General features: G+C 59.4%; 51 protein-coding genes and 8 pseudogenes. 35 read left to right on the top strand and 24 right to left on the bottom strand.

Going from position 1 to position 57,450, the window contains the following annotated elements; all coding sequences use genetic code 11:
* Positions 1–551: 551 nt before the first annotated feature.
* Entirely contained in the window at positions 552–950 is a 399-nt protein-coding gene (locus CO676_RS22895; protein WP_179875599.1) for an avidin/streptavidin family protein, read from the top strand.
* 403 nt (positions 951–1,353) lie between these two features.
* On the opposite strand, the gene CO676_RS22890 is transcribed toward CO676_RS22895, so the two are convergent.
* The 3 genes and pseudogenes from CO676_RS22890 to CO676_RS35395 form a co-directional block, all read right to left on the bottom strand.
* Positions 1,354–1,995 (bottom strand): peroxiredoxin-like family protein, encoded by a 642-nt coding sequence (locus CO676_RS22890; RefSeq protein ID WP_097522750.1) that lies wholly within the window; start codon positions 1,993–1,995, stop codon positions 1,354–1,356.
* Between the two features lie 15 nt (positions 1,996–2,010).
* A pseudogene (locus CO676_RS36205) lies at positions 2,011–2,337 on the bottom strand (adenylate/guanylate cyclase domain-containing protein); the annotation flags it as partial.
* A 426-nt stretch (positions 2,338–2,763) separates the two neighbouring features.
* A complete protein-coding gene (locus tag CO676_RS35395; protein WP_179875598.1) occupies positions 2,764–2,985 on the bottom strand; it encodes a hypothetical protein in 222 nt (73 codons plus the stop codon).
* A 427-nt stretch (positions 2,986–3,412) separates the two neighbouring features.
* Here CO676_RS35395 and hchA point away from each other — a divergent pair, with 427 nt between their 5' ends.
* The 10 genes and pseudogenes from hchA (at position 3,413) to CO676_RS22805 (ending at position 14,941) form a co-directional block, all read left to right on the top strand.
* Positions 3,413–4,291, top strand: a complete 879-nt coding sequence (gene hchA / locus CO676_RS22875) for a glyoxalase III HchA (protein WP_037435016.1) — start codon at positions 3,413–3,415, stop codon at positions 4,289–4,291.
* A 94-nt stretch (positions 4,292–4,385) separates the two neighbouring features.
* Positions 4,386–5,090, top strand: a complete 705-nt coding sequence (locus CO676_RS22870) for a PA1136 family autoinducer-binding transcriptional regulator (RefSeq protein WP_097522749.1) — start codon at positions 4,386–4,388, stop codon at positions 5,088–5,090.
* A gap of 37 nt (positions 5,091–5,127) precedes the next feature.
* Positions 5,128–5,901 carry an SDR family oxidoreductase gene (locus CO676_RS22865; RefSeq protein WP_097522748.1) on the top strand — a complete coding sequence of 258 codons (774 nt, stop codon included), beginning with the start codon at positions 5,128–5,130 and terminating at the stop codon, positions 5,899–5,901.
* A gap of 244 nt (positions 5,902–6,145) precedes the next feature.
* A complete protein-coding gene (gene hemB, locus CO676_RS22860; RefSeq protein ID WP_097522747.1) occupies positions 6,146–7,081 on the top strand; it encodes a porphobilinogen synthase in 936 nt (311 codons plus the stop codon).
* A gap of 153 nt (positions 7,082–7,234) precedes the next feature.
* On the top strand, positions 7,235–8,239 hold the full coding sequence (locus CO676_RS22855; protein ID WP_097522746.1) for an NAD(P)H-quinone oxidoreductase: 1,005 nt from the start codon (positions 7,235–7,237) through the stop codon (positions 8,237–8,239).
* A 39-nt stretch (positions 8,240–8,278) separates the two neighbouring features.
* Positions 8,279–8,695, top strand: a complete 417-nt coding sequence (locus CO676_RS22850; protein ID WP_097522745.1) for a nuclear transport factor 2 family protein — start codon at positions 8,279–8,281, stop codon at positions 8,693–8,695.
* A gap of 637 nt (positions 8,696–9,332) precedes the next feature.
* A complete protein-coding gene (locus CO676_RS22840; RefSeq protein WP_097522743.1) occupies positions 9,333–9,902 on the top strand; it encodes a hypothetical protein in 570 nt (189 codons plus the stop codon).
* Between the two features lie 161 nt (positions 9,903–10,063).
* On the top strand, positions 10,064–10,885 hold the full coding sequence (locus CO676_RS22835; protein ID WP_179875597.1) for a DUF3800 domain-containing protein: 822 nt from the start codon (positions 10,064–10,066) through the stop codon (positions 10,883–10,885).
* Between the two features lie 670 nt (positions 10,886–11,555).
* Positions 11,556–13,814: pseudogene (locus tag CO676_RS35390) on the top strand (hypothetical protein).
* A 122-nt stretch (positions 13,815–13,936) separates the two neighbouring features.
* Positions 13,937–14,941, top strand: a complete 1,005-nt coding sequence (locus CO676_RS22805; RefSeq protein ID WP_097522739.1) for a helix-turn-helix transcriptional regulator — start codon at positions 13,937–13,939, stop codon at positions 14,939–14,941.
* Between the two features lie 278 nt (positions 14,942–15,219).
* Here CO676_RS22805 and CO676_RS22800 read toward each other — a convergent pair whose 3' ends face one another.
* From CO676_RS22800 to CO676_RS22780, 5 genes are read right to left on the bottom strand one after another with little or no spacing between them, the layout of a single operon-like run.
* Positions 15,220–17,244, bottom strand: coding sequence for a hypothetical protein (locus tag CO676_RS22800; protein ID WP_097522738.1), 2,025 nt, complete (start codon positions 17,242–17,244; stop codon positions 15,220–15,222).
* Position 17,245: 1 nt separating this feature from the next.
* Positions 17,246–18,088: a hypothetical protein gene (locus tag CO676_RS22795; RefSeq protein ID WP_097522737.1), complete on the bottom strand. Its 843-nt coding sequence runs from the start codon at positions 18,086–18,088 to the stop codon at positions 17,246–17,248.
* A complete protein-coding gene (locus CO676_RS22790; RefSeq protein ID WP_097522736.1) occupies positions 18,088–19,050 on the bottom strand; it encodes a hypothetical protein in 963 nt (320 codons plus the stop codon). Before CO676_RS22790 ends, CO676_RS22795 begins: the two co-directional genes overlap by 1 nt.
* Positions 19,051–19,058: 8 nt before the next feature.
* Complete coding sequence (locus CO676_RS22785) at positions 19,059–20,126, bottom strand: GTPase-associated system all-helical protein GASH (RefSeq protein WP_144340182.1); 1,068 nt, start codon at positions 20,124–20,126, stop codon at positions 19,059–19,061.
* Between the two features lie 28 nt (positions 20,127–20,154).
* Positions 20,155–21,447 (bottom strand): metallophosphoesterase, encoded by a 1,293-nt coding sequence (locus CO676_RS22780; RefSeq protein WP_097522734.1) that lies wholly within the window; start codon positions 21,445–21,447, stop codon positions 20,155–20,157.
* A gap of 1,215 nt (positions 21,448–22,662) precedes the next feature.
* On the opposite strand from CO676_RS22780, the gene CO676_RS22775 reads away from it, so the two are divergent.
* The 3 genes and pseudogenes from CO676_RS22775 to CO676_RS36200 all read left to right on the top strand — a co-directional run bounded on the left by CO676_RS22775 (position 22,663) and on the right by CO676_RS36200 (position 24,844).
* The gene (locus CO676_RS22775; RefSeq protein ID WP_046120173.1) at positions 22,663–23,580 is read left to right on the top strand and encodes a recombinase family protein; all 918 of its coding nucleotides are present in this window, start codon (positions 22,663–22,665) and stop codon (positions 23,578–23,580) included.
* Between the two features lie 604 nt (positions 23,581–24,184).
* Positions 24,185–24,376, top strand: coding sequence for a hypothetical protein (locus CO676_RS34680; RefSeq protein ID WP_144340181.1), 192 nt, complete (start codon positions 24,185–24,187; stop codon positions 24,374–24,376).
* A 202-nt stretch (positions 24,377–24,578) separates the two neighbouring features.
* Positions 24,579–24,844: pseudogene (locus CO676_RS36200) on the top strand (hypothetical protein).
* Between the two features lie 257 nt (positions 24,845–25,101).
* Here CO676_RS36200 and repC (CO676_RS35385) read toward each other — a convergent pair.
* From repC (CO676_RS35385) to repA, 4 genes and pseudogenes are all read right to left on the bottom strand, one after another.
* Positions 25,102–25,443, bottom strand: a pseudogene (gene repC, locus CO676_RS35385) (plasmid replication protein RepC); the annotation flags it as partial.
* A 1,253-nt stretch (positions 25,444–26,696) separates the two neighbouring features.
* On the bottom strand, positions 26,697–27,911 hold the full coding sequence (gene repC / locus CO676_RS22755; protein WP_046120172.1) for a plasmid replication protein RepC: 1,215 nt from the start codon (positions 27,909–27,911) through the stop codon (positions 26,697–26,699).
* Positions 27,912–28,068: 157 nt separating this feature from the next.
* Positions 28,069–29,049 (bottom strand): plasmid partitioning protein RepB, encoded by a 981-nt coding sequence (gene repB, locus CO676_RS22750; protein WP_046118773.1) that lies wholly within the window; start codon positions 29,047–29,049, stop codon positions 28,069–28,071.
* 48 nt (positions 29,050–29,097) lie between these two features.
* Positions 29,098–30,330 carry a plasmid partitioning protein RepA gene (gene repA / locus CO676_RS22745; protein WP_046118772.1) on the bottom strand — a complete coding sequence of 411 codons (1,233 nt, stop codon included), beginning with the start codon at positions 30,328–30,330 and terminating at the stop codon, positions 29,098–29,100.
* A 482-nt stretch (positions 30,331–30,812) separates the two neighbouring features.
* Between repA and CO676_RS22740 the strand changes: the two are divergent.
* From CO676_RS22740 to CO676_RS22680, 13 genes and pseudogenes are all read left to right on the top strand, one after another.
* Positions 30,813–31,436: pseudogene (locus CO676_RS22740) on the top strand (acyl-homoserine-lactone synthase); the annotation flags it as partial.
* A 12-nt stretch (positions 31,437–31,448) separates the two neighbouring features.
* Positions 31,449–32,426, top strand: a complete 978-nt coding sequence (gene trbB, locus CO676_RS22735; RefSeq protein WP_097522761.1) for a P-type conjugative transfer ATPase TrbB — start codon at positions 31,449–31,451, stop codon at positions 32,424–32,426.
* Entirely contained in the window at positions 32,416–32,799 is a 384-nt protein-coding gene (locus tag CO676_RS22730; RefSeq protein ID WP_097522733.1) for a TrbC/VirB2 family protein, read from the top strand. The genes trbB and CO676_RS22730 overlap by 11 nt, the downstream gene beginning before the upstream one ends.
* A complete protein-coding gene (locus CO676_RS22725; protein WP_097522732.1) occupies positions 32,792–33,091 on the top strand; it encodes a conjugal transfer protein TrbD in 300 nt (99 codons plus the stop codon). The genes CO676_RS22730 and CO676_RS22725 overlap by 8 nt, the downstream gene beginning before the upstream one ends.
* Before the next feature lie 10 nt (positions 33,092–33,101).
* On the top strand, positions 33,102–35,555 hold the full coding sequence (locus CO676_RS22720; RefSeq protein ID WP_097522731.1) for a conjugal transfer protein TrbE: 2,454 nt from the start codon (positions 33,102–33,104) through the stop codon (positions 35,553–35,555).
* Positions 35,530–36,330: a P-type conjugative transfer protein TrbJ gene (trbJ, locus tag CO676_RS22715; protein ID WP_046118768.1), complete on the top strand. Its 801-nt coding sequence runs from the start codon at positions 35,530–35,532 to the stop codon at positions 36,328–36,330. Before CO676_RS22720 ends, trbJ begins: the two co-directional genes overlap by 26 nt.
* Positions 36,324–36,500 (top strand): entry exclusion protein TrbK, encoded by a 177-nt coding sequence (gene trbK, locus CO676_RS22710; RefSeq protein ID WP_097522730.1) that lies wholly within the window; start codon positions 36,324–36,326, stop codon positions 36,498–36,500. The genes trbJ and trbK overlap by 7 nt, the downstream gene beginning before the upstream one ends.
* Positions 36,501–36,505: 5 nt before the next feature.
* Complete coding sequence (gene trbL / locus CO676_RS22705; RefSeq protein ID WP_097522729.1) at positions 36,506–37,684, top strand: P-type conjugative transfer protein TrbL; 1,179 nt, start codon at positions 36,506–36,508, stop codon at positions 37,682–37,684.
* 24 nt (positions 37,685–37,708) lie between these two features.
* A complete protein-coding gene (locus CO676_RS22700) occupies positions 37,709–38,371 on the top strand; it encodes a conjugal transfer protein TrbF (RefSeq protein ID WP_046118765.1) in 663 nt (220 codons plus the stop codon).
* A gap of 17 nt (positions 38,372–38,388) precedes the next feature.
* Complete coding sequence (gene trbG / locus CO676_RS22695) at positions 38,389–39,201, top strand: P-type conjugative transfer protein TrbG (protein ID WP_097522728.1); 813 nt, start codon at positions 38,389–38,391, stop codon at positions 39,199–39,201.
* 3 nt (positions 39,202–39,204) lie between these two features.
* Positions 39,205–39,642, top strand: coding sequence for a conjugal transfer protein TrbH (trbH, locus tag CO676_RS22690; protein WP_097522727.1), 438 nt, complete (start codon positions 39,205–39,207; stop codon positions 39,640–39,642).
* 12 nt (positions 39,643–39,654) lie between these two features.
* A complete protein-coding gene (gene trbI / locus CO676_RS22685) occupies positions 39,655–40,956 on the top strand; it encodes an IncP-type conjugal transfer protein TrbI (RefSeq protein ID WP_097522726.1) in 1,302 nt (433 codons plus the stop codon).
* 316 nt (positions 40,957–41,272) lie between these two features.
* Entirely contained in the window at positions 41,273–41,983 is a 711-nt protein-coding gene (locus CO676_RS22680) for an autoinducer binding domain-containing protein (RefSeq protein WP_097522725.1), read from the top strand.
* Positions 41,984–41,986: 3 nt separating this feature from the next.
* Here the strand turns inward: CO676_RS22680 and CO676_RS22675 are convergent, their stop codons facing one another.
* Entirely contained in the window at positions 41,987–42,304 is a 318-nt protein-coding gene (locus tag CO676_RS22675) for a transcriptional repressor TraM (RefSeq protein ID WP_046118760.1), read from the bottom strand.
* A gap of 193 nt (positions 42,305–42,497) precedes the next feature.
* Between CO676_RS22675 and CO676_RS22670 the strand changes: the two genes are divergently transcribed.
* From CO676_RS22670 to CO676_RS22660, 3 genes and pseudogenes are all read left to right on the top strand, one after another.
* Complete coding sequence (locus CO676_RS22670) at positions 42,498–42,704, top strand: helix-turn-helix transcriptional regulator (RefSeq protein WP_046118759.1); 207 nt, start codon at positions 42,498–42,500, stop codon at positions 42,702–42,704.
* Between the two features lie 178 nt (positions 42,705–42,882).
* A pseudogene (locus CO676_RS22665) lies at positions 42,883–43,451 on the top strand (DUF433 domain-containing protein).
* Positions 43,452–43,485: 34 nt separating this feature from the next.
* Positions 43,486–43,902, top strand: a complete 417-nt coding sequence (locus CO676_RS22660) for a DUF5615 family PIN-like protein (protein ID WP_234706700.1) — start codon at positions 43,486–43,488, stop codon at positions 43,900–43,902.
* Here CO676_RS22660 and CO676_RS22655 read toward each other — a convergent pair.
* The 4 genes from CO676_RS22655 to traA are packed head-to-tail and all read right to left on the bottom strand — an operon-like array spanning position 43,842 to position 49,516.
* Complete coding sequence (locus CO676_RS22655) at positions 43,842–44,459, bottom strand: TraH family protein (RefSeq protein WP_046118758.1); 618 nt, start codon at positions 44,457–44,459, stop codon at positions 43,842–43,844. The genes CO676_RS22660 and CO676_RS22655 overlap by 61 nt on opposite strands.
* A 17-nt stretch (positions 44,460–44,476) precedes the next feature.
* Positions 44,477–45,640 carry a conjugal transfer protein TraB gene (locus tag CO676_RS22650; protein WP_097522724.1) on the bottom strand — a complete coding sequence of 388 codons (1,164 nt, stop codon included), beginning with the start codon at positions 45,638–45,640 and terminating at the stop codon, positions 44,477–44,479.
* Complete coding sequence (gene traF, locus CO676_RS22645; protein ID WP_097522723.1) at positions 45,630–46,196, bottom strand: conjugative transfer signal peptidase TraF; 567 nt, start codon at positions 46,194–46,196, stop codon at positions 45,630–45,632. Before traF ends, CO676_RS22650 begins: the two co-directional genes overlap by 11 nt.
* A complete protein-coding gene (gene traA, locus CO676_RS22640) occupies positions 46,193–49,516 on the bottom strand; it encodes a Ti-type conjugative transfer relaxase TraA (RefSeq protein WP_097522760.1) in 3,324 nt (1,107 codons plus the stop codon). The genes traF and traA overlap by 4 nt, the downstream gene beginning before the upstream one ends.
* 252 nt (positions 49,517–49,768) lie before the next feature.
* Here traA and traC point away from each other — a divergent pair, with 252 nt between their 5' ends.
* From traC to traG, 3 genes are read left to right on the top strand one after another with little or no spacing between them, the layout of a single operon-like run.
* Positions 49,769–50,062: a conjugal transfer protein TraC gene (gene traC, locus CO676_RS22635; protein WP_097522722.1), complete on the top strand. Its 294-nt coding sequence runs from the start codon at positions 49,769–49,771 to the stop codon at positions 50,060–50,062.
* A 4-nt stretch (positions 50,063–50,066) separates the two neighbouring features.
* Positions 50,067–50,282 (top strand): type IV conjugative transfer system coupling protein TraD, encoded by a 216-nt coding sequence (locus tag CO676_RS22630; protein ID WP_046118795.1) that lies wholly within the window; start codon positions 50,067–50,069, stop codon positions 50,280–50,282.
* Positions 50,269–52,194 (top strand): Ti-type conjugative transfer system protein TraG, encoded by a 1,926-nt coding sequence (gene traG, locus CO676_RS22625; protein ID WP_097522721.1) that lies wholly within the window; start codon positions 50,269–50,271, stop codon positions 52,192–52,194. Before CO676_RS22630 ends, traG begins: the two co-directional genes overlap by 14 nt.
* Before the next feature lie 624 nt (positions 52,195–52,818).
* On the opposite strand, the gene CO676_RS22620 is transcribed toward traG, so the two are convergent.
* The 3 genes and pseudogenes from CO676_RS22620 to CO676_RS36835 form a co-directional block, all read right to left on the bottom strand.
* Positions 52,819–53,127, bottom strand: a complete 309-nt coding sequence (locus CO676_RS22620; RefSeq protein WP_046118793.1) for a DUF736 domain-containing protein — start codon at positions 53,125–53,127, stop codon at positions 52,819–52,821.
* Positions 53,128–53,786: 659 nt separating this feature from the next.
* Positions 53,787–54,008: pseudogene (locus CO676_RS22610) on the bottom strand (zincin-like metallopeptidase domain-containing protein); the annotation flags it as partial.
* A 190-nt stretch (positions 54,009–54,198) separates the two neighbouring features.
* Entirely contained in the window at positions 54,199–55,008 is an 810-nt protein-coding gene (locus CO676_RS36835; RefSeq protein ID WP_280952044.1) for an FAD-dependent oxidoreductase, read from the bottom strand.
* 16 nt (positions 55,009–55,024) lie between these two features.
* Here CO676_RS36835 and CO676_RS36830 point away from each other — a divergent pair, with 16 nt between their 5' ends.
* The gene (locus CO676_RS36830; protein ID WP_280952043.1) at positions 55,025–55,396 is read left to right on the top strand and encodes a hypothetical protein; all 372 of its coding nucleotides are present in this window, start codon (positions 55,025–55,027) and stop codon (positions 55,394–55,396) included.
* 34 nt (positions 55,397–55,430) lie between these two features.
* Here the strand turns inward: CO676_RS36830 and CO676_RS36825 are convergent, their stop codons facing one another.
* The 3 genes from CO676_RS36825 to CO676_RS36815 are packed head-to-tail and all read right to left on the bottom strand — an operon-like array spanning position 55,431 to position 56,187.
* Complete coding sequence (locus CO676_RS36825) at positions 55,431–55,700, bottom strand: hypothetical protein (protein ID WP_097522719.1); 270 nt, start codon at positions 55,698–55,700, stop codon at positions 55,431–55,433.
* Positions 55,697–55,756 carry a hypothetical protein gene (locus CO676_RS36820; RefSeq protein WP_084726824.1) on the bottom strand — a complete coding sequence of 20 codons (60 nt, stop codon included), beginning with the start codon at positions 55,754–55,756 and terminating at the stop codon, positions 55,697–55,699. The genes CO676_RS36825 and CO676_RS36820 overlap by 4 nt, the downstream gene beginning before the upstream one ends.
* Entirely contained in the window at positions 55,753–56,187 is a 435-nt protein-coding gene (locus CO676_RS36815) for a hypothetical protein (protein WP_280952045.1), read from the bottom strand. Before CO676_RS36815 ends, CO676_RS36820 begins: the two co-directional genes overlap by 4 nt.
* Here CO676_RS36815 and CO676_RS22585 point away from each other — a divergent pair.
* Positions 56,117–56,351 (top strand): annotated as a pseudogene (locus tag CO676_RS22585) (MerR family transcriptional regulator); the annotation flags it as partial. The gene CO676_RS36815 and the pseudogene CO676_RS22585 sit on opposite strands and share 71 nt — an antisense overlap.
* A gap of 31 nt (positions 56,352–56,382) precedes the next feature.
* On the opposite strand, the gene CO676_RS22580 reads toward CO676_RS22585, so the two are convergent.
* Entirely contained in the window at positions 56,383–57,309 is a 927-nt protein-coding gene (locus tag CO676_RS22580; RefSeq protein WP_097522717.1) for a zincin-like metallopeptidase domain-containing protein, read from the bottom strand.
* Between the last annotated feature and the right edge of the window lie 141 nt (positions 57,310–57,450).

Here is a 57,450-nt window from a genome sequence, read left to right as displayed (position 1 = left end):
TAGCGAGGTATGGCAGACATCCCCGATTTCTCTGACCGTGAGGATCTATGTCTACGCCTATAGCTAGCCCTAGAACGATCCATATGATCGAGGCGGTACCCGATTCGCCTTGAGGGTTCCCCTCGACATTTGCGGCGTCACACCCGCCCAGAAACTGAAAATGGCCGCGTGAATTCTACAGTCAAACCCCGTTGCAACGGGGAGGATTACCGAAGCATCGCGTGGTCGCGGACACGCGAGTTGGCTCGGTACACCATTCGCTCGCCTCTCGAGAAGGCCACTTGGTTAACCGGAGCTGAGAAAACACTGCCGCTGGAAGGCCAAAGCGCCCACCTGACACACCAATGCATCGGCTATATCGGCCAAGGAAACACGGGCTTGATTGCGGGAGCGATCATGCGTGCTCCTGGATCGGCATGTTTCACATCGGATTTGATCCGCATGGTTGGTTTCCTTTCTGGCGCATGTCTGCGGACGGTGAATATTAGCGTCCACTTGCAATGTGGCGTTGCGGTGCTACCATGATCTTGTTGTCTGTCATGGGGGCTCGCATGCGTATCATGGGTGGAGTAATCGCCGCGCTGATGCTGGTCAGCAGCGCCGAGGCGCAATCGATTAGTGCAGGTAGTACTTGGGTGAACGACGGTGGGTCGGAACTGACGATCGTTTCCATATCGAATGAAGGTGAATTGACCGGTACCTATGTCAACAAAGTCACAGGCTTCGATTGTCAGAATGAAACTATGGCCGTGAAAGGTTGGCTCGACGGTAATCTGTTAAGCTTCACGGTGCGGTGGAAAAACGCGAACAAGGACTGCGCATCGATCACCAGTTGGACGGGCTATTTCGCAGCCGGAAAGATCTTCACCGATTGGGATTTGGTGTACACGGCCGCAAACACTGGGCTTCCGACGCATCTTAAGGAAAGCAACGTCTTCCGACCGAAGTGAAATCGACGCCTACTCAGGCGAGAACACTTGAAATACTTTGCGGACTTCCGCGGCTTTGTCGGGGTCGCCGTGAACGTTGTCGCACTAGCGGTGATCTTCAGCGCAACGCTGGTCGATGCCGCGAGCAATCTCGCGTCGGCGACATAGTCAATACCGACAGGACGTATCTTGACAGAAGCCGCGTTCTAAATCATCGCCTTGAGAGGAGTTGAACCAACGACCCTGTTGTTATGAAATCCCTCCGTCTCAACTTCCCCAGTAACGGACATCAGCTCGCGTGGATGGAACGGCCGATTTGGGCCGACTGCCGACCGTCCGCTGCTAGGAGGTGCAACACGAAAACCGGACACATAACCCACGGAATTACCGCAGGACGGTGGTCGGCGAGCGAGTTTTCAGCAGCCTATTGATGTGCGACTTCGGAAGCCGCCGACATCAGTTCCTCGGGATTCGGCGCCCTGAACGTATAGCCAACCTCCAAAACTTCAGTGAAGCGCCAGCGTACGATCCCCGCCCGGTCCAGTAGGAACTGACCGACAAGCTGCGCCTGGCCGGAAGCCATCATCTGCTGATCGGCTTCCGTAATCTCATATCCTTCCTTCTTGTTGAGAAACTCGTTCATTGCCATTACGTCCATAGGCTCGGGCAACTCGCCCGGGAGATGGATCCGTATCGCCATGACCGTGTCCATCCCGACCTCACGCAAGCCGAAAGCGCGGTGCGAGGCCCGCTCCGGGTCGGACGCCGCGAGAAGATCTGGCATCGGGTGGTAACGGAAATAGAGTCGCGCGCGTTCGATCGGCGTGTTGACCACGGTCAGGCATTCGACCCCTTTCTCACGCAGGGCAGGATTAAGTTGCGCCATCGCCGCCACATGACGTCGGCAGAAAGGACAATGCAGGCCTCGAAACAAACCGATCAGTAAGGGACTGCGGCCCCGAAAATCATCGAGCGCGATTTTGCCTTCGCGCGAGATCGCATCGAGGACAACATTTGGCGCCCGGTCGCCCGGCTGCAGCGGGCGGTCGACATTGCTTGTGGCCATGGACAACCTCCTCGCAAGAAAAGGCAACACGACAAGCGCTTCGGGTTTGAGCCCGTGCTGGGCGCAAACTTCCCGCGCCAGAGTAAGTTGGCGTTTGGCTTCTGCCACATTGCCGAGGTCGAGATTAAGCGCTGCAAGCCCATCTTAACACGGAAAAAGCATCTGCGGTTCGCCCGTCTCCCGAGCCGTCATGAGCGCTCGCTATAATAACGGACAGCGAGTTCCGGCTTCCGTGCATTGGTGGATTTGCGCCAGCGCCTGGACGATCAACGGCACCGCCAGATGCTGACGTTGGTCGAGCGAACAGTGGATCTCGATTGCCTTCTCGGCGGCCGGTACACCTCCCAGTGTTCAACGTCTTGAAACTCGGGCGGCCTGGATGTGACCGGATGCCAAATGTGGCGAATGACCTCACACGAGAGCACTCCCGAACGCTATTGCGCTGAAGGTCCGGTTCCCGACCTCGTCAAGTCTGAGACGACCAAGGTCATCAACGGGTCGATTTTTTCGTTCTCTATCCGTCGTGGATGGGTGGAGGGCGGAAGTTCACTGTGATGGCGATCAACGTCTGCAGTGTAGACTGAGCGGTCTTCCACTGAGCGGAGCGATTTATACAGGAGCACCCAGTGCTCTGTATCGGTTTCCCAGGTTTCCTTTACACAGGCCAATGCTGCAGCAACTTCGTAGCCATGCCGCTCATACAGTCGTCTTGCACCTGCGTTGTTGTTGGCGACGATGACTCTCATCCGACGAAGCGCCTCTTCCCCGCTACTTGTTCCGCAAGGTTGAGCAGCCGCGAGCCAAGTCCTTGCCTCGGTATTCGGGATAGCAGGCCGGCACGTTGACATACCAGCTTTCCAGTGCCTTGTTTTCCAGCTTTTGAAGCAGCCGAAACAGGGCGGGGAAGTCGTCGCCAATTAGCTTGGGTTCGGAACCAATTGGATAGCCAGTCAGACTTGCTACAGCACCGTCCCCAAAGTCCACAACCACGATCCGGCCTTCGCGTACCTTTTCGATTTTACGAGCGCGACCAACTTCCCAAGGGTCCTGGCCGTCTTTTGCAGTCCCTCCCAAATTTACAGGGGCAAACCCTCGCCAGCGAAGTTGACGAGATCAGCCAGCTCCTTTGCATCTGTTTCGCTCGCGACTCGTAGCGGTGGCGCAAGCTGGATCATTTGGATCCTCCGGAAGCGCTCGGGCGGAGATTTATCATAAGAGGGGTCGGTTCCCGCTGAGGGTGAAATGACACCCAAAGCATCTGGTTTGCGGGCAACGATATTCGCCGGTCAGCAAGAATTCAGGCTACTGGTCGCGTTCCTTGAGACGGTCGCGAGACGTTGAGGGAAATCCCTCATTCACAGCGCGCCTGTCGACGCCTATGGTCATCGGCATGTCAACACCAACGATGGAGAAAACAATGGCGACCGAGCAATCCGAAGACAAGCGCCCGACCCCGGATCGTGCCGAGGACAATGCGTTCTTTCCCTCTCCCTATTCGCTCAGTCAGTTCACCTCGCCGAAGTCCGACCTCAGCGGCGCGGACTATCCCAATCCTTACACGGGAAGGCGCTGGAAGATTCTGATGATTGGTGCCGACGAGCGCTATCTGCTGACCGACAACGGCACGATGTTCTCGACGGGGAACCATCCCGTGGAAACGCTACTGCCGATGTACCATCTCGACAAAGCCGGCTTTTCGTTCGACGTCGCGACGGTGTCCGGCAACCCCGTCAAGTTCGAACTCTGGGCGATGCCGTCCGAGGATGCAGAGGTGAAGGGCCTGTTCGCGAAGTATCGCGACCAGTTCAAGAAGCCGCTGAAGCTCGCTGATGTGATCAAGAAGAACCTCGGTGACGACTCCGACTACATCGCCGTCTTCATCCCTGGCGGCCATGGCGCCCTGATCGGCTTGCCCGAGAGCGAAGAGGTGAAGGCGGTCCTCGAATGGGCCGCAGCCAAGGACAAGTTCATGATCTCGCTGTGCCACGGGCCGGCAGCCTTCCTCGCCGCAGGCATCGGAAAAACGAAGGACAGCTACATCTACAACGGCTACAAGATCTGCGCCTTTCCAGACAGTATCGACGCAAAGACGCCCGATATGGGCTACATGCCCGGTCATCTGACCTGGGCCTTCGGCGAGAAGCTGAAGGCGCTCGGCTTTGAGATCGTCAACACCGATATCTCCGGCATGACCCACCAAGATCGGAAGATGCTGACCGGCGACAGTCCGCTCGCGGGCAATGCGCTGGGCAAGCTTGCGGCCAAGGCTCTCCTTCAGGAAGTCGCTTCCGCTTGAATGACAGAAGCGGGACGGGTGTCATGGGTTTCCCAACATCCGTCCTGCATCCTGCCTCGCAGAGATTTGCCGCTCCGATTGATGGACGGAAGGTATGGATCCGATCGTCGACACTGTCATCGCCATTGAGACCAGCGACGACCTCCCGTCGATCCAGCAAGCCGTGCGAGCCGTCTCGCAACCGCTCGGCTATGACCGCTTCGTCTTGTTCTCCGCCTCCCCGGCGCGAGATGAACTGGTCGAGAAAATCTATTGGGTGGAGGGCGACTGGTTCGGTGACGGCGAGACCGTCGATGCCCAAACCTATGTCCGCCGCTGCCCGGTGACGCGTCATGTGCTCGAGACGGACGAACCGTTCTTCTGGACCAAGACCGTCTCGGCGCGCGGCGAGAAGTATCGCGTGGTCAAGGGCCCCAGAGGCGCCGGGATCCATGGTTTGCAGGTTCCCATCTTTGGCCGCGCTGGTCTCGAAGGCGCGATGAGTTTCGGCGGGACGCACATCGATGGAGCGGTGCGAACCCGTCTCATGCTGACGATCGTCGGCGCGGCAGCGTTCCGTTCGGCCCGCCGCCTGATCGAAGCACGCGAGCAGAAGGGAACGGTGAACCTCTCTGCACGTGAGAAGGAAGTGTTGCGCTGGATCGCCGCCGGCCGTCGTCAAGCCGACATAGCGGCGACGCTCGGCCTGTCCGAGCGGACTGTGGAGAACCATCTGCGCCGCATACGGCTTCGCCTGGCGGTGGCGACGACGGCACAGGCCGTCAAAGTCGCCATCCAGGCCGGCGAGATCGAGGGCTGACGCAAGGCGCGGCGTTTTGTTGTGCAGGAGTGACGAAATGGGCAAGACCATCCTTATAACGGGCGCCGCAACCGGCTTCGGCCGCGGTGTCGCGCGTGGCCTCGCGGCGCGCGGCCACAAGGTGATCGCGGGCTGCCAGATCTGGCCGCAGGTCTGGGAATTGCGCAATGCGGCGAAGGTGGAAGACGTCGAAATGCAGGTCATCAAGCTCGACGTGCTGAACGAGATCGACCGCACCAGCGCACTCGGGCTGGAGATCGATGTCTTGTTCAACAATGCGGGCATTATGGAATCGGGGCCGATGGTGGAAATCCCGATGTCCGTGTTCCGCTCAGTCTTCGAGACCAACGTCTTCGCGGCGCTAGAACTCGCGCAGGGTTTCGCTCGCGCCATGGTGAAGCGTGGCTCCGGTCGGATCGTTTGGACGTCGTCCGTGGCAGGTTTGGTCAAGGTTCCGTTCGATGGCGCCTACGCCGCCTCCAAACACGCGGTCGAGGGCATCTGCTCTGCCATGCACGAGGAGCTGAAGCCCTATGGCGTTGAAGTCACAACGGTGAATCCTGGTGCCTTCCGCACCGGGTTCAACGACACCGGCATGGAGAGCATGGACCAGTGGTGGAACCAGGGCGAGCGTGTCGTCGATCACTGGCCTGTGCGCGAACTCACCCACCAGCATGATCCCGCCGAGATGATAGAAGCCATCATCGAGGTGATCGAAGCTGACAAGCCGCTTTACCGCACGGTCCGACCCGTCAGCGCCGAGGAGATGGTCCGCAAGGAGCAGGCTGAAATCTGGAACCGGCAAGTTTAGCGGGCTTCGCGACATTGTGACCAGATAAAACGATGCATTGCAAGGCATCGAATATGCACTTCAGGAAGCCGCTCACGATGTAGGCAATGCCTGACCCATTGTCGTTTCGACAAGCGGTGACAAATCCCAAGCGGTGGGAAGCCGCAACCGTCCCGGCGATCCGATCTACTCCCAACCGATAGAACAAGTCTCAGTATGTGCACTTCGAAATTTCCATCCGTTCGGCCAAGACGCTTACGCAAGGATGGCATGCTGCGATTCCATATTTGCAGAAACACATGTAACCGCCGACGATCTCGTTTATCCGCTCTTCGTGGAGGAGGATATTGCGGAGAAGCTGCCCATCGCTTCAATGCCGGGCATCTTTCGTGTACCGGAACGGCAGCTTGCTGAAGAGGTGGCCGCTCTTTATCGCGAAGGCGTCAAAGCCATTATTCTCTTCGGTGTTTCGCATCACAAAACTGAGGAGGGGTGCGATTCCTGGGATGAAAACGGATTGCTTGCGCGGATGATCAGAACCGCAAAGCAGGCAGCGCCGAATATGGTGGTGATCTGCGACAACTGCGTATGCGAATATACGACGCACGGCCATTGCGGCGTGGTGGTAAACGGCCACGTCGATAACGATCTGACGCTTGAAAACCTGGCCAAACAGGTCATCGCCGCCGCGCGGGCGGGCGCCGATATTGTAGCGCCGTCGTCGATGATGGACGGGCAGGTAGGATACTTGCGTCAGTCGCTGGACGCGGCGGGTTTCTCCGGTATGCCGATCATGGCCTATTCGACCAAGTTCGCCTCCAGCTTCTACGGTCCTTTCCGGATCGCCGCGCAAAGCAGCGTCCGGGGCGATCGCAGAGGTTATCAGATCGATCCGCCGAATGGTCGGGAAGGCATTCGCGAATCCCCTCTCGACGAAGCCGAAGGCGCAGACATACTGATGGTCAAGCCGGGCATGCCCTATCTCGACATCCTGGCGCGCCTGCGTGAAAAAACGAACCTACCGATCGCCGCCTACCAGGCAAGCGGCGAGTACGCGATGATCAAGTTCGCCGCTGCGGCCGGGGCCATCGACGAAAAGGATGCGGTCCGCGAAACACTCGCTGCATTCAAGCGTGCCGGTGCGGATCTGGTCATCAGCTATTTTGCCCGCGAGTTCGTTCGAGGAGCGTTTGATGAGTAGTGGTCATCTGCGTACTCGCGCTTCAATGCATGGAAGAAGATTGGGCCGGTTGGCACGTGCGAACCAGTCGGTTCCTGCAAGCAGCCGCAAGTCAATCCTGGAACCGTGTGGTGATAAAACTCAGTTCCAACAATAGAAAGTCCGAGAGAAACAATGGTTCTACCCAAGTTCATGAATGAGATAGAGATCGCCGCTCCTGGCGGTCCAGAAGTGCTCAAGCTGCGGAAATCGTCTGTGCCACAGCCGAAGGCCGGAGAGATACTGGTCAAGGTCGAGGCTGCGGGTGTCAACCGACCGGACGTCATTCAACGTCAGGGGCACTACCCGATGCCGCCTGGCGTCAATCCGATCCCCGGTCTTGAGGTTGCCGGAACCGTGGTCGCTGTCGGCGACGATGTCACCGATTACCGGATAGGCGACGAAGTGTGCGGCCTGACCAACGGGGGTGGCTACGCCGAGTACTGCCTGGTGCCGGCGACGCAAGCCTTGCCAGTCCCGGTCGGGATGACGGCTGTCGAGGCTGCCGCTATACCCGAAACCTTTTTTACAGTGTGGGCTAACCTGTTTCAAATGGCGGGAGCCAAACGCAGTGACGCGGTCCTGATTCACGGTGGGACGAGCGGCATTGGCACCACCGCACTTATATTGTGCAAGGAACTCGGTATCGAGGCCTTTGCAACCGCCGGATCCGAACAGAAATGCGAGGCTATTGCGGCCCTCGGCGGCAAGCCGATCAACTATCGCAGCAGCGATTTTGCGGCCGAAGTGCTCGCACAGACAGGCGGGCGCGGTGTCGACATCATTCTCGATATCATGGGGGGCTCCTACGTTAAGGGGAACCTGACAGCCCTGGCGCGCGACGGACGGCTGGTGGTGATCGGCTTCCTTGGAGGAACCGTCGCGGACGGCGTTGATCTCCAGGCCATGGCCTTGAAGCGCGCAACGATCACCGGCTCCACCATGCGTGCGCGCACCGCGCCGGAAAAGGCGCAGATTGCCGCCGAGCTTCGCGCGCAGGTCTGGCCGCTTTTGGAAGCGGGCAAGTGCCGACCGATCATCCACCATGTTTTCCCGCTGGCCGACGCGTCGTTGGCTCATGCCATGATGGAAAGCGGGGATCATGTCGGGAAAATCGTTCTCCGGGTTGATGACGAATGACCAGCCTATTGCTGTTTCTCTCAGGAAAGGGAGGTTTGAATGTCCTTGATTGACACTGCTGAGCAGTTCTTCACGCACTATAGCAACCGGGACGTCGATGCGATGGTTTCGCTATTCACCGACGATGGCACCATCAACTATTACCCCGCCGACTTGCGGGGACGCGCGTCGGAGGCAGGGCGAGGTATATGGAGCGCCCTGATCGATGTATTTCCCGATCTGACCAACGAGGTGACGGCTACCTATGGCAGCGCCGATGGAAAATCCGTGACGGTTGAAGTGACGATAAGCAGGACCCAGTCGAAGGACGCCTTCGGTATCAAGAACAAGGGGCTACACTACGTCCTTCCGCATGTGTTCATCGTGCATGGTGATGAGCAGAACCGGATCAAGCAAATGGTGGCATATTGGGACAATGCTGGCTGGTATTCGCAACTGGGACGAAGCCATCTTTAAACAGGATGTTTCCTTGGAGCAGGCGACGCCTTGCTCACCGACGCCGTCTCCCGCTTTCGGCCGCTGTCGCATTCATGCGATGTCAGTGCACCTGTCAGCCCGCGCAGCATGGATCGTTTCGAGGCGGCGCTGAACACAATCAAGCTGGTGGTCCTGCCGGGAGCCACATTCTTGGACGCGACACTTCTGGGAGTTGGACCGGGGCCGCCTACACGGCTGCCGCGCGCGGGAGTGATCGATCCGTAGTCAAAAGACCGAGATGGGCTCAATCGAGCCATTCCCGGTCCTTGTCCCTACGGCCGCAAGGGGTCGAAACGCGTCGATCGCAGCTTCAGAGGGTAAGGTCTGGAAGTGGTGCAAACCTGCAGCTCGGCGGCATGTGTGCATGTCCGCTTCTGGGATGCCACCGTGCTCTGCTCAGTGTCCGACTTGGGCGCATAGATGACGTAACGCCGCTGGCAGGGCAGTTTCACCTTCCGCCAGGCGCGGTGACGGTCTCCATGACCAACGTCGAGACATAACCGGAAATCATTTCCGTTACTGGGCCGGTTGCGGACTGTTTGCTACAACCAAGAGACAGTGCCAAAGCCGAGGCGATGGTGTGCGCCAGTGAAGCGGTTGTAGGTACGAGAGAGCGATGTCAGTAGACGAAATGAACAGGTTGATCCGACGAGGACTGGTCGCCATCGTCGCTATGGATGTGATCGACGGCAAGTTGGACGAGGAATTCGAGATGTCTCGAGCAATTGAAATCACCGAGCGGGTCAAGTGGAGCAAGGGTCGCGTTGCGCCTCCGGCTGATCTGACGGCGCAGTGGGATCTGGATCCCGCACATTTCTATCTAGCCTACGATGGCAACGACCCTGATTTGCATCCGGGAGACCAGTTCGCATTGATCGAAGCCGACGTGGCCGATGTCCATGGAAAGCTGACGTACCACTCTAGCCGTAACAAGGATCCATGGCACAGACAGTATAGGCGTGGGAGTGAGCGAACCGCTTTTCGCTGGTTTAAGGGGCTGCCTGTGACTCCTCCGCTGATCAACCGCGTTGGCGATCAGATCGGTATCCAGGGCGGCAATCACAGGTACCACCTCGCGCACTACTACAAGACCGACAGGATGCCCTTCTTGGTGCTGAACGAAGATCTGGCTGCTGTGCTTGACCTTCTTCCGACCGCCGTCGTTAGGACTGAACCAGCCGCCTGACTGCCGCCAACTCCGTGCGACATTCCCTCACCGACTGCCGCGAGCTTGACCAGGTCTGAGCGACATCAAGGTGGATGATGAAATGGTGAGCAAAAATTATGTATTCGCGGGTATCAGTAGTCGAGTAGAACGAATCCGATCGACTGCCACGAGAGATTGCCTTGCCTGTCACCTTGAACCTCTACCTCGACGATTCCGGAACTAGACATCCCACCCACAAAGTCGGGAAGAAAGCGGCGCACGGGTACGACTGGTTCGCACTCGGTGGAATCCTGGTTCGAAGTGACGAAGAGGACAACGTCCGAGACCTTCACGCAAAGTTCTGTGAGAAATGGGAAATCACGGCGCCCTTGCACTCGTCGGAAATCAGATCGCAGAACGAGAACTTCGATTTCCTGCGGGGCTGGGAGAAGGACAAGCTGGGAGCATTCTACGAGGAACTTTACATTCTGATGCGAGAGGCGCCCGTGGTCGGTATCGCGTGCACTGTCGACCGTCCCGGATACTGTGGACGATACCTCGAGCAGTACAAGCAGAATCCTTGGATGCTCTGCAAAACCGCATTCACTATCGTCGTCGAACGCGCCGCGAAATACGCTATCGCGAAAGGCATGAAGCTGCGCGTGCATCCTGAGCGCTGCAACAAGGCTGAAGATGCGAACCTAGAGGGCTACTACAAGGCTCTAAAGGCGGAGGGAATGCCGTTCGCTAAGGGAAATTCCGATAAGTACGGCCCCTTGACCCCCGAGCAGTTGACCCAGACGCTCTACGAGTTCAAGACCAAGCAGAAGACTTCGCCGATGGCGCAACTGGCGGATCTGTATCTATGGCCGATCTGCATGGGTGGCTATCACGCCAGCAATCGTCCTTACCAGCGCCTGACCGAAGACGGAAAGCTGATTGACTGCCATATCAAGGAAGACGAGCGGCCGATGCTCGGATCCAAATATAGCTGCTTTGAGAATGTCGAACGGAAGGCCTAAAAACTCAAAAAGCCTCCGACGTTTCCATCGAGGCTTTTGGGCGACCGCAAAGGCGATCTCGTGGGCCAGGCCCGACCGAATAACTATCGTACCCCATGATTTGTTGCAAGGAATTTTTCGTTAAACCGAATTAACCTGGCGGCGGTACTAACGCAACATTCGTCGAAATCATGTACGAACTGGCATCGCTCGTTCCCTGGTTACCTATCCCCAAGCCGCTGTTGTTGTCGACGTCCCACCGCGCGATGACGTCCACGGTCACCGTCCGCGCGGCTGCCGCCTTCGTCGATGAGAGCTCGATCCCGACGATCCTGCACAGCAGGCTGCGATGTTGATGGTTTGCGGGCATTCTCTCGTGTCTCTGACGAGAAGTATCCTATATGATCACAAGCCAACTACGGATGACGCGCCAGCTAACTTATAGCTGCATCCCTAGGCCGATTTCATGTCAGCTTCTACGTACTTTCGGATACGGCGGGAACGGGGAAAATGGGGCGCGAAGCCGTCGTTGAATTGCAAATTTCCGCAATGGGCCCGACAGCGAACGAGCCTTTAAGCCACCACCCGAGTTACCGCACATGGGTGCGGATTCAGCTTTTATTAATCACATCGCATTAGCAGGCCTCGCCCGGCACCAACCGGCCAAGGATCATGTGAACTGCTTATCGCAATGAGAAATCAGTCTGCCTCGTCCCTTCACTTTCAGCGCAAGATCTCCGAATTCTGCAAACGTCCGTATCGCTCCGGTCGCCTCGAAGCGGGCGCTAGAGAACATCAGGCCTTATCTCATCAGCTTGGTCATCTACCGAAAGGCGCCACCCATGCGGAACGGGCGCATCGATTGGCAGGCCGTCGCCGGCGCCTTAAGCATCGAAGACGAGATGACGGCGGAGCTGAAGAAGAACCTTCGCTCCGGCCTTGAAGCCATCATCCGATGGTTGGACAAGGAGCGACCGGCGGAAGATGACCGCCCGGCCGTCGAGCAGCCCAGAAGAAAAATTAAGCCTGCTGCCGGTCCGGCCAAAGCAATGGCAGCTCGGCCGAGTTCCTCGGTAGCCACGGCCCCCATCGAACGAGCGCAGTCACGAGCGAAACCGGGCGTTCAACCAAGGCCCATCGAGGAATTCCCGACCCCGCTGTTCGACTGGACCGAGGAGCCTGAAGGATTTCAGCAGGCGCTGATCTATCACATGCGCCGGCACGGCGACAGTTATTGGCATCTGCATCGCGCCATTGTGCGCGAAGAAGATGCCTTCGATCACAAGACGCTCCTAAGCTGGACGAAAGGCACCAAAGTGCCGCGGTCGATCGTGAGCTTCGAGATCCTCTCTCAGCGATATCGGTGCTGCGGAGCGACGCCGGCTCGCTTGGCACCTGCCGGACAACTTCAACAGCCTGTCCTTTGCTAAGCGCGAGGAAATCCTGGAATGGGTTCGCCGGGTGATCATTTCCGGTTCGGCCGACTACCGTCGCTTCCAGGCAATGGCGACCAGACAGCGCTACGCCATACGCTTTCCGGCGATTTCGTACGGCGGTACTCCTTCATCACGAGCGTCGGCGGATAACTTAGATTGGGAGGACGAGGATCGCACGGCAATCGAGGATCCCGATCTTCTTTCAGGCGTGGTCGACGCCCCTCCCCGCCTCGCCATGGAAATGGCCAATCTCATCCGTTTCGAGACGGCGACGCTGACCGCACTCGGGTTCCAGCGAAACGGCGTCTGGGGAGAGGAAACGGCGTCGCAGAAGATCGAACATCTCGGGCTGATGTTCGGCGCCTTGGCTGCATCGCCGAAGGGACCGGTCAAAGGCTTTGGCGTTCCGCTCAGCCAGCTGACCTTCGGTCTCCTAGTTTTTCCCGGTGTCTGGGACTGGTATCTGCAGTGGCGCGAGACGCGGCTTCTACACCACCTGGGAAGAGGACATGCTGAGCGTTCTTCTCAACCTGGTGCGCGCCGAAACGGGCTGGCTTTGGCAACACCCGGAGCTCGCCCGAAACGTGACGCCGATACCTGGGCTGATCTCCGCGGCGGAAATCGCGGCGGCCGAACGGGATTGGCACGCTGCCTGCGAAACCTGCTTCAAACACGCTTCGCATCGCTCGAAGGAAATTCAGCGGGTGATGCGGGTTCACCGGGATCCGTTCGAACCGATCATGTGCGTGCTCGAAGCGGACAGCCCGCTCGCGGAATATCGCAAGATCACGGACGAGATCCTCAAGCGCACGCCGGATGAGGATCGCTATCCACGGGCCGCCGCCGAGGCGGTCCGGTCGTTCCTGATGTTGCGGCTCGGCCTGCATCTTGGTCTTCGCCAAAAGAACCTGCGGCAATTGCTTGTCTGCCCGCGCGGGCATTTCCCGACGTCGGAGCGCCGGCTCGAGGACATGAAACGCGGCGAACTCCGCTGGAGCGATCGCGACCGCGGCTGGGAGGTGCTGGTCCCGGCGAACGCCTTCAAGAACGCCAATTCATCCTTCTTCGGCTCAAAACCCTTCCGGCTGATTCTGCCGGACCTTCTCGATCTCTACAAATACCTCAACGCCTACATCGAGCGGCATCGCGGGGTGCTGATGGCCGGCGCCGACGACCCCGGCACTCTGTTTGTGAAGACGGTGAAGGCCAACAGCAGGGACGCTGCCTATAACCAGACGACCTTCTATGAAGCCTGGCGCCTTACGATCCAACGCTATGGCATCTACAACCCTTATACCGGCCGCGGCGCGATCAAGGGGCTGCTGCCGCATGGGCCGCATAATGTCCGTGATGTGCTCGCCACCCATATCCTCAAGCGGACGGGGTCCTACGAGCAGGCGAGCTACGCCATCCAGGACACCGCCGCCATGGTCGCCAGTCACTATGGCCGCTTCCTACAGGATAAGGCTGCGCTTGCCGCCAAAATCCTGAATCAGGTCTGGGAAGCAGCATAGGCTCCGTCACACTCCTCTTTCTGTATGAGAGTTCAAGTGACCTCCATTTCTGAAGGCATGCACTTGCACCCCAATGACAATTATGCGTATATTATGCGCATAATTTTGGAGGCTAGGCGAGCATGGCAAAAAATAAGCTCAAAAAGTGTCGCGTCGAAGCAGGTCTGACGCAGTCAAAGCTCGCCGCAGCTGTGGGTGTAACCCAGCCGACCTACCATCGCTGGGAGGTTGGCCAGTTGGCAATTCCAAAGGGAAAGCTCAACAAACTGGCGGACGAGCTCAAGACAACGCCTGAGGCAATCTTAGGTACTCACCCCCCGATCAAAGCAGCCTTCTATGATCCTGATGCGCCGGAGCAAGAACAATATTACGGCGAAGTGGCCATTCACTTCTCCGGAGGCGGCGAGCCTATTTTGCTGTCTATCTCCGAAGATGCTCATGGTACGCTCTATGCTGACCTTCAGGGCGACAACCAGTTTCTAATAGTGAAGAGCCTGTCTAACCAAACTGTCGCGATTCGTTCGGACGCAATATCTGATGTATATTTCTCCAGTGAAGCCTACGACTATTTTGGTCCGAAGGGTGAAACCTATAGGCAAGATTCACCGCTGCACTTGCCCGATTCCCGAGATTGGGAAATCATTGAAGCGATTGCAACCGATACTGTTGATATGGAAGACTTCGATGGGAACCATCTACAGCGTATTCAGGAGATTTTGAGCCCGACCTCCGACGAAGAGTTCAGGAGGCTCGTCAATGATGGCGTTGTCAAAGCTGAAGAGGTACAGGGCGAAAAGGCTAAGGAACGAGCAAAGCTGGAGCGAATCTTTCGCCTCGCAAAAGACGTGACCTATCAACTTTCAATGGGACAACGGCGGAACGTTCAAGCGGAAAGCGATGCAATCTATGAAGCTTTTTGGGGTCTTATAGAATGGCCTGACGCTTATGAGAATGAGATCATCCGAATACCGGCCGAGGGTTATCACCGGACAATATTCATCAACCCCAAGGCAGTGGATTACATCTCGATTCCCACGCATAAGTGGGAAGACGGCAGCATCCAAGCTCATGCGGAATTGATCGATGATGGCGACGATCAGCCGTCGGCAAAGACAAAGCGTAGGTAGACGGGAAAAAGATGCCGAGGCATGACAAGTGGACTCAAGCGCCCTGCGACGCTCCCTGTTGGTGTCGGATTGCTCCTGAGGGTACAGGTTCGTGGCGCCCGTGATGGAGTGCGCTGCAACGCGTTTGCGAAAACCTCATCAATTGAACAAAGTCGTTGATTTCAAAATCAGGCGTGAGGCCTTGGGGGCAGGAAGCCGACATTCAATGATCCGAATCGGACGTCGGACCGACAGATCCAATTTAGGCCCAACGATGTATGAGTAACAAAAACTTCAGTTTACGCTAACTTGTCTAGTCTCTTGAGAAACTTTCGACCGTCTTTTGTGTCGGCAGCCAACTCAACGAGATCCCAACGCAGCTTTTCGTCGGATGCGAGCCGGACAAAACTCTTTTCATCGAGGTGCTGCTCTACATAAGCACTTACCGTTGCAAGGCGAAGCCGCAGGCAAGTATCCCACTGCTGCCACCAATAGAGGTTTGGCAACAAACGCGCTAATGGCTCGAACGCGTCCCTGGGCAAACGAGAGTTCAAGATTTCATAGTGAACGGCTTCGAAGGCTCTTTCGAACAGAGGCTCGCAGCCCCTAACCGGTCGAGCAAGTGCCAACGACAGCAAATACGAGAGAAGCCTCAATCTATCTTGTCCTCGCACATCGTCGCTAACGGCGACAAGCTTCTCCGCCCACTGACGCGGGGTCAAATGAAGACCCCGATTGACGTCAAGGGTGAGAAGCAGTGCACACGCTGCTAGATCAGTAGTCGACGTCGCCTGGGCGACAAGTCGATTCGCGAGAGATTGCGGGTTGTGAGCTCGTACCGCATCAAGCCAAACTTGTGAAACAATCGCACCGTTCTGCCTTAGACTTCCCGCGAAGTGATTGTAAACAACAGTTTCGGCGATGTCCGGGAACTGCTGCGTCAGCAGGTCCGCAGCGCTTTTGTCGTGAACCGAAATCAAGCGAACGATCGCTCTAGCGGCTAGGTCGGCAGTATCGATATGTGCCAGCAGGAGGTTGAGATCGGGCTGAGGAATTTCGGCAAGCTCCTGAGCATCCAGCAATTCTGGATTTTCTTTGACCAAACGCTCGCGAAGAACAGGATGATCGCGGACGGTCTGGAGAAGCGATGCAGACGGAACTACAGCCGCAATACGGTTCAACATTTCGTCACAGACCGCTGATCCCCTCTCAATCGCCTTTTCCGAAATTGATAGGATCCGGGCGGCGTCGCTCGACCATAGGTCATGCACAGCCTGATAGACCGAAGGTCCCGGTGCTGGTAGGCCGACTGATACCCCGTCGGCAAGATATTCGAGGAGGCCGAGCGGATCGATTGTTGGAAGCAAGCTCTCATCCTCTCGATCAATCGAGACGAGGTCTTCCTTGAGAAGCTTCCCATCGTTCTCGTCCGGAAGGACGGCCACGACTTCGTCCAGGGTTTTGGCCAGCGTGGAACCGGTCAGCACAGGCACGCGGGTCTTGTCGTATAGCTGGGCAAGAAAGCGGAAGCGCTCCCTTCCCCGATGCTGATCCGCTCCGTATCGCCAAAGAAATTCTCGGAAGAGCGTAGGGCCAGCCGTGATGTCGGCCAGGGCAACTTCCTCCCAAGAATCCAAGTGAATGAGGTCCGCAGGTCTGTTTTCGTGTCCCGGCGTCTCGCGAACAACCTGAAGATCAAAGCGTGGGCGCGCGCCCAGGCTGTCGGTCCCCCCCCCGGAAGTCCGGAACGAAAAGCTTCGCCGGAGTCGGGGCCATTGTTGAGACCACACCGAGAAAACCGCATTGTCGACCTGCTTGGGGTTCCCGGCTACGACCCCACGAGCTCTGGATTGATAAACGGCGCGTAGTAAAGTCAATATCTCGTCAGTGGACGAAGGAGACGCGCCATAGAAAATGCCAGTGAGGGGACTGACCGGTGCGGTGAGTTGCTCGCGGTAACTGCCGAAATCCCCGGAATTAAGCGGCTTTTGAAAAAGATGTCGCAGAACCCCAAGGTTACTCAGACGGCCGATGTCCGCGAGTCCAACCAATAGGACATGGGTCCACACGCATCCCGGCCTCGACATTTCCGGCGCCGGCCACGTATGCATGAGCGCATATGATTTCAATGAGGCAATGGGCAGGCCGGTCCAATAACTTTCGAATTTCCCTGAGGACAGCCCGGGAACCAGATCGGTCAAAGGAAGCAACAAGGAAGTTGCCTCGTCCGATATCTTGGACGACGACGCAAGTAGGCGATGCCCCTCGTCGTAGCCGAAGAGGCACTGCTCGATACGAATTGTTTCGTTGCTCGCGAGAGCCACGTCAATCACCTCCACTCAGCCATACGACTGGAGCTGTGAGGTCATGAAGGTCGGCATCAGGACCCATACAACGGATCCTGCGACTTGGCGTTTCTCGAGCCAATCTTTCGCGGCTGTCACCTGTGACGGCGCCGCCCTGCGCGGAGATCCCATACACCCTTACATCGAAACTCTCGCGGTTCGCTTTCAGAAATTGGTTCAGAAATGGAAGCTCGCGCGCGAGCCAATCACTTGGCGTCAACTCGGGATCGCTTACCACATCCCACGCTGACACGCCGATCGCCAGCCGTCGACGGCGTATTTCAAACGGCGCGCGCTGGATGAACTGTAGTAAGTCGACGAGCCTAACCTGCTCAGGCACGAGACTTGGCGACCACTCTCGCTCGTCCTCCGGATTTTCCGGATTGGAGTCTCCCAAGATAACGGGAGCGAGATCGAGATGGGTTATCCCGTCCTGCGCCCGGTCGGCGTTGATGAAAAGCAAAATGCCGCCGTTGCGAGAAAGACCGTTGAGATAGCCGGGGGTACATGACCGGCCTGCAAACTGTTCTTCAAAGGACTCCCCTGACAGATCCGGAAACTCCAATACTGCCTTTCGTGCAGTGGCAGGCTCATGCACATGGATGGCCACCTGGGTTTCTGCCGCTACTGGTGTGCGCGGAACCTCTTCGCACCGCCTCCACGCTTCCACTATTTCGTTGAGGTATCGATTGTCACCGACGAGACGGTCGAGAGTGAGTTTTGTTTCGACCTCGCCGGCATCAATAAGGTGCCAAAATGCAGCAAGGAAGGTCGTTTTGCCGGAGCGCGGCAGACCCAGGATAGAGTGGTAGAGTGTCTCCATCAATTCTCTCCGTAGTGCGTCCGCACAAGGAGCCTATCAAATTCGCTTGTGAGCAGGAACTTCGGGGCAGGCTCGGCCACTTGGTCGGTCTTTGGTCTGACCCAGTCCGTAAGCAATTCGCCGATCCCATGAGCTGGTTGGAAAGTTCCGCTGGGGTCCCTGGCGGCGATTCTCCAAAATGTCAACTCCGCCAGACGCGGTCCGAAGTCGCGGAGTAAGCGCTCTTCGAACTCAGCAATGGCCCTCGTTGTGGCCTCCTCTTCAGCGGACCCCATGATGAGATCCATTTTTGTTGTGACGACCTGAACCACCGAGTCTCGACCCAAAGCGCCTCCGTCGAGGAATGCTCTCAGCGATTGGCGCGTGACGTGAAGTGCATTGGCGCGTTCCATTGGATCATTTGCCCGGCGGCCATCGATCAGGACAACGAGACGGTCGGCCTGGTACAGTTCCGAGAGCGTTTCGACCAGTCGCGTATCGCTTCTCGCATCGCGATAAACCTCACCTGCTCGATCGGAAATCAACACGTCCGTCGGCGGCCCGTCGTCCCCAACAAGCCCCAGGTGAAAGTAATGGAGGTCTTCCAGTATCGACGTCCTGGGCGTGTCTGGTGTTGCACGGCCGGATTCCACGCGGGAATAATGCGCACGTCGTTCGAGTGCGACCAACGTCCGGCTTCTCGCGAACCCCAGTCCCGAGAAAGGACCGCGAAGGAGCCTGTCATAAATCGCGCACATGATGGTGCTCTTCCCGCTATCTTTGTCGCCGACAATGGCTACGAACGTTGCCGGCTTCCATCGCAGAAAGCGATCAACTTCTGCAGGGCTCAACGCCTCTCCGGACGCCAACTGTACACGGGTATCCTCGTTTTGCGATCCGCCCGTATCATCGCCACCTTCCTCATCCTGGTAGAGCTCGAGGTCCTCGTCAGATTGGTCCGGTTGGTGTTTCTGTTCGGCCATCGCAATGCTCAAAACGCAGACAACAACTGGGATTCACGATACGCTTGGAGCGCGAGGTCGAATGGTGACATTGCCAATTGGGGATCGAAGCCAGCCGCTTTTGTGTAGGACGCCTGCCAAGCTAAGCCCTTCCCGATAGCATTGGCGCTCGCGAACGCTCCGAGGACAGGGCAAATGTCGGATTTCCCTGGCAGTTGTTCGTTGGCAATACCCTCAAACGCCTTCTCGGGCATCCCCTCGACGACGTCCTTGACAGCAACCTTGCTTGGCTTGGCCTTGCGGCCTTGTGCGATGGTCCTCTGCAGTATCGCAGGGGCCGCAGCAGGTCCTATGGACGTACGGCTGAGGTTTGCCAGATCGATGCCGGCCAGGACAGCAGCAATGGGCAGGTCGAGTTCGGAGAACGGGCACTCGAGAATGCGGCTCCATCCGCCAATATGCCACCATAACATTTCGACCTCTTCTTTGAGATCCGCGACGTCTTCCGCAAGCGGGCGGGTGACCCCAGCAGCCTGGTTCGCGAGGTTCTTTACAGCCTCGTGCGCCTCCTCGGTTATTTTCTTCACGAGGTCCTCCCATTGGCCGTTCTGGGCAAGAGCTTGGGCTTCGGACGCGATCTTGCCTTTTGTTGGCAGCCTGATTTGAGCGGGATTGCTTGCTGCGCGTTGACGCGCTCGAATTGCCTTGTCAGTGAGAGCACGGCTTGCCTCGCCAACGAGATAGGGAAGCACAGTTGCTTTTCGGTGCCCAGCTGCGCTGGTCGTCAGCACCACTAGGGCACAATAGGCTAAGCCATCGTCAATCCCGGCGCTAAGAAGCCCCCCTGCCAGAACAGCAGCTTCCCGTTCGTTCTCATGCAAGGAGAACGATGGATCGGTCGTTCCGAAGGCGTTTCTGAACCAGTCCGTGCCTCCTCGCAATGGGAGGCCGAAATAGAGGCGCGCAAGATTAACTGCCTGTTCCGCCGACATCTCACTGCGCAATTTGTCAAATGGCTCCTGTCGAAGCCTCAGGATATCGGGGCCCGGATTCAGGCCCGCCATTCGGTAATTATCGGCAAAATTAAACTCAGCCACCTTTGCTCGCTCCCCATGGGCCGCCTAGTCAGCGACCACGCCCTGCCTTTTTCACTTCGTCGTCGAGTTGTTCGATCAGTCCCCGCTCCTTCGCGCGCATAAAAACGCGTCGGAACCGCTCGAAATCTGGTTGGTTCGCATCTTCCTCTTCGAGGAGGTTCAACTTACCCGCAATCGCTGATTTTTGGCTCAGCGTCAGCTTGAAAAAACGAATGCTGATCTCGCGCAATGATTCCATCGGATCAGTCCTCGCTGGGTCGGAGACGCCCTGGGCATCACCTTCTATAGCATGGCCCCCGGAAGTCTGATGCGATGGCGGTACATCCGGCTCGGGGGCAATCCATGATGGCAATTCGATGGATTGCCGAAATGACTCACGCTGTCGATCTGTCTTGGCACGAAATTCCCCGGGTCGCGACTGCCAAACACGCACATGAATTTCGACATCAAGCTTGCGCTGATCACCTACTCCATCAACGTTTAATTGAATAAGGTTGTAGCCCGGTTCCCATCCGTTTTCGGTTCGATCCGGGTGGGCGGCACTCGCAGCCACCCGTATATTGTCCCGCCCCACATGAATTCGGTTCGTATGCTCGTGGCCGAATAGTTGCAGACAAGCGATGTCGTTCAGATAGTCCTCCAGAGCATTTCCCTGACGCAACCAGCTAAACGGGTGGTGGCACATGACAAGGTGCTGGACGTTATCTTCCCGCGTCAACTGGAAGCACGCGGGATCGACAAAAAGATCGCCGGGACGGTCCAGCGCACTTGAAAGGAACGCGGAGTTGAAACCCGACATTCGCAGAATTGAACCGTCATTCAACAAGAGGTCGCGCTTTGCGATGGTGCGTTCCGGCGGTTTGAGATCACAGAAGAACTGACCGGCAAAGTCGTTGTACGGGCCCAAAGCTTCGTAAAGCAAGGTCCCACTGTCGACGTCGGTCAAAGCACTTCGAAGCGCGCCCTCCAGGAAAAGCTGATCTGTAGCTTTGATATCGCGGTGGATTGTTTGAACAAGGTGGCGCGAGGCAATGTTGCGAACAACGTCATGGTTGCCCGGAATGACAAAAACCGCCGGCAGCGCAGTTCCGCAGCGTGTGCAAAGGTCTTCCAGCCATCGGAGCGCATAGTCATATTCCGCCTTGTCTCCAGCAAAAGCCACGTCGCCAGAGACCAGGACGGCAGCAGGAACTTGACCGATGCGCTGGCATTGCACGGCAGCATCTCGTAGCAATTCGTTCCTGAGATGCGCATTGGGATCCATGGCCGTTCCCACTTCACCGCGGCGAAAATGAATGTCTGACAGGTGGAGAAGGAGCATCTGAGTGGACTTTGGAGCAGTGGATTGCGAAGAGGCTAGCCACACCTGAGGCTCAGATCTGCAGTAGCTCGACCAAGACTCAGTTGTAGTCAAAAAGACTATCCTTTCCCGTAGACGGAAATTCAAGAGCCAACTCGCCTGATGATTGTAAGCTGGACTAGCCAGCTTGCCTGGCAGTGATGGAGCGTCGCCTTGCCGGCCGGCGGCCCAGTTCAAGCTCAACAGGCATATCTTCCAGTGCTTTAGTCGACCAGTCGATCACGTTCTCTCAGTTCGTGCTCGGCCGCTCGGACATCCGACTGCCGCCGACGACTCCCTCAGGAGCTTCCAACAGCTCCGTCCTTGGCCCCGATCGTCTCAACGACTCATGCTCGCCGGCGCCTACTCGACGGCTTCGTTGCTTTCGGCTCCCTGGCTTCGCAGCCTGCGCAGACAATCGGCGGCCCTGCGCGGGCGGGCTTTGCGAGTAGCGGGCATTCACCACCTCGGTCTTCGGACGTCGTGGCCAGCATTATGCTGCACCAGGCCTGGAGAGGATCGAAATTTCCGTCGATCTCTGCGGAGTCGCTGGCGTGGGCGAAATGCACTGGCTCCAGGACCATCCCCAATAGGCCATCACGCCCCGCTCATCTGGGCAGCTAAGAGAGCCCTGCGAGCATAAATTTCACGAGCGATTAACCGAATGAATTAACACATGAAATCTCGTTAACGGAAGGTAATTGGGTTTAGGCTTCCGTTAGCCGGACGCCAATTTCCGCGCTAGGTCACTATCGATAGGTATCAAGTATCGATAGTTAGCCATCTGAAGCCAATTTCTTGCCATGTCAGTTGTTTTGGATGGGCGGATTCGCCTGGAAATCCGGACATTTCAGCCCCTTCCCCAGCCTTGTTCAGCGGGCTCATTTGCCTGATCGCGTGGCCTAGACCTCTCCCGAGCGGCCGACGCGGAGCGCCACCGGAAAGTTTTTCAGTGTCAAAGCCCGCGTGAAGCCACAGGGCGATACTCGAACTCCTTCAAAGCGGCTGGTTTTGCGGCGTTTCGGCCACAGAAAGCCATCAGCGCGATTCTGCGACCTTCGACAGCCCGGTCTTGTTGCAGACCCGATTTCGCGCTGTACGACCTTCTATTTCGCGCATAAAACACGCTTGCAAAGGAGCGTTTTCTCACACATTTCTTATTTGTACAAATCTTCCCCGAAACGATCGAAAAGAACGATGGCGAAAGCTGCAACCCACAGTCCCCCTCCCCTGCCGCAAAGGCTGATCGGATATGCTCGCGTTTCGACTGACGATCAGCTCAACGACGCCCAGGTCGATGAGTTGCGGGCAGCCGGTTGCCACCGCATCCACCAGGAGCACGGATCCGGCGCGTCACGCGCACGGCCGGTGCTGGCGAAGCTTCTGAAGGACCTTGGCGCCGGCGATGTGCTCGTCGTCGTCCGCCTCGACCGCCTGGCGCGCTCGGTCAGTCACCTGCTTGACGTGATCGAGGATTTGGAGCAGCGCGGCGTGCATTTCCGCTCGCTGCGCGATCCGATCGACACCTCGACGCCGCAGGGGATGTTTTCCTTGCAGGTGCTCGGCGCTGTCGCCCAGCTTGAGCGCGCGCTGATTGCCGAACGAACGAGGTCCGGCATGAAGGCCGCCAGGGCGCGCGGCAGGCTTGCCGGCAATCCCGGGCTTCGGGAACGCCGCCCGGAGGCCATCCGCGCGGTCTCAGTGGCACGCGACCGGGCCTACCTCGATGAACTGATTGCGTCAGCGCAGATATGGCTGCCGACCGTCCGGCAGCTGCGCCCGCAACACAGTTGGGACAACGTCGTGCGGATCCTCAACCGGCGGGGCCACGACTGGACAGTCGAACGGTTGCGCCGGGCGGTCCGTCGGATGGTGCGCGAAAAGCTCGCGGAACCGGAACTGCTTGCCCGCTCGCCGCGCCGGCCGCCCGAGGATCACCTGATGCGGCTCGTTGCCGGAATCGCCATCGCCGATCCCGATCTGTCGCTGCGCGACATTGCCGCCCAATTGGACCAGATGCATGAGCGGCCGCCACGTGGCGGCCGGAAGTGGCAGCCGTCTTCCGTCAGGGCGCTGCTGGACGACGCGCGCCGCCTCGGGCTCGTTCGCTCTTGAGCGCCTGCTTCATGAGGCTGAGGGTTCGACCGGGATGCCGCAAACGAGGTGTCCACCCCTTGCGCCTGCGCCGACACGAGGTAGGAGGTAGAATGGTGTATGGTGCCCAACGGATGAGCACAGAACCGATAGCGTGAAGGAAGGGCGCCCGAGATAGCCATAGACCCGATCCGCCTGCCAGCCGCGCTGGCCCCGCTCGCTCCCGAAACGGCTGACGCGGAGCTCGCCCCTGTCCTGTCGCGCGCTTTTTCCGGCTTTAGCTTCACCGCGACCATGCTCTACAGCGCCTAATGGCGGCACCCGCACCGTACTCACTCCCGACGGCTTCCTGCTCGGCTAACATCGCGACCGGCTCGAGCGCGAGCTTGCCGAACTCGGCGGCGACCTCACCACGCTCTGGACGCGGCACCGAGCGAGCGGATGCCAATTCACGGGGTGACGCAACACAAGCGTGATACCATCGCGCTACAGGATTAGGTACGGCCGACTTCATTCAAATCCCCTCGGCCGCGAGGCCGAATATCTTGCCGCACCGGCGGCGGCATCGTCCACTGGGGTTCGACGTCCAAGACGTTGAGCAGCGTAGCCAGCGCGAGATCGGTTTGTGCCCCGGCCACTGATGCATTCGGCCGAGCAGTTGCCGGCTGACGAAGGCCTTTCGGTAAGCGGATCGAAGCGATCGACGCCGAAGTCGACCTCCCCCTTTGCCTGGTATTTTCTCATGACGCACGGCCATTGGGTCGATCCCGATGCCGCGGTCCTGCTCGCCTGGGCGGACAAACCGGATCTGTTCTGAGTCGTCGGCCACGCGACGGCCGGAAATGGGCAACCGTCTTCCGTGAGGGCAGACGCTTAAAAAGACGTTTGAGTTTGGACATCAACCTGTTCCGGCTATCCGAGCTATCCGATAACGTGTAACAACCTCCTCACCTGCGATCCTGTTTCGCAGCCATCGTCGCGACATATGTAGAATTCTAAGAGATCTGTGGTTCAGGAAGATGTCTATCGTTGCAGTAAAGGTTCTGTCCACTGTCAGCCCTTATGGGACGGCCCTTTCGGCTGAGCAGCTGGCATCCAAGATTTCCGATCCTGCCAGCGCAGTCTCTTTCGATCCTTCGGCGTTTTCCTTCTTTTCCGAGGTGGACGAGGATCTTCAGGTCTCGTTTTTGAACGAAATGCATGTTGATCCCACGGCCGCCACCGACCTGGCACGAAGTTCTCGGTACTTGCTGGCTACCCCCTCCCTTTGGCGCGGGCGGCGTAGTTGATCGGACACCCGGTCAGCGGATTGAGCGACCAACCCTGATGGCTATGAGTTCGATGGATCGCGGACGCTGAAGATCGTTTTCGAAAATGTCGGTGAGATCGACTTATCTGTGGCCCAGCCTCACAGGCAACCCGACGGTGAGAGCTTCTCCGATATTCCGCACGCGGCTCAGTCAATGACGATTGAACGCCTGGAAACCATCTGCACTGGCGCAAAGACCTAGCGGACGCTACGAAGCCCTGCGGCGCTAGGGCTCCGTTCGCCCGCATCAACGCCATCAACATTGGCCCGAGCGAAAACTCGCCGCGTGCCGCCTTTCGCGTGAGATCACGCAAGTAGCCGCCGGCGTTTTTGATGTGCCCTGCCCTTTCGATGATACAGGCGATAACCGCCGCGGCGTTCTGCGGTCAACGGATCTTGGAGGCGTCCTGATAGGCGCTCGGGCTGACGCCGAGCATCGATCGGACAACCACAGCAGCGAACATCAGGTCTCGCCAGCTTTCGACATTACCGCTCGGCCCACAGTCGCGGATCTGTGGGCATGCCTGCAGCACCATATTGAGCGGAAACGCCTTTATCGGCTCTCTCGTCGGCCGGATGGCTAGACTCGATCTCGTCTCCTGCTCTTTTCAGTATGTGACTTCATTCTGAAAAGCATTGCTGGTCGTATCTTTTGGATTGGTTTGAATTTCCAGGCGATTGATGGTTCTCATCCCGTAGCATTTGCATTTCGTCGGGAGTTGGCGCTATATCCGCGACCGTCGGCGTGCGCGGGGTGCGGCCGGTCAGCTCGAGGAAATAGTCTTCGATGCGTCCCGAGTCGCCGACAGCCCCTCCTCCATTGAGACGGTGAAGTTTCCTCGAGCCGGCAGATCGACAAAGAGAAATGCGCCGCTCATACCAAAGCTATTGGATGCTAGCGTCCAGAACGAACATATTGATATCGCTCGTACGAATGTGCTGTCCGACGGCTTCAAGCTCCTCATCTTTCAGCCGCCTGTAATCGCCTTCGCCAGAATTCCCGCTTCGAAGACGTATGTCGCCGCGCCGTAAATCCACGCTGCTTACTTAGATCTCCGCTGGCCGGGCGAATCTCTACAGTTTGACCAATTTCTGACCGCAGGGCTCCTGGTAACCCGATGGGTTCACCGCCAGCATCGAGCGGCGATGACGGCGGCTGACATCATGTCGCGCCACCTGGAGCGTAATTGCGATTTAAGGGCACGTCCTCAACACCATCTTAAGCGGGAACCCCGGATCGGCTCCCGCTTCATTCGATCATCACGCCTCGAAAAAACGACCGAAACCCTTCCTCCAAAAGCAAACGGAGACAATTTAGAAGTAATGCTTTGATTCGTTTGTGGAAATTGATATTTTTGTCAGCTGACAACTTTTTTGCAATACGTCACCCCCATACTTCGCAACCGATCAAAGGACCAAAATCTAGTGTAGCACTCGGCCTTTTACACCATCGTCCTGGCGCCTCATCGCAGCGCATCAATGATCAAGCCAGTTCACGCGGAACCAGCTCCCCTCCAATGCGCGAACGTCTCCGCCAACCTCTGGAGCGCAACGCTGAAGGAACTCCGACTAGTTCGGGCTTCTCCCTGCCTTTGGTATCCTCAATGTCGCCGGCGAAAGTCCCAGCATGCAGCGTGAAGTGCCTATTCGTATCGAATTGAGCCACTTGAGTTGCTCCCCTGCCGAGACCACCGCAAGCGACAGCGTCAGACATAAGTTCCCCTAGTCGCTTGATTCGACGTACGCATCCGCCGATTTTGTCAGCCGACAACATGCTGTCGCCCAAGAACTAAGGCGTCGGTTCCCGCCGATCAACCGGGTTCTTCGATCACGAGGCCAATCGATCACTCCCGCCGCGCGCCCTCAGTAAGGCCATCAACATCGGCCCCAGTGAAAACTCGCCGCGCTTTGCCCGGGACGTCAGGTCGCGGAGATATCCGCCGGGCGATTTGATGTGCCCTGCCCGCTCCAGAATGCAGGCCATGACGGCGGATGCATTTTCGGGTCCCATGACCTCGCAGGCACCCTGGTAGGCCGATGGACTGACGCAGAGCATCGAGCTGACGACCACTGCGGCCTGCATCAGGTCGCGCGGCCTTGCCACTGCGCCTCCAGGGCCATAATCTGAAATGGTTGGGCAAGCCCGCAACACCATATCCAGCGGAAATACCTTCATCGGCTCGCGCTGCGGTTCGATGGTTTGGCGCGGCTTCTCGCCCTGCTCTTTTCGAGAGCTAGGTTCAAGTTCAATAAGGGATTCGGATTCTGAATTCTGTTTGTGCCGCTCAATTTGATCATGATTGGCGCTCAAAATATCCATTTTTACCCTAAGTTCCAAAAGGTTGGAGATTTCCTCGCGCAACATCTCCATCTCTTCCAGGATGGTGGTTAAGGTCGCGGCAGTTGCCACTCGGGGAATGGCCACGACTAGTCTGCGGTAGTGCTGGTGTATCGCGTCCCAATTGCCGTTCACTCCCTCCTTGTGGGCGACGTCAATCAGCTTGCTGATATCGCGTCGGCAGATCGTCAGGCGCTCGCGAAGTCTACGCAACTGCTGTCGCTCCATCTCGACATCGGCAGCTATTTGCTCGATCTCGCGTGCACGTGACAGCAATGGAGCCAACGAAAAGCCATAGGCCTCAACGATCGCACCGTCTCCGTACTTGCGGGCGTAGCGCTTGCCGTTTGGGCTATCGCGGCGTGCCAGAAGGCCAGCGTCGACGAGCGCTGCGATGTGGCGCCGCAGTGTCGCTTCGGCCATGCCATGCGCGCGAAGTGACAACTGCATGTTAGAGGGAAACACTATGAGGCCGTTCTCCTCAGACAAAGTCGTCTCGGGATAAAAACTCAAAAGTGCGCTCATAACCGAGAGGGCACGCTCGCTGATGCCGAGCTTTGGCTTAGCTTCGCAGAGCGCCCGAAACAGCTTCCACTTGTCGGCCGATGTCTCGGGTTCGATTTCACGTGACATATATTGGCTTGCCAACATGCCGAGCGTCATCGATCGGCGCCCGAAAGGCGTCGTCACACTTCCACTTTGCATCTTCTTTCACCTATCTTCAGGCAAAAGACGTCCGCTCACCCGTTCCGGTGCCAAAGACTCTTGACTGCGATTCGTGGAAATGCGATTCTCAGGCTGCTAAACGATGAGAGAGGCTTCCACGATGGTTACCGTCTGGGGGCCTTTTTCTTTTGCGTGCTCAGTCTTCCTTCCGATTACCCTGCGCCAGAAACTCGGCGTAGAGCCGGTCCAGGTTGTCTGCGAGATACCGACCAAAGGGGCCGGCATTCCTTGATTTCATAGACAAGGCAAAAGCCTTGCCGGAATTCGAATACTTCGCGGAGACGGTCTTGTCCGTCGGTTGCCAGTTCTCCATGATCTTGGGAGTTGTCTTTCGGACAGGCTTCGCCGCGCTGTTCAGACCAGAAAACAGGGCATTGAAGCGTTCGTCGGAGCTCAGTTCGTCGAAGGAGGGATCGGAGACGATCGCCTTCACCTTCTCTTCGTTGGCGGTTTTGCCCACAAGCAATGACAGCTCGACCCAGCGTTCTCTGCCGACTGTCGAGCAGGGCCCGATCCTTGCGATTGTCTCTTCAGGAATACGATCCGTTACGGCGATCATTTTCGAGATGGCGGCCGCATTGGCAGCAAGTGCCGATCCGATGGTTGCCCGGTCGTAGCCAAGCTTCTCGAGGTGCGAGGCGAAGTTCGCCCGCTCGATGAAGGAGAGGTTGGCGCGCGCCGAGTTTTCCTGTCCCTGGGCGATGACGTGGGTACGGTCATCCAGCGCCTTGACGACCGCCTTGACCTTGCGGCGGAGCTCACGGGCAACGCGGGCGCGGCGATGTCCAAAAACGATCTGGTAACGGCCGGCTGCCGACGGGTGAGGGCGCACAAGGATAGGCGTATCCTGCCCGCGCTCGGCGATCGCCTGCTTCAATTCCTCGAACTGCTCGGGATTATCGTCCATGCGATCAGAGACGAACGAACCATCCAGTGTCTCAGGGTCGAGTTCGACAACCGTTTCTCCTTCGAGAAATTTCTCGGCCTGGCGCGACAACTCATCGAGCGAGCGCACCATGCTCTTCGAGGCGCCGCGCATCGGATAGGCGGGCGCGACGTCTGCGTGCGGGATTTCCGCTGCGTCTACCAGTCCCGCCAATAGGTTCTTTCTCGCCATCTACCTGCTCCGTTTGCCTTCGATCTACCGGATAGTACCGGTGAAAGTTTACGCCGGTCCGTTGAGAACCTTCCTGCCCCAGGAGGCATGAACGAGTTCTGCGATCTCGGCGTTGACTGCGTTCAAGGAGTCCATCGCGCGCTCATAAGTGGATCGCGTCATCTGGCTCTTGTCGACTTCGTAAAGTGTCTGCTTAGTGATGCCTGCGTCCGAAATCGCTGTCGATTTCAGCATCTGGTTCTTCAGCACGAACTGGTGGAACAATGTCTGCATGAAGCCCACCATCTGCGCCTGCGGCCCGTCCGTTGGTTCGTACCGGGTGATCAGGTAGCGATACCATTCGAGATTAACCGCAGCACCCGCATCCCGGATCGGCTTCAGGATCCCGCCCAGCATCAAAAGAAACTGTCCCATCGACATGACGTCGAGCATCTGCGGATGGATCGTGATCAGGACGCTCGTCGCCGCAGTCAGCGCGGTGATCGTGAGATAGCCGAGTTGGGGAGGGCAGTCGATGACGACGACATCGTACCGGTCGTCGACCTCCCCCAGCGCGCGCGAAATCCGCGTGAAGAAGGTCTTGCCGTCGTTTGAGCTCTTATTCGACATCGCAAGCGGCGTGTCGTATTCGTACTCCTGGAGTTCAAGATTCGCAGGCACGATATCGAGGCCCGGGAAATTGGTCGCCTGGATGATCTCGCTAATCGATCGGCGTTGATCGTCATATCTGAGCGCCTCATAGAGCGAGGGCGACATGTCGAGCTCGGGCTGAAAACCGTGGAGCGACGAAAGTGATGCCTGCGGGTCGAGGTCCACCGCCAATACACGGTGCCCGGTCAACGCCATGTACTGCGCGAGATGGGCGGCCGTCGTCGTCTTGCCCGAACCGCCCTTGAAATTGACAACGGCAATGACCTGGAGCTTTTCGCCTGGCCGACGGTACGGTACGTAGTTCCTGGCTTCCGATCGTCCATGCTGATCGAGATACTGACGTAGTTCCGCCATTTGCTCGGCACTATAGGAACGGCGACCCGACGACGATGTCTGGGGGAGGGGGCCCTTTCCCTCAAGATGGAGTTTCTTCAGCGTGCTTTGCGAGACGCCTAGGAACTGCGCCACTTCCGAAAGCGAGAACTGGCGAAGCAGTTTCTTGGCGTTTGGCGGGAACTGCTGCATGCTCAGGAGATGCAGCTTCTTAGAAATCAGATCGCCCTGTTCGAGGATGAGATCCTCGAAATGCATCGGCTGTGCGGGAGCGATGGACGGCGAATTAGCGTTCATTGCAAGGGAACTCTCGAATAACGGTTTTTCGGCCAGAGAGCCGACATAATCGTTATTATGTGCGATTCTAGCCCGCTGACAAGGAATATAGAGTTAACAAAGGGTTAATACCGCATGCCAAGCGGACGCCGCTCGAAGGCAGAACACACGTATTTCTCCTTTATTCTTATGCACTTAGAAGGCCGCTTACGCTCCGCTAGGCGCCAGCACTTTTCCAGGGGAGAAATACGGCCGTTCGCCTGGCTACGAAACGCCACTTCGAAATAGCCGTCATATTACTCCCGCGACTCACCCGACTCAGTCTTTGTGGATCCAACCCCAACGGGTTTCCCGTGAACCCTGCAATAGGGTAAGGCCACGCCATGTCTTTCACCCAAACTAACGCCCGAATCACCGCCTGCACAACCCTGTTGAATTCTACAACTGCCCAGCGATTTGGATCCGTGCTCATCTCGCGGCGATGTTCAACGACGGAGAAATTGATGCAGGTTCTCGCGATCTCAAAGCCCCGGAATACCGAAGAAGCCCGGCTTCTCCACAGCCAACATCAACTGCGCGCCCGCATCTTTTCCGATCGGTTGGGTTGGGAAGTCAATGTTGCGGGAGGCTGTGAGTCGGATGCTTTCGACGACATTCAACCGACCTACATTTTAGCCGTTGCCAGGATGGGCCGGTTGGCTGGATGCGCCCGCCTTCTTCCTACGCTGGGCCCAACGATGGTGGCGAACGTTTTCCCCTCGCTCCTTTCTGCCGGGCAACTCCGCGCTCATTCATCCATGGTCGAGAGCTCGCGCTTTTGCGTGGAAACCTCCCTTTCTGAGGGTAGGGGAGACGGTTCTATTCACGAGGCAACGCTCACCATGTTCGCGGGGATTATCGAGTGGTCGATGGCGAACCGGTTCACCGAGATCGTCACGGTAACGGACATCCGATTCGAGCGGATCCTCGCCCGTGTCGGTTGGCCGCTTCGGCGCCTTGGCGAGCCGAGAAGGATCGGGGTGACCATGGCCGTGGCCGGCACTCTACCGGCGAATGCGGACACATTCATGAAGCTCCGCCCCGCCAATTACCGCTCCAACATCACCAGCCCTCTTGGCCAAGCAGCTAAGGAGAAATCCGTGACACAGCTTCGCTCCCATCCTCGACTCGTCCGCAAGCTTCAAGAGGCGCTTGGCGACGAGCTTTGCGTCGCACTGGATGATAGCAACGTCGTCGAGATCATGCTGAATCCCGATGGAAAGCTGTTCATCGAACGGCTTGGGCATGGCGTGGCGTCGGCCGGAGAGATGTCATCAGCTGCGGCGGAAATGGTGATCGGTACGGTTGCCCACGCGCTGCAATCCGAAGTCGATACCCACCAACCCATCATTTCCGGCGAACTCCCGATTGGCGGACATCGCTTCGAGGGCCTCTTGCCGCCGGTGGTCGCCAAGCCTGCGTTCACGATTCGCCGTCGGGCTTCGCGTCTGATCCCGCTCGACGATTATGTGCGCTCCGGCGTGATGACAGAGTATCAATCTTCGACGATCCGGAGCGCAATTTCCTCACGGCTCAATATCATCATCTCCGGGGGCACGGGTTCCGGCAAGACCACTCTCGCGAATGCCGTGATCAACGAGATCGTGAAGAGCGCCCCGGAAGATCGCCTCGTCATTCTTGAGGATACCGCCGAAATTCAATGCGCGGCCGAGAACGCGGTTCTCCTGCACACGACCGACGCAATTGATATGGCCCGCCTTCTGAAGAGCACGATGCGCTTGCGCCCCGACCGCATCGTTGTCGGCGAGGTCCGCGACGGCGCAGCGCTGACGCTTCTAAAGGCCTGGAACACAGGTCACCCCGGCGGGGTGGCAACAATCCACTCGAACACGGCGAACTCCGCGCTCCGTCGCCTGGAGCAGCTGACGGCCGAAGCAAGCCAACAGCCGATGCAGGAGGTGATCGGGGAGGCTGTCGACCTCATCGTTTCCATCGAGCGTACGCCGCGAAGCCGGCGTGTGCGCGACATCATCCAGGTCGAGCGCTTCGCCAACGGCCAATACGAGATCGAATCTGACCAACTCACCGAAGAGCAGGAGGCGCGGCATGTCGCGTAAGAGTGAGTTTGTCTCCATCGCGCTTCTTGCTGCGCCAGTCATTTTGGCGTCGGTCGCACCGGCCCTGGCCAGTTCAGGCGGTAGTCTGCCCTGGGAAGGACCGCTCGAGCAGATCCAGGAGTCCATCACGGGGCCAGTCGCGGGCTACATCGCACTTGCAGCGGTAGCGATCGCGGGCGGCATGCTGATCTTCGGTGGAGAGCTCAATGATTTCGCGCGGCGACTGATGTACGTCGTGCTTGTTGCCGGCATTCTGCTCGGCGCCACGACCATTGTCGGTCTGTTCGGTGCGACCGGCGCTTCGATCGGTCTGATCGATAATCACGTCACGTCGACACACCCGAATGGAGGAGGGGAGGAGACTCATGACTGAGTCGCTGTCCCAACTTCACCGCAATCGCATCCACCGTGCGCTCTCCCGGCCGAACCTCCTGATGGGCGCGGACCGGGAACTGGTTCTGATCACCGGGCTTGCCGCTGTCATCCTTATTTTCGTGGTGCTGACTGTCTACTCGGCGCTTTTCGGGGTCGCGGTCTGGATCGTGGTCGTCGGGCTGCTCAGGATGATAGCGAAGTCGGACCCGCTCATGCGGCAAGTTTACGTCCGCCATATCTCGTACGAACTCTACTACAAAGCGACCACTTCTCCGTGGCGCCGGTATTGAGGGGACTGGCATGGTCGCGCTCAAACGCTTCCGGGCCACTGGCCCATCTTTTGCGGATCTCGTTCCCTATGCCGGCCTGGTCGACAATGGCGTCCTCCTATTGAAGGACGGAAGCCTGATGGCCGGCTGGTATTTTGCTGGGCCGGATTCCGAAAGCGCCACCCACCTCGAGCGCAATGGACTCGCGCGCCAGATCAACGCCATCCTGTCGCGGCTCGGAAGCGGCTGGATGATCCAGGTCGAGGCCGTCCGTATCCCGACGTACGATTATCCCACGGAAGACCGCTGCCATTTCCCCGATGCTGTCACGCGCGCGATCGACTCGGAGCGGCGGGCGCATTTCGCGCGCGACCGGGGACATTTCGAGAGCAAGCATGCACTGATCCTGACTTATCGGCCGCTCGAAGCCAAAAAGACGGCTCTCAGCAAGTACATCTATTCCGATGAGGAGAGCCGTAAGAAGACCTATGCCGACACGGTTCTCTTCACATTCAAGAATGCAATCCGCGAGATCGAGCAATATGTCGCGAACACCCTCTCGATCCGGCGCATGGAAACGCGCGAGGCTGTTGAGCGGGGAGGGGAGCGCGTCGCCCGCTACGACGAACTGCTGCAGTTCGTCAGATTCTGCATCACCGGCGAAAACCATCCGATCCGATTGCCGGACGCTCCCATGTATCTCGACTGGATTGCCACCGCTGAACTCGAACACGGGCTCACGCCGAAAGTCGAGAACCGGTTCCTCGCTGTCGTGGCGATTGATGGGCTTCCGGCGGAGAGCTGGCCGGGAATCCTCAACAGCCTCGATCTGATGCCGCTCACCTACCGCTGGTCGTCGCGCTTCATCTTCCTCGATGCGGAAGAGGCCCGTCAAAAGCTGGAACGGACGCGCAAGAAGTGGCAGCAGAAAGTTCGTCCGTTCTTCGACCAGCTCTTCCAGACGCAAAGCCGATCTGTCGATCAGGACGCCATGTCGATGGTCGCCGAGACCGAGGATGCGATTGCGCAAGCATCGTCGCAACTGGTCGCCTACGGCTATTACACGCCCGTGATCGTTCTCTTCGATAGCGATCGGGAGGCATTGCAGGAAAAAGCCGAGGCGATCCGTCGGCTGATCCAGGCCGAAGGATTTGGTGCGCGGATCGAGACGCTAAACGCGACCGACTCCTATCTCGGTAGCCTACCGGGCAACTGGTACTGCAATATCCGCCAACCGTTGATCAACACTAGCAATCTCGCGGACCTGGTCCCGCTCAATTCGGTGTGGTCAGGAAACCCGATCGCACCATGCCCCTTCTATCCTCCGAATTCTCCTCCGTTGCTACAGGTTGCCAGCGGCTCGACGCCGTTCCGGCTCAACCTGCATGTCGACGACGTTGGCCACACCTTGATCTTCGGGCCCACCGGCTCGGGCAAGTCGACGCTCCTGGCGCTGATCGCGGCGCAGTTCCGGCGCTATGAACGCGCCCAGATCTTCGCGTTCGACAAAGGAAGCTCGCTCCTACCGCTGACGCTGGCTGCCGGCGGCGATCATTACGAGATCGGCGGCGATGTGCAGGAAGCTGGACAAGCACTCGCGTATTGCCCGCTCGCCGAACTCGCCACCGACGCAGACCGGGCCTGGGCGACGGAATGGATCGAGATGCTGGTGGCGCTGCAGGGCGTGGCCATCACGCCCGATCATCGCAACGCCATTTCCCGGCAGGTCGGCCTGATGGCGAGCGCGCCAGGCCGGTCGCTGTCGGATTTCGTGAGCGGCGTGCAGATGCGTGAGATCAAAGAGGCATTGCATCACTACACGGTCGACGGCCCGATGGGTCAGCTTCTCGACGCCGAGCAGGACGGCCTCACCTTCGGCGCTTTTCAGACCTTCGAAATCGAGCAACTCATGAACATGGGCGAACGGAACCTTGTCCCGGTGCTGACCTATCTGTTTCGGCGCATCGAAAAGCGACTCGATGGATCCCCGAGCCTGATTTTGGTCGACGAGGCCTGGTTGATGCTCGGCCATCCAGTTTTCCGCAGCAAGATCCGGGAATGGCTGAAGGTGCTGCGAAAGGCGAATTGCGCGGTCGTTCTTGCGACCCAGTCGATCTCAGACGCCGAGCGATCCGGCATCATCGACGTCTTGAAGGAGTCCTGCCCGACCAAGATTTGCCTCCCGAATGGCGCCGCTCGGGAGCCAGGGACCCGGGAATTCTACGAGCGGATTGGTTTCAACGAACGCCAGATCGAAATCGTCGCGACCGCGACCCCGAAGCGCGAATATTACGTCGCCACGCCGGAAGGCCGGCGTCTTTTCGACATGTCGCTTGGGCCTGTTGCACTGAGCTTCGTCGGAGTTTCCGGGAAGGAAGACTTGAAGCGCATCTGCGCGCTGAAATCCGAACATGGCCGCGACTGGCCGATCCCTTGGCTTCAAACGAGAGGAGTTCACGATGCCGCAACGCTGCTCAAAGCTTAGTTGGTTGGCCGGCCTCACGGCCACGGCAATGACAGTGGTCGCAATCGCACCAGCACACGCCGGCACCGCTACTGGAGCCGCAACCGAGTGGACCCAGGTGCTCAATAATGGCGAACTGGTGTCCCTCGTCGGCCAGTCTGGAGAGCAGATCCAGAACCAGCTCACCCAGATAAGCCAACTCGCGCAACAGATCGAGACGCAACTGAACATCTATCAGAACCTGCTCCAGAACACGGCGACGCTTCCGTCGCATATGTGGGGGCAGGTCGAGAGTGATCTCAACCAGCTCCGCAGCATCATCGATCAAGGCCAGAGCATCGCCTTTTCCATGGGCAACGCCGACGACGTGCTGCAGCAGCGATTCCAGAGCTATGCAACCCTCAAGACTAATCTGCCGAGCAATGAGACATTCTCCTCGACCTATCAAACCTGGTCGGACACCAACCGCGATACGATTGCCAGCACGCTGAATGCGGCAAGCCTCACGGCCGATCAGTTCGAGAGCGAGGAAACCACAATGTCCTCCTTACGGTCGATGTCAGAGACGGCCGACGGGCAGATGAAGGCCCTGCAGGTCGGCCATCAGATCGCGGCGCAGCAAGTCGCGCAAATGCAGAAGCTCCGCGGGCTCGTCTCGCAGCAGATGACGATGATGGGAACCTGGCTCCAGACGGAGCAGACCGACAAGGACCTCGCTCAGGCTCGGCGGGAGAAGTTCTTCGGTGCGACGGCGCCATCCACCTCCGGCGGTGAAAAAATGAAGGTGGAATGGTGAGAATAAAGCTGATCCTGATCGCAATCGCGAGCATTCTTGCCCTCGGCAGTGCCGGCATCTGGCTCCTCATCTCCGAAAGACAGGTGGCGCAGGAGCATCGTGCGAAGTTCCTCGGCTCGTCGAAGGAGTATCCCACGTCGGGCGGCCAGAAAATGAACGTCGAGTGGTGAAGCCCATGAAAGGGAAACAATTTCGATCGCTTCGCATAGCCATGCTGTTTGCCGCTTTCGCTGCGTTGGCGGCACAGCCCGCACTGGCTCAGGAGGGGTCAGTGCTGACTTCCCTTCAGAACCAGATCACGACCGCCGCGAAAGGATGGGAAAACACCGTCATGAATGCGGCGAAGTCGCTGTTCTGGATCCTTGCTACCATCGAGATCGGGATAGCGGCCGCCTGGCTCGCGCTTCAGGCTGCCTCTCTCGACAGCTGGTTTGCCGAGCTTGTGCGGCGGATCATGTTCGTGGGCTTCTTCGCCTTCGTGCTGGCGCAAGGCCCCACCTTCGCCAAGGCTGTCGTCGACAGCCTCTTCCAGATCGGCGCCGGAGGCGGCACCGCATCGCCGTCGGACGTTTTCAACGCCGGACTCGCCGTCGCAACCAAGATGTCCGAAAAAATTCAGTTCGGCCTTTTCGAGGACAATGCGCTCGCGATCTCGACCGCTTTTGCCATGATCGTCGTCGTCATTTCTTTCTCTCTTGTCGCGGCAATCTTCATCTCCGTCATGGTTGAGATGTATCTCGGCCTGCTTGCGGGAATGATCATGCTTGGACTTGGAGGGTCGTCGTTCACCAAAGACTTCGCCGCCCGCTATCTGGTTTACGCCTTTTCAGTAGGCATGAAGCTCATGGCGTTGGTCATGATCTCCCGCATTGGGTCGGAGGTCCTCATCGGATTGGCGAATGAGCCCCAAGTCGGCGACCAGTTCCAGACCGCACTCGCGATTGCCGGGATCGCCGTGGTCGTCTTCATCATTGCGATCTACGTGCCGAATATCATCCAAGGTGTTGTCCAAGGAGCCTCGGTATCCGGAGGAATGGAAACGATCCGTCACGGCGGGCAGGCAGCATCCTTTGCCGCAGGCGCAGGGTTCCTCGCAGCAGGCGGGGCAGGAGCCGGTTTTGCGGCTGGCGAGGCTGCCCGAGCAGCCGGCTCATCGTTCTCTGGCGCGGCTCTCCGCGGTATCGGCACCGGGATCGGATCAGCGGGCAAAGCTGCAGGATCCGCCGCCAAAGAGAAGGCGATCGGTTCGCCCGGCGCTTATGCGGGCTCAATCCTCGGACTTGCCAACGCCAAGCTCGATGAGCGCCGCGGCGGCTACAGCGCGCCGAAACCACCTCCCGAACGCAATGACTAACAGCAATCAGAAAGTGATGGATCGATGGCACAGAACCGCGTCCCCGAAAACCCTTATCTTGCCGCGCGGCAGGAATGGACGGAACGATACGGATCCTATGTGCGAGCCGCTGCGGCGTGGCGCATCGTCGGCGTTCTAGGCCTGACCATGGCCGTGATTGGCTTTGGATATGCCATGTATCTCAGCACTCAGGCCAAGCTCGTGCCCTACGTCGTCGAAGTCGACAAGCTTGGCACATCGGTCGCGGCCGGCTTCCCCGAACAGATCGAATATGCCGATGTGCGAGTGGTGCGCGCCACGCTTGGAAATTTCGTCACCAGCTTCCGTTCGATCACGCCCGATGCCGTGGTGCAGAAACAATATATCGGTCGAACTTACGCGCTCCTTCGTACCTCCGATCCTTCGACTGAGAAGATCAACGCGTGGTTTCGGGGCAATTCGCCGTTCGAGAAGGCGAAGACCGCAACGGTCGCGATCGAAGTCAATAACATCGTGGCGCTCTCAAACCAGACCTACCAGATCGACTGGACCGAATACGAGCGGGATCGCAAGGGCAAGGAAACCGGCACGCGCCGGTTTCGCGGGATCGCGACGGTCGCGCTGACTGCGCCGCAGGATGAGGCGACAATCCGCCTTAATCCGATCGGACTCTATGTCCGGGATTTCGACTGGACAGCGCAGCTTTAAGGGCAGGGGATTTTCCAATGCACAACACAGGATTGATCGCAGCCGCCGGCTGCATGGCCGCGCTCGTCCTTGCAAGCGACGCATTCGGCCAGAGCATGACATCGGATGAGGTGAAGGGAACGAACATTTCCCGGAAGTGGCGTGGCACACCGGGGCTCGTTACCACAGGGCCGGACGGGAAGGTTATCTTCCTGTTCGGCGAAACCCAACCTTCCGTGGTCTGCTCGCCGCTGCAAGTTTGCGATATCGAGTTGCAGGGCGGCGAGATCGTCCGGGATGTTCTGGTCGGTGATACGGTGCGCTGGAAGGTCGAACCGGCGACCTCCGGCGCGACCGGCGGACAGGCAATCCATCTGATCGTCAAGCCGTCGGAGCCAGGCCTCGTCACCTCGATGGTGGTCACGACGTCGCGGCGCACCTATCACATCCAGCTCAAGTCCCATCCGAGCCAATATATGGCTCGTGTCGGTTTCGAGTATCCAGAGGACGCGTCGACGAAGCTCACCGATATCAATTCCCGGCTCGAGACCGGCGGCATTCCCGGCACTGCCCCGGACAAGTTGAACTTCTCTTATTCAGTCAGCGGCAGCGCCTCGTGGAGACCGAAGCGGGTCTATTCCGACGGCGTGAAGACCTACATCCAGTTCCCCCGGTCAATCTCGGGACAGGACGCACCCGTCCTCTTCGTCGTTTCTGGCGGCCAGAACCGCATCGTCAACTATCGCATGAAGAACGATATGATGGTCGTCGACTTTGCGGTCGACAAGGCGATCCTTGTTTCCGGTGTCGGCTGGCGCCAACAGAAGATCACCATCCGGCGGGGAGGCTGATCGATGCGCAAGCTGCTCTCTTTGGTCATCGGCGCCGCTTTCCTTTCCGGCTGCCAGACTGCCGACAATGCCCTCACCACGAACTCCACCCCCGTCGCCGTCAGCGGACCGGCCGCAGGCGCCATCGCCGGCGATCTGGCAAGTCGGCTTACAGAACAGATGGGCCCAGCCGCCACGACAACAATCAAAATGGACAAGGACACTTCGGAGTATGCCGCTGCCCTGGAGGCGGTCCTGAAGGGGTGGGGGTATACCGTCGTCACCGACGGAAGTGTCGCCGAGGACCAGAAGCCGCTCGAACTCGCGTGGTCGATCGACAGCTTTGATGGCCAGGTACTTGCCCGTCTGACGACGCCGGCGATCGCGCTCAGCCGCGCCTATACCACCACGGCAGCTGGAGCCACACCGGCGAGCCCGCTTTCGATCATGCGGCGCAACTGACGGGAGAGATACATGGTCCAGTCGCTTCAGCTCGGCACGTCCGGCAATGCCGAGGATCAGCAGGGCATGCGCCGTCTCAACCGGCTGCCGATCATCATCGCTATCGTCGTTGTCGTGCTGTTCGTCGTCGTCGTCGTGATCGGCCTTTCGTGGCGCGGGCTGACCTTCAACCGCGGCAACGATCTCGACAGCGCATCCAATTCCCCGGCGACGAACTTCGGGGACCAGCTGAAAAAAGGCATCTCGGACGGCATCATCGGCGAGATTGAAAGGCAGGAGGTCTTCCAGCCAACACCCGTCATCGTCCAGAAAGAGGACAAACAGGAACCCGCTGTCGAGCGCCCACCGCTGGAACGACAAGAGCGCCGACCGCGGCTCGAGTCGGAGGAAGAGTGGAAGGCCCGGCTGAAGCGCGAGCAGGACGAGCAATATATCCGTCAGGCGCAGCGCCAGCGGATGGCACGCCTTCAGGCGCGCGCCACAGCTCTCGACTCTCCTTTGAAAGTCGACATCTCCGATGCCGAGAAGACTGCGGCAAATCCTACCGACGCCATGCGACAGAATTCGACGGCCACAGCAACCAATGCCTCGGACCTCTACGCCGCCGCTATGCAATCGGGGCTCATGGGCCAGAACATCGATCCGAACGGCCAGACCTCGAAGGAGGACTTCTTCAATCAGGACATCAAGGGCCTTGGCTACCTGCCGAACAAGGTCGAGCCACAGATGTCGCCCTACGAGTTGAAGCGCGGCTCGGTCATTCCGGCCACCTTGATCACCGGCCTCAATTCCGACCTGCCGGGCAGGATCACTGCGCAGGTCAGCCAGAATGTCTATGACAGCGCCACCGGCTATCGGCTTTTGATCCCGCAAGGCGCGAAACTTTTCGGGCGCTATGATTCCAAGGTCTCCTTCGGTCAGCAGCGCGTTCTCGTTGTCTGGACTGATCTCATTTTTCCGAACGGGTCGACGCTACAGATCGGTGGCATGGCGGGGACCGACGCCGAGGGCTATGGGGGCTTCAAGGACAAGATCGATCGCCATCTGTGGCGGACTTTCGGATCGGCGGCGTTGATCGCGCTAATTGGAACCGGAAGCGACATGTCGATGCCCGAGAGCTCGACGCTGGCGATACAGGATACTGCCTCGGATGCCGCACGACGAAGCTTCGCTGAATCCTTCGGCCGGGTGGCTGAGCAGGCCATTTCGAAGAACCTGAATGTCCAGCCAACGATCCGCATTCGATCCGGCTATAAGTTCAATGTCCTCGTCGGTCAGGACATCATCCTTCCGTCCGTCTATCGTGGGAATTAGCAGCGCAGGGGCAAGAGATCAGTCCTCGTGTCTACCACTGTTTGACGCGCGGTGTGTCGGTACAATCACTGCAGCGCAAAACCTTTCCTCAGTGGGTCATATTTTAGGCTGGCGCGGCTTGAAAGATGCATCTCCGCAGGTAGTGCTACGCACACGGCCCGAGGGAATGCTTCGCATTCGGCATGCACCGTAGGTTGCCGTCAAAAGTGATTGTGTGCGTAAATCGCAGCCATGACCCGATTGCCCAAACGCTAAAGCCAGCGTGACCGATCGTTTCGCCAAAGGACGAACTCGCCGGGTCAAGAAGATAGGAGAGATGTCCGTGGACGGAAACCTTCGCTCGCTCATCGATATGCTGGAAATCGCGCAAGATGGGCACATGATCAGGAGTGCTCTTACAAGCTTCGCGAATTCTTGCGGGTATGATCGGTTCGCCTACCTGCAAAAAGAAGGTGCCCAAGTCAGGACGTTCAACTCCTATCCTGGGCCATGGGAAGGCATCTACCTCAGTAGCGACTATTTCCGCATCGATCCCGTGCTGACGGAAGCAAAGCGCCGGCGGGACATATTTTTCTGGACCGCCGACGACTGGCCTGCCCGGGGATCTTCTCCTCTTCGACGGTTTCGCGACGAGGCAATCGACCACGGCATTCGCTGCGGCGTCACCATTCCCCTGGAGGGAAGCTACGGATCCGCGATGATGCTGACCTTTGCATCGGCGGAAAGGAAAGTGGACATTTCGGGCCTGCTGGATGCCAAAAAGGCGGTTCAAGTGTTGATGGCCGTTCACTATCAACTGAAGATCCTTGCGGCAAAGACCGCAATCAGTCCTAAGCGAATGCTGTCGCCGCGCGAAATGACGTGCGTCATATGGGCGACAAAGGGAAAGAACGCGGCCGAAACCGCGGAGCTTACCGGCATCACTCCCAGAACGGTGCAGCACCATCTGGATAACGCTCGTGAAAAGCTCGACGCAAAGACGGTGCCGCAACTCGTTGCCATCGCCAAGGATCGTGGCCTGGTCTGAGCTCTAGTTGTCATCCTCGAAAGGCACGACTGGAATGAAGCCGAGTGCATCCAGAATTTCCGAGAGTTCCTCCTGCTGAGCCTCGGAGATCTTTTGGCGCGCGATGTATTCGTCCTGGAGCGTCTGGAGCACGGAACTAGAGATCGACGGATCATCGTTTGCGCGCGACCACTCTTCGTAGACGGCCTGATCGGCCGCGAGAAGCCGACGGTGTTCGCGAATCGCTGAAACTGCCAAGGCTTCTAGTTCTGACTTTTGCATCGAAACGTATCGAGGTTCCCTCTCGTTTCTTTTGCCCTTGGAGGGACCTACATCTTTCATCCGTTTCTCTCCAACGTAATTCCTTTATCCGAAAACACGCCTTGCTCCGCATTAGATGACTTAAGCCATAACTGCACGGCTCGTGTTGCAGAGGAACATTTCCGACTGCATTGGCCGCGCAATATCATATGTCGTGCTGAATCGGAACTATCGTTCCTGGAACGATCATTCCTGTTCAGGTTCCGCTCACGTCATGGATCTCAAGGAGGTCATGGCGACCAATCTGCGTCGTCTACGTCATGACAAGCAACTGACGCAGGAAGAATTAGCGCACCGCTCGGGTCTGAGCGCCCGCTATATTGGAGCGATCGAACGCGGCGATGTTTCTGCCACAGTCACCGTGCTTGGCCAAATTTCCGAAGCGCTGGGTGTGGAACCAGCCGTACTTCTAACAAAATAAATCTGACAAGCTTTGCGACGTCGACCAAGAGCGTTGAAACCGGCCCTTCTTTGCGACACGGCCAAGCGCCGTGGGCAACCAAAACTAAGAGCTTGCGGCTATACATTCTTCGCAAGGAGAATGATTATGGCTACCGCATCCCGCGCCTACACCTGCCGAGGCTGCGGCCGTCAGTGAGATCGCAGTGAAGTCGGTTCACAATGCCATTGACTAGCGGATCATTGCTACTCAACTCGGCGGGAGAGCACTAACGATGAGGATCTGCTTCGCTTGAAGCTCTGGTATGGCGTCGGATCAATCTTGTCTGCCGAGCGCCGCAATCATCTCTTCGATACGATCGACCAGAACCCCGAGGCCGATATGGTCAGGGCGGACGACTATCTCATCGTTGATGTCGCACGGGCGAGAGAGCAGTTGGCTGCGCGTGCCGAGGCGCTTCGAGAAGCTGAACATATGGTCCAGAGCGAGAAGGGCCTGGTGGGCGGTGAGCCGGTCTCGAAAGGCACGCGGGTACCGGTCCGGATGGTTGTCGCGATGAAGGCCCCAAGGCGCGAGCACTGCTGAAATCGTCGACGGCTACCCTTCTGTCACAGCACGCATGGTCGAACATGCGGAGATCTGGTCTGCGGCGCACCCCGCCAGGGGACGGCCGCGGAAGCTTCTGAGCAGGACCTGAGGGTGAAATCCACGAAGCGTCTGCGACTTCGGAACGATAAGGCTCAAAAACGCCCTGGCTCGACCTCGTGAAGGGCCTAATCGATGAAGCCACCACACGTCTGTCATGGCCGTTGCCCAGCCGGGCTCCCACGACTGCTCCCATCTCACTTGGCTGGAATTGAGCAGCGAAGCCGACTGGGATCTGATGCCTCGTATCATCGATTCGGATTTCACGTTCGTCACCAATAACGCTCGCGACTTCCGCAAGCTCTATGCAAAAGAGGAACTGCATGCCGGCCTAGTCATCATCGTGCCGCAGGTGCTTCCTGAACTGCAACGAGAACTGTTTGCCCTTATCCTGGAGGAACTGGAAGAGCCGCCTGAAATCGTAAACGAGATCATCGAGGTGACGCTCGCAGAGAGGACGGCGCGGTTCTCACACGCTACTTTCTTTTGGAAGCCTGAGCGCCACGGGAGCCGTTACTTCCCACCGATCCTCGACAAGTCGATCCGTATTCCTGCGCTACCGCTTTCCTGCTGAGTCGTGTCTTCGGCCCCGCTTGGAGGCACACGTTCTACCTCTCCAGTCTCCTTCTCTTGGCTGCTTGTTGGCTCTCCCCGATAGTTGACGACCGCTTCGTCCGGATCCTTCGCTTGAAACACGCTCACGCCTTCGAATTCCCCAGTCTTCCAAGCGTAGACCGCATCCTCGAATATCTGGGGGAAGACGTCTTCACTCTTGGGGTTGCCGTACCACTTGGTAACGATCCTCAGAACCTTGGCAAACATCGCAGTTCCTTTGCGAAGATTTTCGCAGGCATCAACGAGGTCCGGCTGAAGGCCCGCCGCATTCTTCACGCCGACGCCCGCCGGAAACTGTGTCAGGCCGACGCGAACCACCGCCTGACCGGCATATTGCCTCACAATCGCCATCGCCTCGTCGGCCGACGTTGCCTTCGGCACGAGGATCAATCGGCCACCCGATTTGACGGAAACGGCGAGCGGGTCCGTCGAGCCTGCCGCTGCCACGAACTGCTCGGCGATCGCGGGCGTTAGTGAAGGGTCGGTGCATTCTTTGATGAGCGCAGGGTCGAGCATGACATCTCCTCGGGCGGTTAGGTGTTGAAGGAAAGAACAAGCGGCTTTGCGAAGAGGTTCGCCCATGCGACAGCACTCGCGTGTTGGATGGCGACGATGGATGTCCCTTGGGTCCACCATCCGTTTCCGACCGCAAGGATCAGGTCTGGGTCGTAGAGCATCGATTGTAGTGCCGGCCAGACGATCAGTTGCTCATAGCAAATGAGGGGCGCGACCTGACGATCACCTACAGCCGAGAATGGATTGGCAAAGAAATGCGCCCGGGCACGGCCGCTGTCACCAAACCGCAACCGCCACGGCTGCCACATCGAGCCGGGGACCGGCATTCGCTCGCGATATAGGACCTTGCCCCCGTCGGCAGAGATCGCGACAAGCACATTATCATATCCCTCAGCATCGACGACGGCGGCGCCGGCGACCACGAAAATCTCCGTGCCCTGAAGAGCCCTGACCCAGAGCCGTTCGACCGTCGGCGTCCAAAATCCCAGTGCGCTTTCGGGCAGAACGACGTTCCGGATACCGCGGGATGCACGATCCTTCACCGTTGCAATCAGATCACGGTGCCGCTGAATGCTGGCCTCACGGCCGAGCGATGCCCCCAGTTCGAGATCGACGCCCTGCCAACCCTCAGGTATCTTCGGCTCGGTCCAGTTTGCGGCGGACCAGAACCAAAAGCCTGTGAAGGCGATCGCGACAGCCGGCCACATGCGGGTTAGGAGGCCCATGAGGCCGGCTGTCATCGCCGCCAATCCCCACCATCCCCATCCAGGAAATAGAACGCCCGCCGATGTTACGGGATGCGCCCAGCCGGTGATGCCGAACGGAGGCACCGCCATGAGCGCGGCCGCCACCAGGTAGCGAAACTGTCGACGGTCAGGGCGCTTGGTCCAGAGCACGGTATGCGCGGCAACAAAGCTCCCCGAGGCGCACAGCCATAGCAATAAGCCCGGCCAAAGATCGGAGGCGTAGAAAGACGCCACGCCCTGCGGCAGACAACGGGATGCCGCGAGGAAATATCCGGCCGAAACTATTGCCGCCACGTACCTCGATCGCGCATGCCCCCATAGGACGGGGAAACCCAGCGCCGCCGGAAGGAGCAGGACATGGCCGCTCCACCCAATCATTCCGGCAAGAACAGACGCGACCGTCAGCACTGCCGGCTGTAGGTAATCACGGCGCATAGGTCAGTACCTCGTGCGCCAGGCCGAGAATGCCTGCAGCCGGGATCGGACCGAAATAGCGAGAGTCGTAGGAGCCGACGAACGGCGAGTGCAGGAAGACGTAACCCGCCGGCACGATCCCGCCTCCGAACGGCGTCAACGGTCGTCCCTTTCCGTCCCGGTGCTGAAGAGCGGAGAAGCGGACCGGATGTCCATCGATGCTGACGCCGATGCCAATGTCGACGCGCTGTCCGGCGACGGCGATGATCGTCTTGATGAGCGGCGCGATGCCGCCGGGGCAGAGGCCGGCGCGCAGGTAACCACGCATCTTTGCCTCGCGCATGGCCGAGGTTTGAGGTGGACAACTGAGAACGAGATCGCCAGCGGCGGCCGGTCTGTCGAGCTCGATGATACGCCAGAGACCGAGACGTTCGCTCGGCGTGAGATTGATCCGGTAGCCGCCGAACCAGGCGACCGAGATCGTTCCCAGCAAGGCCATTGTGATGGTGGCGAAGCCGAACAGGAGCCCTCTATTGCGTCGCCTCCTCAGCGCCGCTGCAATGAAAGGGATAGTCATTTCAGCGACATCCCTTGGCTCTTCGTCTGCCGCAGTGTCTCGGCTTGTTTCAGGGCCTCGGTCGTTCGCTCATGGGCACCGAGCTTCTGCACTGCGCCCATCAGGCTCCAGGCTGACTGGACCTCCGCTTTCTGACCGGGGCTCAAGCCGGCGGTGATCGTCTTGAAGGTCTCTCCGCTCGTGTCCTTCGCAGCCAACGGCACGAAGGTCCGCTCGCCGAAACGTTCGGCGACAGCTTTGGCAAATCCCTCGAGTTCCGCCTTCACCATCTTGTCCGCAAGTGCGAACTCGAGCGCTGAGGGAAGGTCATTGCGGTCGATGGCGTCCCGCACGCGCTCGAGCGTCTGGCGTGCATTCGGAGAGAGCGCCGGGATGTCGATCGACACCTTGCGACGGGCCGCCAGTTCATCGGCCTGATAGCGTTGTTCGGCCTGACTGCGCTGGCGCAGGTAATCGCCGAGACTTTGAGCAAGAGCGGGAACGTTGCGTTCCGCCCTCTCGCGATCCTGCTTATCGGCGCGGCTCGCGAGCAAGCCGGTTTTCCCCTTGAGCGCACCAAAACTTTCCGGCTTGCTGGCGATCTTCGCAAGCGTCGATTTGGCGACGGTCTCATCCTTCAGCATGGCGTCGACATTGACCGTCTTGAAGGCCGCTTCCGGCTGCGCATAGACGAGATGGAAGCGGGTCGAGACATCTTCCCATTGCTTCTTCAGACCAGGATCGGATTCGAGCTTATCGGCAACCGCCTGCTCGACCGATTTCGGGAATGTCGCGATACCGGCAACCATCGGGCTGGCCTCCTTGCTGCTTTGGGAATGGGTCGGTTTGGTACTGGCACCGAGGCCGAGCTTGGCACCGATGGCGAGGAACCTGTGAGCCAGATCAGTCAGTTTCTGTTTCTGGCGGATCGTCCATTCGAGCCGGTCGCGGGCAAGTGTTCGGGCGACGTTGACGATATGCAGGCCGCGGGCTTCGGCGAAACGGAGGGCCTGGCGGTAGAAGGTGGCCTTCTCGTAATCGAGCGTGGTTTCTTTGGCGTTCTTTCGCGACAGGATCTTGATCAGACTGCCGGCGAACGCGAAGGATCGGGTGCCGTAATAGACGCGGAGATCCTCGCGATGACGCGTCATCGCCACATAGGTCAGATGCCGATTGAGGGAGAGGGACGCGAGCACCCTGACCCTGTCGACGGTGGCGCCCTGGCTCTTATGGATCGTGGTGGCATAGCCATGGTCGAGATTGTTGTAGAAGCGCTGTTCGACGGTAACCTGGCGGCAGTGCTCGCCTTCGCCGATCTCTGCCACGATGCGGTTTTGCGCGGCTTCGACGACCTTGCCGAGCATGCCATTCTTGACGCCGAGCGAGCCCTCGTTCTTCAGGAAAACGATCTGGTCGCCGATCGCAAAGTTGCGGTGTCCGTCCTCCGTCCGGAAAGCAAAACCTTCGCCAATAATGCCGCGCTCGACAAGCTCGGAGCGCGCCATCTCGTTGAGCATCCGCACGTCGCGACGGAGATGAGCGAGGATCAGTGTCGTCGTAGTCGGATCGTAATCACGGCTCCAATCGGCGATGAGGGTATCGACTGCCTCGTCCTTCAGCCTCAAACCGATCATTCGACCCTGTGCGGTATAGGCATCGACAGCCTTGCTGATATTGCCGCGGGCGAGATCGAGCGAAGCCTCGCGCATCCATTGTTCGCGCTGACGATAGATGGTTTCGAGTTCGGCATAACCGATGCGATCGGCAATCGCGCGGAATGCGGCCCCGGCTTCGATAGGCTGGAGTTGTTCCGGATCGCCGACGAGGACAAGCTTGGCGCCGGCCTTGGTTACGGTCTCGACCAGGTGCGCCATCTGCCGTGACGACACCATGCCGGCCTCGTCGAGAACGAAGATAGTCTTTGCGTCGAGCTGGTTTCGGCCTTTGTTCCACCGAAGCTCCCAGGACGAAAGCGTGCGCGAGGCGATCCCTGCTTCCTTCTCCAAACCCTCCGCCGCTTTACCGGCAAGCGCGCCACCGACGACACGGTATCCGGCTGCTTGCCACGCCTCGCGTGCGGCTCTCATCATCGTCGTCTTGCCGGCGCCGGCGCGACCGATGACGGCTGCGATCCGCTCGGATCCTGCCACATGTTCGATCGCGGTCTTCTGCTCCTCCGACAAGCGCGAATGGCGCGCAAACGTCGCCTCCAGCACTGCTTCCCGGACGCCATGTGAAGATCGCCCCGAGAGCCAGATCGCGCGGTTGGCCATCTCCGCTTCGAGCCGGATCAGCTCGCGCGTCGTGTACTTAGCCGGCACCCGTGTGCCGGTCGCGAATGCGATCCGCTCGCGCTCGAGACGGAGCGCTTCGGGGCACTGCAGGACGCGAACCATCAGGCTTTGGAACAGGGCGGCATCATCGATATAGCGATGCAGGATCTTTGCCACGTCGCGTTCATCGAAGACGCTCTTCTCACGGGTGATCAGGTGGAGGACGATCTCCGGTCGGCGCTCAATCCGACGTGCGTTCTCGCTTTGCCGCGCCTCCTGCAGTTCGATCCGTTCGAGCTTTGGTGATCCGGCCGACGATTGTGTCGTCGCCTGCTCCACCTTCCGGCCGATGGCCGTCGCGCCGACACCGATATGGATGGTCGGCTCGACTTCGATGCCCTGCTTTTTGAAGGATCGGCCATCGATGCGAATGTCGAGTCCGGCCATTGCCAGGTGCCGGTTCTGGCAGGCAAACCAGCCGTCGCGAAAGGCGTTGAAATCCTCGAGGCTTCCGGCCCAAAGCTCGTAGACGATCTTGCCGGCGTCGTTGCGGAGCGGATTGCCGTCCGGTCCAAGAACCGCGACCTTCTTGCCGCCGAACCCGTCCTCGGTGAGCGGCCGAAGGGTCGTCATCAGATGGACATGCGGGTTGCCCGGCGCATCGTGATAGACCCAGTCCGCCACCATGCCCTGGGCGGTGATGTGCCGCTCGACGAAGTCGCGGACGAGCGCGATGTTCTGCTCGGCTGTCAGCTCGACCGGCAGCGCAATCGTCACATCCTTGGCGAGCTGAGCATCGGAGCGCTTTTCGAACTCCTCGACCTTGTTCCAGAAGGCTTCCGACGCGCCGGAGACCGAGCGATCGGCAATCATTGCCTGCAGCCATTCGGGTGCATCGGCCGGGATGACGAACTCTTCGTGCAGGAGGCCCTGCTTGCGGGTGTAGTCGATTGTCCGCGCTTCCCGCTCGTATTCCATCTTGGCGCAGTGGCGATAAGCCGCCGACAGCACGGCGCTGCGGCCGGAGCCGCGGGCGACGACACTGACGGAGAAATGAGGAACGGCCACGGCGGTCTGAGCTCCGATTGTGAACAGATTCAACAGGTTCGTCGGGAGCGGCAGCCCAGCCGGGGTCAAAAGCAGAGCGTCGCATTGGCGACGTATAATTGCGCCCTTGGAAGCCGCTCCTTCGGAACGGCCGGGATCATTCACCAAAGCATCGCCGTTGGCGATTGTAGGATTCACAGTAGTGCGTGCCGCACTCTGTTCGGAAAAACTGGCTTCGAAAGACAAGCTTTCTCAGCCAGGGAGACGGACGGAATGAAAAAACCAACCTCGAAAATCCGCGACGAAATCGCCAAGCTGCAGGAACAGCTCAAGGCCGCGGAAACCCGCGACGCCGAGCGCATCGGCCGGATTGCCCTCAAGGCTGGCCTTGGAGACATCAAGATCGAGGAAGCCGAGCTTCAGGCGGCCTTCGAGAGCCTGGCAAAACGCTTTCGCGGGGATCAGGGAAATACGACCGGAGGAAAGAAGGGCGCCGGCGACGGCATCGGATCGGCGTCGACCGCGGTCCCAGCTGGCACGGCTCAGAGCGGCCTTGGCGAGGCTTGAGCGAATGGCGAGGACGACGACATCCGACGCCCGCAAGAAGGACACGCGGGAGAAGATCGAACTCGGCGGCCTGATCGTGAAGGCGGGCTTGCGGTATGAGAAGCGCGCGCTCCTGCTCGGGGCATTGGTCGAACTCAGTCAGCGGCTGAATTCCGACGAAGGTGAGCGGGCGCGGTTGATCGCGATAGGCGCGGAGGCGTTCGGCGATGACGGCGAATAGGATCACACTCGCTGTCGCGCCTGTCGTGCTGATGGTTTTGGCCGTCATCGGCATGACCGGGATCGAGCAATGGCTGTCGGCCTTCGGCAAGACCGATGCCGAGAGGCTGACTTTGGGCAGGGTCGGGATCGCCTTGCCCTATGTCGCCGCCGCGGCGGTCGGCGTGATTTTCCTGTTCGCGAACGCCGGCTCGGCGAGCGTCAAAGTGGCCGGTTGGGGCGCCCTGACGGGAAGCGCGACAACGATGTTGGTCGCGACGACGCGCGAGGCGAACCGTCTCGCCGCATTCGCCGGGCAAGTGCCGGACGGAACGTCCATCACCTCGTACCTTGATCATGCAACGATGGTCGGTGCGACGGCGGCGTTGATGGCGGGATGTTTTGCGCTGCGCGTCGCGCTGATCGGCAATGCCGCCTTCGCGCGTGCCGAGCCGACACGCATCCGGGGACAAAGGGCGCTGCATGGTCAGGCCGACTGGATGAAGATGCAGGAAGCGGCAAAGCTCTTCCCCGATACCGGCGGCATCGTCATTGGCGAGCGCTACCGAGTTGACAAGGACAGCACGGCGGCGCGCTCGTTTCGCGCCGATGATCCCGAAACCTGGGGCGCCGGCGGCAAGTCGCCGCTGCTTTGCTTCGACGGTTCGTTCGGATCCTCGCACGGGATCGTCTTCGCGGGTTCGGGCGGTTTCAAGACGACGTCGGTGACAATCCCGACAGCGCTCAAATGGGGCGGGGCACTTGTTGTCCTCGATCCTTCGAACGAAGTGGCGCCGATGATCCATGACCATCGCAAAGGCGCGGCACGCTTCATCCGCATTCTCGATCCGAAAGAACCGGAAACCGGGTTCAACGCGCTCGACTGGATCGGCCGCTTCGGCGGGACGAAGGAGGAAGACATCGCCTCGGTCGCGTCATGGATCATGAGCGACAGCGGCGGCGCGCGCAGTGTCCGCGACGACTTCTTCCGCGCCTCGGCGCTGCAGCTGTTGACCGCACTGATCGCCGACGTCTGCCTGTCCGGTCATACGGACCCAGAGAACCAGACCTTGCGTCAGGTGCGTTCCAATCTGGCGGAACCGGAACCGAAACTACGCGAGCGGCTGCAGTCGATCTACGACAATTCGAACTCGGATTTCGTGAAAGAAAACGTGGCTGCGTTCGTCAACATGACGCCGGAAACCTTCTCCGGCGTCTACGCCAATGCGGTCAAGGAAACCCACTGGCTGTCCTATCCCAACTATGCCGCGCTCGTGTCCGGTGCGACCTTCTCGACTGACGCGCTTGCTGCCGGCGAGACCGATGTGTTCATCAACATCGACCTGAAGACATTAGAGACCCATGCCGGTCTTGCGCGCGTGATCATCGGTTCGTTCCTCAACGCGATCTACAATCGCGACGGCGAGGTGAGGGGGAGGGCGCTCTTCCTTCTCGATGAGGTCGCGCGGCTCGGCTACATGCGAATCCTCGAGACCGCGCGCGACGCCGGGCGCAAGTACGGGATCACGCTCACGATGATCTATCAGTCGATTGGGCAGATGCGCGAGACCTATGGCGGCCGCGACGCGGCGAGCAAATGGTTCGAGAGCGCGAGCTGGATTTCGTTCGCTGCGATCAACGATCCGGAGACGGCGGACTACATCTCCAAGCGCTGCGGCATGACCACGGTCGAAATCGACCAGGTCAGCCGCAGTTTCCAGGCGAAAGGATCCTCACGAACGCGCTCGAAGCAATTGGCGGCGCGGCCGCTAATCCAGGCGCATGAGGTTCTTCGCATCCGGGCAGACGAGCAGATCGTCTTCACTGCCGGTAACCCGCCGCTTCGCTGTGGACGAGCGATCTGGTTCCGGCGAGACGACATGCGCGGATGCGTTCAGCCAAGCCGGTTTTTAGGCGCGCCTCGTCTACCCTGATTGGTCAACTTGCGCTACGGATCGCCCGGCCGTCTTCATGACTCGCCGGCCCAAGGAGTGCTTTCCGGATTCATAGATTGGCTCGACAAAGCCGGTTTTCTTTGAACTCGGCGGACATGATGAGTCTCTCGATAGCCCTGAGATGAAGAGGTTCCGAACGAATTTGTGATGCCTCCTGCCTGGTCGCGTAGACGGCTATGCCGTGGTGGCACGGATCTCGAAGGCGAAGTTTCTCGGGGCCGCACATCGGTCCTCTCGTGCATTCCCGCCTGTATCGATCCTAATCGAGGTGGCAGTGCACCTTGCGGCTCTGCGCAGGGAAGAAAGGCCGCGCTGGAGGCACCGCCTGCGTACCGGAGGCGTTCTCGCGGATTGCCTCGGTTTTAGGCTCAGTTTCGTGTTTGAGCTATCGCGAAAGGATCATAGCCCGCTCGCGGACTCCGTTCGCACCGGCGAATAGAGCCGTACGCCGGAGGCTGGCGTGTCATTCGTCATTCTCCCCAAAGTACCGGGGAGCCGACCAATATATTCGCCTAGATAGACGCAAATCCAGCAAATACAGCATTACTGTAATTGCTGACGAGAAAGAGCCCCGCCCGGATCCGGGCGGGGCTGGCAGGCGCTTCAGTCGCGGTTTGGGCGGGACCAGATAAGCTGGAGGCCATCTTCGCCTTCCACTTCCACCAGCGTCGCGTAGATCGGAGCCGGGAAGCTCGGGTCGTCGAGCTTGACCGAGAGGTAATCGCGGCCCTGCTCGGAGGTCTTCTGCCAGGCGGCGCCCAGTTCGACAGCGCCCGCGTAGATGCGGAAGTGTGCGCCCTTATCAGAGGGGTTTTCGACGCGGGCGATGCGAGCCTTGACGTTGAGGGCGAGAGTGCGGATCGAGCCGGTGAAGCCGTTTCCGGTGGACGTGAAGGTACCGATAGTTGCCATTGTCATGTTCCTTTCGCTGTTTCGGGCCGCGCCCTTCGCGGCCTCGATGGCTGTCGCAAAGACCGGGGACGATCGGACCGCACCTGAAGGGCCGGAATGAAATGGAGGGCGGCCGGGAGGAACTTTGTTGTTCCGCGAGGAATGGTGGCGGAGTCGCCAAGGGAAGAAAGTTCTGCAGGGCGTTGCGGGAGGACGATCGAGGCGAAGCCGTTCTCCGGTCAGACATGCCTCATCGAGCCCCCGAGAGGGAGCGCCGGCGACAATGAGGAGGAGGAGCATGGTGACTCTAGCACCGTGCGATCGCATCTGTTCAAACGGCTCATAGGTGAAACTGCGCCGGATGCCAGGTCGTTTGCCGCCAACATCTCCGTTTGGAGCTCCGCAGAGGCGCCACTTGCATGGATCCATACGCGGTATATCGTTGCAGCGCGAATCGTTCTGCCCAAGAGGATCCACGCGCAAGAGACAAAGCCGTTCACCGCCGAAATCAAGCCGTCCCGCAAGCCGAAATTCGGCCCACAGAAGACCTCGATCTGGGCAAGCTGGACTTGCGAAGAGATAAAGACTGCAGATGAAGACCGAGCCGGTGGTGGAGTCGGCCACCGCCGTTGGCGGCACCAGTCCTGATTGCGGGACGCCGGGAGCTGCTTTAGCCTGTTTCAAGCCGCCTGCCGGTCTTGCTGCTCCGCCGGCTGAACATCATGAAGATAGGCAGCGGCACGCTGGGCATGCGCCGCGGCGTGGATGATCGCCCGCTTGTCTCCTGATAGGACCGTGAGCCAGGACTGAAGGTATGACACGTGATCCTGCCGCGGCTCGAGTTCCGGCGCGATGCCGAGGTCGGCGCATAGGAAGCAGCTGCCAAGCTCGGCAACATATTCTGACAGTCAAGCAGGCAGCAGCGATTGAGCGAATTCCCCCAGGTAAACCGCTGCCAACAGCGTTGTTCTGCCGGCACAGCACGACAGCCTGGCGACGGCCTTGTCGAAGGCCAGTGCCGCGAGCTTGAAGCCCTCGACGGTCGTGAGCTATGGAAAAGATCGTCTCCGCGATATCGTTGACGGTAGGGCCCTATCGGATCGCCAGCGTCGCGGTCTGGATGCTGTCGGCGCCTTCCGGCGCGAGGATGTGGGCGCCGAGCAGACGACCGCTGCCAGCGTCGGTGGCAAGCTTGATGAGGCCGCGGGTGTCGCGAGCCGCAAGCGCACGGGGCGCCTGGTCGAGAGCGATCGTCGAGACCCGCACGGCTTGTCCGGCGGCACTCGCCGCCGTCTCGGTCAACCCGACGCTCGCCACCTGCGGATCGGTGAATACGATGGCCGGCATTGCGCTGTTGTCGTAACGCAGATTGTCGCCGTCGAGGGCGCTCTTCGCCGCGAGCTTGGCGCCGTAGGCGGCCATGTAGACAAAGTGGTCGCGGCCGGTCGCCGGCGGCATAGATGCCGGCCGTGGTCGTACGCATGCGTCGTCGACGACGATGCCGCCTGTCGGCGAGATGGCGATGCCGTGTTCGGCAAGGCCAAGGCCTTCGATGTTGGGCGTGCGATGGGTTGCGATCAGCACCTGATCCGCTTCGATCGCACCATCTTGGCCGTCACGCGTGATGGTCAACAAGACGCCGTCCTCGGTCTTGCGGATCGCGCGGTGGGCAATGCCGGAGACGACGGTGATCCCCTCGTCCTCGAAATACCCCGTCAGCGTCGCGCCGATTTCCGGTTCGGCCTGGGGCACCAGGCGCGACCGACAGACGAGCGTCACCTTGACTCCGGCGCGAGCAAATAACTGGACGAGTTCGCCGCCGATATAGCCACCGCCGATGACGAGCAGCGAGCGCGGCAGTTCCTCAAGGTCGAGCGCCGTGGTCCTCGTCAGATACGGCACAGTGTGGATGCCCGGGATGGCGGGTAGGGGCCGGCCGCGCACCGGTGGCGATGATGATCTTGCCGGCAGGAATGCGCGTGCGGTTCACCTCGACACCGCCGTCGGTGAGGCGCGCCGGCTCGTTGCGATAAGCGATGCCGTTGTAGGCGGGCAGCAGCTCGACATACTTGGCCTGGCGCAGCGCGGAGACGAGCGCATCCTCCTGGGCGAATGGTTCCGCGCCAGTCGCTCAGTTCGGCCTGCGCCGTGTGCCGGCAAGCGGACCGCCGCGCGCGCATTGTGCAGGGTCTCGGCGGCGCGGATCAGCGTCTTCGGCGGCACGCAGCCGACATTGACGCAGGTGCCCCTGATGGTGCCGCTGCCGTCGCGTGCGACTTGGGCACCCTGATCAGCGGCCGTGATCGCGACCGAGCCGGCGCTAATCACCACGACGTTGTGGGCGCCTCCCATTGCCACCCTTGGCGCGGAGAGGGCGGCTGGCTCCCGTCGTGCTCTTCGGCGCCGTGATCGAGACCGGCGAGGCTCGGCCCGAACAGCGCGCGCCCGGCCTCCAGTCCTTCCGCGATCGTCTGCCGAAACCGGGGCTGCTCGGCGGAACGTGCGCTGCGCCAGGCGGAGAGATGTTCGTCCAAGCAGACAAAGGCGGTGGCGCGCAGGCGAGCTCGCGGCGATTGCGATTCGCGATCGGTCATGGTCCGAGCGCATCCACCGCGCATATGGCGTTGAGCACGCGTCCATCCAGTGTCACCCGATGGCCCGTCTCGCCGTCGGTGACGGGATGGCACCGACGATCCGATCACCATCGAGAACGACGAGGTCGCGCCGGCGCAGGTCTGCGAGCAGAGGCCGGATGGCCGTCTCGCTGAGTCCCGCACGCTCCCCCAGCGCGCTCCTCATCGGGGCGCGTCCGTCTTCGGCATAGAGCTGGAGCAGCGCGACGCGCACGCGACCCGCGGCGGGATCATAACCGCGCCAGCGATTGACCACATGGTCGGAGCCGACCATGGCCTTGAGGGCATCGGGGACCGCCGGCGATGTGACTACCGAGCAGTCGGGAAACGTCACGCCCGGCCGCACGGCAAAGCTCGGCGGCGTCGCCGGCGTGGAAATGACAGCCTTGCCGAGGGCCGGGGTGACAGGTATGCAGCGGGCCGAGCTTGCCCGGCGGACGGCCTGCAATCTGAGACGGTGTGCTATTCTGAGAAGGTCGGCCTTTTGCTCGAGCCACCGCGGACGGCGATCGCCGACCTGAAGCGCATGGAACGGGTGCTCAAGGACGTCGTTGCCCAGTGCGGCGACCGCACGCTCCCGGAATTCCGCTGATCGAGACGCTGTTCAAGGAGCGAACTGTGACTGAACGAGTTGCGTGGGCGCCTATGCGGCGCCCCGAACCTCGTGTTGGCGAGCGCCGGCCTGCTGCGCGTGCATCCAGTCGGCGATCTGCTGCGCCTTGCTCGCAGCGGTGAAGATGGCGCGCTTGTCGGAGCGCAGCACCTCGAGCCAGGAGGCGATGTAGCGGGCATGGTCGGGCCGCGGTTCGACGCTGAGGCTGAGGTCGGCGCAGATCATCGCGCTCAAGAGTTCGACCGTGCATTCCTCCATCGCATAGGTGGCGGAGCCGAAGCGTCCGGAGAGGTCGCGGTCGAGGCGGTGGCTGGCGCCGGAGGCGTGGCCGCATTCGTGAAGCAGCACGGTATAATAGGCGATGGCGTCACGGAAGCAGGCGAACTCGGGCATCTGCACGTGATCGGTGGACGGACGGTAGTAGGCCTGCGAGCCGCCGTGCCGGATCTCGATGCCGAGGGCGCTGCAGAAGCGTTCGGCCCGCTCGATTCGCTCGGCCTCGGGCAGCACCGGCATTGCGGGCGGCGTGTAGCCGTCGACCTGCGCGCAGTTGAACACCGTATAGCCGCGGGCGAACATGTGCCGGCCGGGCTCGTCGCTATCCGCGTCGCCGTCCTGGTCGTCTGCTTCGCCGTGGCGATCGGCGACCTTCCAGAACACGACCAGGTGACCGCGTTCGCCCTTGCGGACTTGGGCGCCAAGCGCCTGCCATTGGCGATAAGTGCCCCAGATACCGGCGGGATAGCCGGCCGCGTGGGCCGCGGCCCAGAGTGCGATGACGTTTACGCCGCGATAAGCCTTGCTTGACGCGATGTTGATGGGCGTGGTGATGGGCGATCCGTCGTGATGCCAGGGCATCCGGTACTCGCCGGCCTCGGCCTCGATAGCGGCGATGATCTGGCTGGTGACGCGCTCGTAGACATCAGTCGGGGTCTGGGGGGTGCGATCTGTGGTCATTGCTGCCTCCTTAACTCGCCCTCTCCGTCGAGGGCGAGGCGGCAGGGGCAGACGCGGGAGGCCGGCCCGTCACACCCTGTTCTCGGCGCTGGTGCGGAACAGGGTTGATGGGCTGGCAGCGTTTGCCACACCCGAGCCCTG

This window comes from Sinorhizobium sp. BJ1 (assembly GCF_002531555.1).
Taxonomy (GTDB): Bacteria; Pseudomonadota; Alphaproteobacteria; order Rhizobiales; family Rhizobiaceae; genus Sinorhizobium; species Sinorhizobium fredii_B.
This window is presented reverse-complemented; position numbering and strand designations above follow the sequence as displayed.

Excerpts from the sequence above, each read along its gene's own strand:
- CO676_RS22720 (WP_097522731.1), top strand. The coding sequence starts at position 33,102 with ATGGTCGCGCTCAAACGCTTCCGGGCCACTGGCCCATCTTTTGCGGAT.
- CO676_RS22855 (WP_097522746.1), top strand. The coding sequence starts at position 7,235 with ATGGTTCTACCCAAGTTCATGAATGAGATAGAGATCGCCGCTCCTGGC.
- CO676_RS22655 (WP_046118758.1), bottom strand. The coding sequence starts at position 44,459 with ATGCTCGACCCTGCGCTCATCAAAGAATGCACCGACCCTTCACTAACG.
- CO676_RS22675 (WP_046118760.1), bottom strand. The coding sequence starts at position 42,304 with ATGAAAGATGTAGGTCCCTCCAAGGGCAAAAGAAACGAGAGGGAACCT.
- trbL (WP_097522729.1), top strand. The coding sequence starts at position 36,506 with ATGAAAGGGAAACAATTTCGATCGCTTCGCATAGCCATGCTGTTTGCC.
- hchA (WP_037435016.1), top strand. The coding sequence starts at position 3,413 with ATGGCGACCGAGCAATCCGAAGACAAGCGCCCGACCCCGGATCGTGCC.
- trbH (WP_097522727.1), top strand. The coding sequence starts at position 39,205 with ATGCGCAAGCTGCTCTCTTTGGTCATCGGCGCCGCTTTCCTTTCCGGC.
- repB (WP_046118773.1), bottom strand. The coding sequence starts at position 29,049 with ATGGCGAGAAAGAACCTATTGGCGGGACTGGTAGACGCAGCGGAAATC.
- CO676_RS22795 (WP_097522737.1), bottom strand. The coding sequence starts at position 18,088 with ATGGAGACACTCTACCACTCTATCCTGGGTCTGCCGCGCTCCGGCAAA.
- CO676_RS36825 (WP_097522719.1), bottom strand. The coding sequence starts at position 55,700 with ATGACCGATCGCGAATCGCAATCGCCGCGAGCTCGCCTGCGCGCCACC.
- traG (WP_097522721.1), top strand. The coding sequence starts at position 50,269 with ATGACGGCGAATAGGATCACACTCGCTGTCGCGCCTGTCGTGCTGATG.
- repA (WP_046118772.1), bottom strand. The coding sequence starts at position 30,330 with ATGAACGCTAATTCGCCGTCCATCGCTCCCGCACAGCCGATGCATTTC.
- CO676_RS22680 (WP_097522725.1), top strand. The coding sequence starts at position 41,273 with ATGTCCGTGGACGGAAACCTTCGCTCGCTCATCGATATGCTGGAAATC.
- CO676_RS22805 (WP_097522739.1), top strand. The coding sequence starts at position 13,937 with ATGGCAAAAAATAAGCTCAAAAAGTGTCGCGTCGAAGCAGGTCTGACG.
- hemB (WP_097522747.1), top strand. The coding sequence starts at position 6,146 with ATGGCATGCTGCGATTCCATATTTGCAGAAACACATGTAACCGCCGAC.
- CO676_RS22660 (WP_234706700.1), top strand. The coding sequence starts at position 43,486 with ATGGCCGTTGCCCAGCCGGGCTCCCACGACTGCTCCCATCTCACTTGG.
- CO676_RS22670 (WP_046118759.1), top strand. The coding sequence starts at position 42,498 with ATGGATCTCAAGGAGGTCATGGCGACCAATCTGCGTCGTCTACGTCAT.
- repC (WP_046120172.1), bottom strand. The coding sequence starts at position 27,911 with ATGCAAAGTGGAAGTGTGACGACGCCTTTCGGGCGCCGATCGATGACG.
- CO676_RS22780 (WP_097522734.1), bottom strand. The coding sequence starts at position 21,447 with ATGCTCCTTCTCCACCTGTCAGACATTCATTTTCGCCGCGGTGAAGTG.
- CO676_RS22865 (WP_097522748.1), top strand. The coding sequence starts at position 5,128 with ATGGGCAAGACCATCCTTATAACGGGCGCCGCAACCGGCTTCGGCCGC.
- CO676_RS22700 (WP_046118765.1), top strand. The coding sequence starts at position 37,709 with ATGGCACAGAACCGCGTCCCCGAAAACCCTTATCTTGCCGCGCGGCAG.
- CO676_RS22730 (WP_097522733.1), top strand. The coding sequence starts at position 32,416 with ATGTCGCGTAAGAGTGAGTTTGTCTCCATCGCGCTTCTTGCTGCGCCA.
- trbG (WP_097522728.1), top strand. The coding sequence starts at position 38,389 with ATGCACAACACAGGATTGATCGCAGCCGCCGGCTGCATGGCCGCGCTC.
- traC (WP_097522722.1), top strand. The coding sequence starts at position 49,769 with ATGAAAAAACCAACCTCGAAAATCCGCGACGAAATCGCCAAGCTGCAG.
- CO676_RS22630 (WP_046118795.1), top strand. The coding sequence starts at position 50,067 with ATGGCGAGGACGACGACATCCGACGCCCGCAAGAAGGACACGCGGGAG.
- CO676_RS22620 (WP_046118793.1), bottom strand. The coding sequence starts at position 53,127 with ATGGCAACTATCGGTACCTTCACGTCCACCGGAAACGGCTTCACCGGC.
- CO676_RS22650 (WP_097522724.1), bottom strand. The coding sequence starts at position 45,640 with ATGCGCCGTGATTACCTACAGCCGGCAGTGCTGACGGTCGCGTCTGTT.
- CO676_RS22895 (WP_179875599.1), top strand. The coding sequence starts at position 552 with ATGCGTATCATGGGTGGAGTAATCGCCGCGCTGATGCTGGTCAGCAGC.
- CO676_RS22775 (WP_046120173.1), top strand. The coding sequence starts at position 22,663 with ATGGCGAAAGCTGCAACCCACAGTCCCCCTCCCCTGCCGCAAAGGCTG.
- CO676_RS22850 (WP_097522745.1), top strand. The coding sequence starts at position 8,279 with ATGTCCTTGATTGACACTGCTGAGCAGTTCTTCACGCACTATAGCAAC.
- CO676_RS22725 (WP_097522732.1), top strand. The coding sequence starts at position 32,792 with ATGACTGAGTCGCTGTCCCAACTTCACCGCAATCGCATCCACCGTGCG.
- CO676_RS22840 (WP_097522743.1), top strand. The coding sequence starts at position 9,333 with ATGTCAGTAGACGAAATGAACAGGTTGATCCGACGAGGACTGGTCGCC.
- trbK (WP_097522730.1), top strand. The coding sequence starts at position 36,324 with ATGGTGAGAATAAAGCTGATCCTGATCGCAATCGCGAGCATTCTTGCC.
- CO676_RS22870 (WP_097522749.1), top strand. The coding sequence starts at position 4,386 with ATGGATCCGATCGTCGACACTGTCATCGCCATTGAGACCAGCGACGAC.
- CO676_RS22790 (WP_097522736.1), bottom strand. The coding sequence starts at position 19,050 with ATGGCCGAACAGAAACACCAACCGGACCAATCTGACGAGGACCTCGAG.
- traF (WP_097522723.1), bottom strand. The coding sequence starts at position 46,196 with ATGACTATCCCTTTCATTGCAGCGGCGCTGAGGAGGCGACGCAATAGA.
- CO676_RS22580 (WP_097522717.1), bottom strand. The coding sequence starts at position 57,309 with ATGACCACAGATCGCACCCCCCAGACCCCGACTGATGTCTACGAGCGC.
- CO676_RS22890 (WP_097522750.1), bottom strand. The coding sequence starts at position 1,995 with ATGGCCACAAGCAATGTCGACCGCCCGCTGCAGCCGGGCGACCGGGCG.
- trbJ (WP_046118768.1), top strand. The coding sequence starts at position 35,530 with ATGCCGCAACGCTGCTCAAAGCTTAGTTGGTTGGCCGGCCTCACGGCC.
- trbI (WP_097522726.1), top strand. The coding sequence starts at position 39,655 with ATGGTCCAGTCGCTTCAGCTCGGCACGTCCGGCAATGCCGAGGATCAG.
- CO676_RS36830 (WP_280952043.1), top strand. The coding sequence starts at position 55,025 with ATGGCGGGTAGGGGCCGGCCGCGCACCGGTGGCGATGATGATCTTGCC.